Origin of the sequence: Chryseobacterium daecheongense (assembly GCF_003729955.1) — a bacterium.
In the GTDB taxonomy this organism is placed as follows: domain Bacteria; phylum Bacteroidota; class Bacteroidia; order Flavobacteriales; family Weeksellaceae; genus Chryseobacterium; species Chryseobacterium daecheongense.
Window position 1 is genome coordinate 1,614,803 of sequence record NZ_RJTX01000001.1, and the last position, 57,671, is coordinate 1,672,473.

The window sequence follows — 57,671 nt, forward strand, 5'->3', positions numbered from 1 at the left end:
AGAATATTTTCTTGTAGAGAACAACTGCTGAAAAGGGTTTTCCAATACTTTTCTATGGTCGTCGTCGTAGAGAATCTTTACTAAATTTTCATCATCTGGGTTCTCGTTAAAATCACCACACAAAATCACATGCTCGTTTTCTGCATTTACAATATTCAAAATTCTTTCACGGATTTCTCCGAGTATAAAGGATCGTTTTGGCTTATTAGGATCTTTATCTCGCTTTGAGGGAAGGTGCGCGATAAAGACATTAATAATCTCTTCTTTATATTTTATTTTTGAATAGAGTACATCCCTAGTTGTGTCGTAATCCCCTGTGTTTTTATCTATAATCTCGAAGAAGAAGGAAATGGGCTCAGAGTCCATCACTTCTATCTTTTCTTTATCATATAGCATAGCCACATCTACCTTTCTTTCATCCATGGAGTTGTAATGAACAATCCCATAATTTGAATTAAAAGGTTCCATTTTTACCAGCTCTTCCAAGACTTTCCTTCCGGAAACTTCGGATAAACCAATTATAAATGGTAAAACACCATTCTCCTCCTTCATCAACTGGAAAACGTGTGAGATCTTAAAAAGCTTATTCTTGTATTTCCGTTCGTCCCAATTCCGTAACCCTGAAATGGTAGGGTCTAGTTTATGTACTGGTTTTGGGTCCGGCAAAAACAAATTTTCAACATTGTAAAAACTGAACAGCTCCATCAACACACATTTGTATTCTTAAATTTTGGCACTTAATTTCAGAATGTAAATTTATTATTTTTTTTTTAATATGATTAATTAATTTATAATATATTAAAATTAATTTTATACTTAAAATACAGTCAATCAACTAAACAATAACAATTAATTCGCCCATATATTATTAAAGTTTTCAATCATTGCAAAATATGTACCATTAATACTCAATTTAAAATAAAAATAGAACATTAAAAAACAAAGAAAAAAAACAATGCAATAAATAACATATCGCAATAATTATTAACCGTTATTAGTATTATAACGATTAATTTCCTCTTTTTATTCTAAATAATCCCAAAAATATCGTCAAAATTCAGAGCAATTCAGTTTGTGTATCCTGTATTAAAGTAAATCCGGCCGTTTTTCCTTAGTGATTCTTACAGCTTCTTCATGACGCCATTCTTCAATCTGAGCAAAATTACCGCTTAGCAGAACTTTAGGAACTTCCAGACCTTTATAGCTTTCAGGTCTTGTATAGATAGGAGGTGATAAAAGATCATCCTGAAAACTATCCGTTAATGCACTTTGCTCATCATTTAAAACTCCTGGAATTAGCCTGATCACACTATCAGCAAGCACACATGCCGCTAATTCTCCACCGGTAAGAACATAATCTCCGATTGAAATTTCTTTGGTAATATGCAGATCTCTCACGCGCTGATCGATCCCTTTGTAGTGACCACACAGAAAAATCAGATTATTTTTTATAGAAAGTGTATTGGCAATTTTCTGATTCAAAGTAATTCCATCCGGTGTAAGGTAAATCACCTCATCATAGTTCCTCTGAGATTTAAGTTCAGAAATGCATTTATCCAAAGGCTCCACCATCATGACCATTCCTGCTCCACCACCATAGGGTTCGTCATCAATTTGTCTATGTTTATTCGTTGACCAGTCTCTTAGATGATGAAAATGTACTTCAGCCAATCCCTTATCCATTGCTCTTCTTAAAATAGAGGTTTTAAAAGGGCTCTCCATCAGTTCCGGCAGTACGCTTATGATATCAATTCTCATTGTAAAGTTCCGTTTTTCTTATTAGGTAAAATAATTAATCGCAGAGAGGAGTCTTTGTTAAAATAGCTCCACATCCAGTTAAAGAAAATCGCTAGCTTATTTCTCACGCTCAAAATTAGCATTAAATGCAGAAACATCCAGAAATACCATGCTAAAAATCCTTGGAATTTAAAAAATGGTAAATCTACCACAGCTCGATGCTTCCCGATAGTAGCCAAAGAACCTTTATCATGATACTCATATTCACTCCATTCGCTAAGGTTTTTTTTCAGCAGATTTTTACCTAAATTTTTTGCCTGCGTTATAGCGACATTAGCAACTTGAGGATGTCCCTGTGGATATTTCGGGGTTTCCATAGACGCTATATCCCCTATTGCAAAAATATTATCATACCCTTTTACTTTATTATACCTGTCAACAATATATCGGTTCTTGATTAATTTTTCTTCCGGAAAACCTTCAACCACATTTCCCGTGACTCCGGCAGCCCAAATTACATTATTGGAAGGAATCTGTTTTCCGCTCTTCATATATACTTTATCTCCGTCATATTCAGTAACGTATTCTCCACTTAAAAAATCCACCCCAAGCTCCTTAAGATATTGTTCGGATTTTTCCTGAGCTTCCGAGCTCATTACAGCAAGAGGCTTTTCCGTAGAGCTTACCAGTATAATTTTAAGATGCTTAAAGTTCATATATGGATAATCCCTCGGAAGAATTTCTTTTTTCATTTCCGCAAATGCTCCGGCTAACTCTACACCTGTTGGCCCGCTTCCTACAATAACAATGTTCCAGTTTCCATCATCGCTACGGCTTTTCTCAATGATCAGTTTTTCAAAAGTCATTAAGACATGGTTTCTGATACTGATGGCTTCCTGGGTGTTTTTCATGGCAAAAGCTTTGCCTTCGAGATCTTTATTCCCGAAAAAATTGGTTTTACACCCTGTCGCAATGATCAATTTATCATAAGTAAATTCAGCTTCATCGGTAATTACTTTATTATGAGCAGGATCAATCTCTTTTACTTCCGTCAAACGGAATTGTGTATTCCTGGATTGCTGAAAGATTTTTCTGAAAGGGAATGAAATATTGGAAGGTTCTATCCTTCCACACGCTACCTGATAAAAAAGCGGCTGAAACATATGATGATTCACCCTATCCAGGAGAATCACTTTTTTATTTTTATTGTTTAAGGTCTTTGCAAGCTGTAATCCTGCAAAGCCACCGCCTATGATAATAATTTTTTCGCGTGTTTCCATATTACACAAATTTACTGAATTTATTTAGCATTTTAGATCGTAAAAAGTTAGTTTTGCAAAACTTTATGACGAAAAAAAAGTACTCCAAAAAGACTGCCAGAAAGCTCCATAGCAACAGACGAAAGAATTATTTTTTCCGTCGAAAAGTCGTATTGGCGATTTTAATTATTGCTCTTATCGGGACCGGATTATATCTGAAACAGTCTATCAGTTATTATTACGCTTTATACTTCAATAAATTCACCCACAAGAAACTTCATAACAGTGAAAAAGAAATGGTGAGAATTCAAAAGATTCTTTCTTCCAATCTGGATAAAACCTATGGCTTTGATATTTCCCATTACCAGAATAGAGAAGACATCAAATGGGACAGCCTCAGCATCGGAAATAAAACCATCCCTTTAGAATTTGTGGTCATGCGCGCAACGATGGGAAACCGTAGTGCAGATAAGCATTTTGATGATTTCTGGGAACTGGCTAAAAAACATGAGCTGATCCGCGGAGCCTATCATTTTTACAGAGCTGATGAAGATCCTGTAATCCAGGCCAATAATTTTCTGGAGAATGTAAAGCTGGAAAGTGGTGACCTCCCTCCTATTCTGGATATTGAAAAAATCCCTAAACGGAAAACCAATAAGAAACTGATTGAGGATTTAAAAGTTTGGTGTAAAATCGTTGAGGAAGCTTATGGAGAAAAGCCAGTCATTTATACCTATTATCATTACTACAAGGATTTTTTAAAAGGTGAATTCGACGGTTATCCGCTTTGGCTGGCTAACTATAATGATGTCCCTATTCCATCGCCTAATGATGAATGGGATTTCTGGCAGTTTACAGAAAACGGGATCGTACATGGGATCAATACCAAAGTGGATCTGGACATTTACAATGGCAACACGTGGTCTTTAAAGAGATTGACGCTGGATTAATTCTTTAGAAAATCTATGACATCCCGGTTAAGTTCATCTGCAACCTCGAATGGAACGTAATGAGAAGCATTTGTATAGATCTTCAACTTAGAATTTCTAAGTTCTTTTGCCAACATTTCTGTATGTTCTTTTTTGATGACATCATTTTCCCCGGCAATTACAAAAACCGGGCTGGTAATTTTGTTTAATGCTTTTTTGTTGATATCCGGTTCATGAAGCATCAATGTCAGTAATCTGGCTTCCTTGATTTTGTCTGGTGTGTTTTCAAGCTTTAAAACCTGCGCTTTTAATTTAAAATTGTTCAACAGGCTTTTTTCTACTCCTTCCGGAAAAGCATTTGCTCCAATGATGATCAGTTTATTAAGATTTTCAGGGTATTTCAGACTGAATTCCAGTCCGGTATTTCCTCCGTCGCTCCAACCCATAATGTTTACCTTATGTAAGCCCAAATGATCCATTAAAGATTTTAGGTCATCTGCAAATATTGTATAGGTAAGATTATTTTGAATAAGATCCTTACTTTTTCCTTGTGCTCTTGTGTCCAAGGCAATAATTTTAAAGTGTTTTGAAAGTTCCGGGATCTGCTTATAAAATTCTTTAATGCTTCCCCCGTTTCCATGAAGCAAAACAAGAGGTTGCCCTTCTCCGTAAACTTCATAATATAGTTCCGCATCTTTCAGCTCCAGTACTTTTCCGGCGGAATCGTTTTTGCCATATACTGAATTTTCAGATTCTTCATTGTATTGAGCGATGTCCGGCGTCAACATAGAGAGTTTTTCATGCTGATCCTCTTCCATTTCATCTTTTATATTTTTACCATTTTTATCAACTTTCACATCAATATTTATAGCCGGAGCAGCTAATGTCATTTTTTCCCAATTCCCATAAAATTTTCTGATAAAACCTGTCCTGAATAAAGCCGCACTGATCGTTACCTTTCCTTCAAACTCTTTTAGAAATTGAATTCCTATAAAAAACTTTCCTTGTACCCAAATATTTCGATCATTCACATCCAGTACAAAAGTTCCGGATTTTATCATATCTTCGGTAAGCTTCACCGTAATTTCTTCATCAAGAATATTCTGATCCGGAAAACCATTTTTCTCACTATAAATCACATAACGCATTACAACCGGCCTGTCTGATTGATAGCTTGCAACATTCAGATTAATATTTTTAATCTTTGATCTTTTACTTGCATTAAATTCCAGTGCTGTTTCTCCCAGGAAATCTTCCCTACGGAGTTCCGGATTCACAGAGTATAACACATGTTTAGTCTTTGTATTTACACCCCAGTTTTTATCCACGAATTTTTTAGGGGTGAGTTTTACTTCCTGTATATTTTTAACTTTTTCTTTTAAGAATATTTTCTGATCATTATTCTTGATAAAATCTAAAACAGATGTTGTATAATTCTCGAATCCCGCTACTTCAATCCTTATTTTATGCGTTTTATCTGCTTGGGAAAGATCAATGGAAAATTGACCGTTTTCATCAGAGATTGTTCCGGAGGTCTCTTTTTCAACACCTATTTTCACATAAGGAATCGGTTTATTTTCTTCACTTGAAAAAACTGTCCCGGAAATCACCTGTGCATAACCGTATATTCCGGAAAGTAAAAGAAATAAAGCAATAAAGTTTTTCATGGTAAAAATTTGACACAAAAATCTTTATTTCTTGCATGCAAAACTCATAATGTCTTATTAAATTTGAAGCTCATTTAGTTAAATTTATTAAAATATCACTCCTCTGGTCACAGAAACATCTTACTTGAAGGGCTTTCTCTGAATCCATTCTGTTTTTGGATTTAAATAAACAAAAACTCTTTCCATATAAAGATTCAATAATCTGTTATTATGTTTTATCAATCCAAAGATTTCCACGGGTTCTGCTCCAATGGTAGATTTTATTTCTAATGCTGTTCTTCCGAAAATAATCCTGCTGAACTGATGATCAATTCCGAATTCCACAATATCCAGCAGCATATTCAGATACAATTGTTTTTCTTTCTGAAGAATTTTATCATAGCCTAGAAAATAGGTATCAATATCGCTATTGTTGAGAATCAAGGTATAAAAACCAATTAACTTTTCATTGAAAAAGTATCCGAACATTTTCAGATTCTCACCTAAGTATTCTTTCATTTTTTCAAAATGATTCTGAGCAAGAAAAAAAGTATTGAATGGTGCATTTTCAGCCACATTCTGATACAGCAGATTCATTTCCGGCTGATATTTTCTAACTGCTTCCAAATTCAGCTCTCTTTTTTCAATTCCCTGAAGTTTCTTCTTCGCAGTTTTCGCTCTGGTCCTGTATTTGGTAGAAAAAGCATTAAGATAATCATCAAAACCCACCCAATTTTTCTTTAGCTTTAACATCATATTAGGCTGCACCGAAAATCGGAAATAATCTTGGTGATTTTTTCCATGAAAAGAATTAATAAATCCGGATTGGTAATCTTTGTAGATAATCAAAGCCGTTTTCTTTTTTTCTTTTTGCATATACTCAACGGCTTCATCCAGAAGAGGAATCACCTGTTCCAGTGTTATCTTTGAAGAATCAAAATAAAATCCGTTCTGACCGGTAAGCATATTATTTCCCAGGATCATTACATCTTTTCCCAACTTTCTGGCAAAAAAGTTTCTGATGCTGCACCAAACCTGATTTTTTTGAAAAGTGGAATGATACTGAAAATCCAGATATTGAAATAATGCGCCTCCGATTAGCTCACCTTCTTTGAAAAACCCCATATAATAACATTTCATATTATCAGGAGCAGAGCTTTCCAGAGCACTGAAATATTCTTTGGACAGCATAATATTATGATTGCCAATCACAGCATTCCAGTTCAATGGTAATCCGGAAACACTATTATATATTGTAAACGTATAAGACATAAAAAAGGCTACTTTTGCAGCCTTGTTCAATTAAATTATTATTTTATTTCTGTGTTACCCAATGAAAACCATCTGCGGCATACCATCCACAAATGAGTCCCCCCATAATAGTAATTGTAATAGCCCAATAAGCTACATTGATAAAGATATATTTCCATGATCTTCTTTCGAACATAGCATTAATTGCAAATATGGGAAAAACAAAAAAAAGCACTGCCAAAAATCCATGTAAAGCACCATGGCCAAAAGAACGGTAAGCCATCCCATACTCTTTCATGAACGTAAAATAAGAGGGTGTTGCATGAGATTCATCTCCACCCATCATTCCGGAAGCCCCAAACTGATGTATCGTGAGAAACTGCATGAAAAAGGAGATAAAAAATGATAAAATAAGGGTAAAAATAAAAATCATCGCCATATTGCCACCTTTCATTTTTTCTTCCGTCATTCCGGATGCTTTCATCCAGGCTGTTCCTGCAACTTTAGGATGATACCAGATAAACCCAATAATAAGCGGAACCAAAGCAGCTACTAAAATAGCCAGAAAATTGAATTGTAACATAGTATTAGTGTTTAGTTTGTATATCAAATCTACATTAAAAAAACATTATAAAGCCATCAAAATTCAATTTTCTAATAGAAAAATTATTCATTTATTAAAAAAACCAACTAATATTTGAAATATTTTCTGTAAATCATGAAGAGTTTGATCGGGTTCAGCAATAATTCCATAAATGATTTGCGGAATGGCTGGTGTAAATTCCAGCATTAAAGCAAAAAGAGGAATCAACAGGTATAATAATATTGGAAATTGCAGTTTGAAAGAGACTTTTTTGATCATTGCGTTCCACATTATTTTTATCCTTTCTCTGTCATTCCACAGAATCAAAAAGCACAGTAAAAAATAAAAAGTAAACCTTTTAGCAAATGGGATTGCCAAGCTTTCCGGCATAAAGCTGATATCCATCAACAAAATATTAGCTGCAATCGGGATAAAGAACATGACTCCTAAAATAGCCGTCCTGTTAAAAAGCAGCAGAATACCTGTTATCATCTGTAAAATCCCGATAACTATCTTAAAAGGCTCGTGATCAAACAAATACCACATCACCCGGAATAAGGATAAATCTTTAATCGGGGTAGCCATTTCCCCGGCAGAAATCCCAAATTGTCCGTCATCTGTCAATTTGCTATAACCATAATTTAAAAACGTAATGGCTAGTAAAAAGCGCGCCACCAGAATAAAATATTCCCAATATCTTTCTTTCGATATAGTACGTAATTTTGTGATCATGTGAATAGGGTTTTAGAATAGGTATATTTAAAATTTTTCTTGTTACATTTTCGTATTTTTGCCGCTGAATTTAAGTTTCAAATCAAACTATTTATATCCAATGAATTACGTTTCCGTCGAAAACCTTACCAAATCATATGGCATCAAAATTTTGTTCGAAAATGTCTCTTTCCATATCAATGAAGGTGACAAAATTGCCATTGTAGCCAAAAACGGAAGCGGAAAATCCACTCTCCTTAAAATTTTAATGGGTAAAGAAATTGCAGACAGCGGAACAGTGAATATTAACAAAGATATTCAGGTGGTACTATTTGACCAGGAGATTGATTATGACCCGAATCTTACTGTTGATCAATTTATGATGACCCTTGATTCAGAACCTATCCAAGCCCTTAAAAACTATCACAAGTCATTACATTCTACTGATAATGCCTTTATTGAAAAAGCATTGGCCGAAATGGAAGTTCACAAAGCATGGGATCTGGAAAATGAAATGAAGCAAATCCTTTCCCAGCTTAAAATTACCAATCTGGAAGCTAAAATGGACACCCTTTCCGGAGGGCAGATCAAGCGTGTTGCCCTAGCCAAACTCCTGACTGAAACCAGAGCAGAACACCGCCATACTCTATTAATTATGGATGAGCCAACCAACCATTTGGATGTAGAAATGGTAGAATGGCTTGAAAATTATCTGAATAAAGCCAAGATTACTTTATTACTGGTAACTCACGACAGATATTTTCTGGATAGTGTTTGCGATATTATCTGGGAAATGGAGGACAATAATCTATATGTTCATAATGGTTCTTATGCGGTTTATCTTGAGAATAAGATGATTCGTGAAGAAAATCTAAACGCGACCATTGATAAAGCCAACAATCTTTACAGAAAGGAGTTGGAATGGATGCGCAGACAGCCAAAAGCGAGAACCACTAAATCCAAAAGCAGAATTGATGCATTCTACGAGACTGAAAAAGTAGCCAAAACAGACACTAGAAAACAAGGTCTTGAACTGGACTTTGAAATGAAACGTCTCGGTAAAAAAATTCTGGAACTTAAACATATTGATAAAAGTTTCGGAGATAAGGTTTTATTGAAGGATTTCAGCTATCAGTTTCAACGGGGAGAGAAAATAGGTATTATCGGGAAAAACGGCGTGGGAAAATCTACTCTTTTAAATATCATTCAAGGTTTTGAAAAGGCTGATAAAGGGGAAATTGAAACCGGTGAAACGATTTCTTTCGGTTACTTTTCTCAAAAAGGATTGCAATATAAAGAAGATGAGAGAGTCATTGATTTTATTAAAGAAATTGCAGAATTCTATCCTTTAGCCAATGGTAAAAGTCTTTCTGCTTCTCAGTTCTTAAGACTGTTTTTATTTGACGATCAGACGCAGTACTCACCTATTTCCAAACTTTCAGGAGGAGAAAAAAGAAGATTGCACTTGATGTATATCCTTTATCAAAACCCTAATTTCCTGATCTTCGATGAACCTACGAATGATCTTGATCTTCCTACCCTAACCGTTTTAGAAAATTTCTTGCAGCAGTTTCAAGGCTCCTTGATTATTGTTTCTCACGACCGCTATTTTATGGATAGAATCGTGGATCATATTTTAGCATTTGAAGGAAATGGAAAAATCAAAGATTTTGTAGGAAACTTCTCTGAATACAGGGAAGCCAAGAGCAGAGAGGAAGCTTTAGAGAAAAGTACAGCTTCAAAAACAGAAACTGTAAAGGAAAATACTCCTATTACAAATAATTCTCAATCTAACAATTCAAAAAAACGAAAGCTTACGTTTAAGGAACAAAGAGAGTTGGAAGCCATTGAAAAAGAGATGCCGGAGCTGGAAGAACAACGATCAAAAATACTCGGTCTACTCAATAATGAAACTGATTACGAAAAAGTAGCCAAATTTTCTGCTGATCTGGAAACAGTTTCAGAACAACTGGAAAATCATGAAATGAGATGGCTGGAATTACAGGAAATTTTGGGAGAAGCATAGTTTAAAAAAAGTATCGGCGGAGCCTTTGGCTCCGCCGATACTCTTTATTTCAGATCTATAATTTTTTCTTCTGCTGCACTTTCCAAAGCAGCATCAATGATTTTCATATTTTGCACAACCTCTTTTCCGGGTGAAGGCAATGGATATCCAAAAACGATATGTTCATAGATTGCCTGGTAATAATTCATATAATTTCCGGGTTCGCTGGAGGTTAATACTCTTTCGGTTTCCGAATTAGCATTTAAAAAGTTTAAAATTCCATCTGCATCTTTTAAAGGTAAAGTCCAGTTTTCACCATATTCAGGAATAATGCCTGCAACCAGTTCATTTTCCTGATCATCCGATCTTTCTTGCAAGAAACTTCCTTTGCTTCCATGGAGTATATAAGCATAATGAGCCTCTTTGCTAAACACAGAAGATTTCAGTCGGACTCTTAAATTATCCCTATAGTATAGGAGAATCTCAAAATAATCATTCGCGAACTCGCTACCTTTCATTGAAAACACATCTGCAAACAATTTTTCAGGGTACCCAAATAATTGGACTGCCTGGTCCACTAAATGAGCTCCAAGATCATGCAGTGATCCGGAACCTGCTTCAATCGGGTTTTCTTTATGTTGTTTTCCACTTGGCTCTGTACGGAATCTGTCAAACCGGATTTCCACTTCCTTCATTGTTCCCAACTTGCCATCATTAAGAATTTTTTGGACCTGAAGAAAATCACGATCAAATCTCCTGTTTTGATAAACACTTACGAAAAGACCTTTTTCTTCTGCTAATTTCACCAGTTCTTCTGCTTCAATGACATCTACTGTAAACGGTTTTTCAACAATAACATTTTTCCCTGCTTCAAGAGCCATTTTTGCATATTCAAAATGGGTCTGCACAGGTGTATTTACGACTACTAGTTCTATATCGGCATTTTGAAGCATTTCCTTTACTGAACGATAAATAGTTGTTTCCGGATATTTTTCCTTTGAATCATTTTTACTTCTTTCTACTACAGCCGACATAAAAAATCCCGGATGCTCTTTCAGGAAAGGAGCATGAAAAACTTTACCACTCATTCCAAAAGCACAGAGGCCCACTTTTACCAATTGCATAATCTATTTTTTTAACAAATATATCCTAAAATTTTCATTACAACTCTTATGATATCGGTATAAAATGAACGCTAAAAAGCTAAGTATGATAAATATCAGAAATTTTATCTTTAATTATTCTAAATAATACTTACTTTTGCGCTTTATTTAAAACCACTCTAAATAAAGTAGAATGAAAAAGCAACTTATTTCCTTAGGATTTCTTGTGACATCTCTATCTCTAAGTGCCCAGATGAAATATTCACCAGATTCTGATACCATTAGAATTCAGGTCATTGAAGACGTTAATCTTCACAAAACGGGTAATCCTAATAAAGCTAAGCCACTATCCACAAAATCTAACCTTACGGTAATGGAAACTCCACAGCCGATTGCCATTGTAACTCATGAAATTATTGAGCAGCAACAAGCAAAACAGCTGAGTGATGTGATACAGAATGTAAACGGAATGTACGTTACTTCATCCAGAGGAAATTCGCAGGATAGTTTTGGAGGTCGAGGTTTTATTTTGGGAAATGACAATATCTTCAAGAACGGATCTAGAATCAACAGCGGTGTATTCCCTGAAGTAAGTGGTCTGGAAAGAGTTGAAGTATTGAAAGGAGCTAATGCTATGCTTTATGGAAATACTGCGGCAGGTGGTGTTATTAATATGGTCACAAAAAAACCAAGATTCAATTTCGGCGGAAGTATTGGATTGAATGCTGGAAGTTGGAATTCTTATAAACCGACAGTAGATATTTACGGGCCTTTAACGAATAAAATTGCGTTCAGAGTGAATGGTGCCTACGAATATGCGGAAAGTTTCAGAGATGTAGTACAATCCGAAAAATATTATTTCAATCCATCATTCTTATTCAATATCGGAGAAAAGTCCCAGTTAATTATTGAAGCAGATTATCTTAAAAATGATTTTACTCCGGACTTTGGTATTGGATCTATTACACAAAAAGATGGTTTAACATATGAGCTTAATACTTTATTGCCTAGAAATGCTTTCGTGGGTGCAGATTGGCAATATCAAAATGTTCAGCAGGTTTCTACCAATGTTACTTTTAATCATCAATTCAGTGACAGATGGACTTTGAATGCAGTTGCTTCTTACCAGAACTATACAAAAGATTATTTTTCTACAGAGAGAGTACAATGGACATATGATAATAACAACCGTCTGAGATGGGATCGTCCATTAAATAAGACATTCAACGAACAAAACTATACGTCATTGCAAGTAAATGTAAACGGGGAGTTCAATACAGGAAGTATCAACCATAAAGTATTGATTGGCACAGACGGTGACTATGGTATTCAGAATAACTACACCTACAACAATCCTACAAAATATGGAACTAATGGAAATACTTCTAACGGTTTTATTTATATGGATGACCCAAGTACATGGGCGAGCGGAGCTATCCCAAATGCTTCTTTAAAAGACAGAACCAGAATTCCTACTCAAAGGTTTGGAGTATACGCACAAGATTTTATCAGTCTTACTAAACAATTAAAAGTAATTGCTGGTCTACGTTGGTCCTACGTGGAAACAATGGTTAACAAGAAAAATACTTTTGCGAATAGCGAAGGAGATGTGGAGGTGAAAAATACGGCTATTTCAAACACAGCATTCTCACCGAAAGCAGGGCTTATTTTTATGCCAAATGATAATTTATCCGTATTTGCAACCTATACGAATTCATTCGTTCAAAACACAGGGCAGGATATTTACTTGCAGGCTTTAAAACCAACAACTATTGATCAGTATGAAGCAGGTGTAAAGAAGAATTTCTGGAATAATGCTCTTGCAGTTAATCTAACGGCATATCAGATTGTTTATAATAATTATTACCAAACAGCCCCATTCTTAGCGAATGGAAGTGCAAATAGTGATTCTTTCTTTAAAGAATTTGCAGGTAAAATGAGAAGCCGTGGTGTAGAATTGGATATTACGGGTAATCCTATGGAAGGTCTTTCCATCATTGGAGGGTTCTCTTATAATAATTCAGTTTACCTTGATACTCCGAATACTTTCGGATATGTTGAAAAACAAAGATTAGTAAGAACTCCGGCAACTACTGCCAATGCATCCGTATTCTATACGTTCCAGAAATTTGTTAAAGGATTGAAAGTTGGAGCAAGTGCTTATTACATTGGAGATCGTTTAGCAGGTTGGAATGATACCAAAACCGGAGCCAACAGTTTAGCCGCAAGAAACGGTGTCAGCAGAGTTTTTGAGCTGAAAGATTATACAACAGTTGCTCTTTCTTTAGGTTACGAATGGAAGAAATTCTCTATCCAGGGGAAAGTGGGCAACTTATTTGATGTAGTGAATTATAATGTTCACGAAAACTACTCTGTAAATCCTATTACTCCAAGGAATTATTATTTCACTTTAACGTATAAACTTTAAGAATTAAATAAATAATTTTCTCATAAAGTGGAAATTGCATTTTTGCAGTTTCCACTTTTAAAATTTAAAACAAAACTATAGATATGGATAAAATAAAAGACACCAGAAGCTTCATGAGAGTTACACACCGGTATTTGGGATATTTTCTTGCCGGAATTATGGCTGTATATGCTGTAAGCGGGGTTTTATTGGTTTACAGAGATACTGATTTTTTGAAAAAAGAAAAAAAGTATGACAAAACTGTTGCTAAAAACCTCTCTGAAAAAGAATTGGGCAAAGAATTAAAAATCAAAGGATTGGAAGTTGAGAAAACGGAAGGTGATATCATGCATTTCAAACAGGGAACTTACAATAGTTCGACCGGAGAGGCCAAATATGCCAAAAAAGAGCTGCCTTTTGTCCTGGATAAAATGACAAAGTTGCATAAATCTCAATCTAAAGATACTTTATCTCCACTGAATACTTTCTTTGGAATCTCTCTATTCTTCTTCGTTATTTCAAGTTTCTGGATGTTTAATCCTAAAACAAAAGCATTTAAAAGAGGAATGGTTTTTACTATTGCTGGCTTAATAGTTTCAATTATTTTATTATTTATATAATTCTTTAAAAAGGGCACGAAAAAATGAAAAATAATCAAATATTATTTTTCACACTATGGATATTTATTTTGTAAAATTTGCCTAATCATGAGCGTTCTGGCACATTTATTGTTTTTTACCTGCTTGACAAATGATAAACATTCAATATTAAAATTATAAATTATGAAAAAACTAATTTTAACAGGAATATTAGCTGTAGCAGGTTTAGCTACAACAATGAATGCTCAGATTCAAAAAGGGAACTGGTTAGTAGGAAGTAGTCTTATTTCCAGCAATTTTGGACTAAATACAGGAGGAGGATATAATATTGCATTACAGCCAAAGGGTGCCTATTTTATTGAAGATAATGTGGCGATCGGTGGATATGTTGATTTAGGAATCAATAAAGTTACTAACGGAAGTCCTACAGAATTTGTTTATGGAGTAGGTGGTTTGGGACGTTATTATTTATCTCCGGGAGAAAAAGGGGTAGATAACCTTTTACATCACGGACGTTGGTTCCTTGAAGGAAACGTGGGAATCGGGGGAAGATCTGTTGAAAACGGAGATTCTACCACTGGTTTAGACTTTGGTGCAGGTCCTGGTTATTCTTATTTTATTACACCGAACATCGGTTTGGAAGGTTTGGTAAAATATAAAGGTAGAGCCGGATTTGGTAGCGAAGGATTAAACTCTAATATCACATTCAATTTAGGTTTCAGTATTTATCTGCCGACTTCAAAAGCTAAGCAGGTAATCAAAGAGGTACAATAATCACTTCTACATATATAGTGAAAGCGCCCCGAAAATATTTTCGGGGCGTTTTCGTACAAATTAAAACTAAACTATAAAAAATCAAATAAATCACAAATTAGGTTGCGGCGTATATCTTAGATAGGGTTTGATTTCCCTGACTCCTTTTGGAAATATCTTTCTGGCCTCTTCCGTGGAAACCGTTGGCGGAATAATTACATCGTCTCCTTCTTTCCAATTGACAGGAGTGGCCACCTTATGAGAGTCTACAAGCTGTAAAGAATCCAGCACTCTCAGGATTTCATCAAAATTTCTTCCTGTAGATGCAGGATAAGTAATAATCAATCTTACCTTTTTGTCAGGATCAATGATTAATAAAGAACGAACGGTGGCAGTTGCCGAAGCATTAGGATGTATAAAGTCATACAATTCCGATATTCTTCTGTCTTCATCAGCAATAATAGGAAACTGTACATCTGTGTTCTGGGTTTCATTGATATCTTTAATCCAGTTTTGATGATCATCCACACCGTCAACACTTAAAGCGATTACTTTTGTATCTCTTCGGTCAAACTCTGACTTTAATTTCGAGGTAAGGCCTAATTCGGTAGTGCATACTGGTGTATAATCTGCCGGATGAGAAAATAGAATTCCCCAGGAATCTCCTAAATAATTATAAAAATCAATATCTCCGGCAGTGGAAACCGCCTGAAAATTGGGTGCTGTATCTCCTAGCTTAATAGACATAATATTTTGTTTTACTAGTCTACAAATTTAGTAGACTTTTTGAGACTGGCAAAATTTTTGTTAAGAAATTTATATATTTAACATAAAAAGAAGTTCATGCAGAAAAATGGTTTAAGTTACATTGATGTTGTATATAAAGTTTTAGAAAACTGGTATGTGAAATTTGCCGAAGTTACCCCCAAATTAATTGTGGGGATTTTAGTTTTCTCTCTTTTCCTGATAACAAGTAAGTATCTAAGCCAACTAGCTGTAAAATTATTTCACAAATTCTTTCCTAAAAGTGAAAAACAAAGCTCTCTGGTAGCCTTAATAGGGGTTTTCAGATTTCTTATTATGTTGATGGGAACATTTATCGCCCTGGAGATTATGGGCTTTAGTGGTTTTCTTTGGAAATTCATAGGAAGTTTGGGAGTTGCAGGGGTTATTGCGGGGGTAGCTCTGAAAGATCTGGTTTCAAGCATATTCTCAGGAATGCTGATTGGAATTGATAAAGCTTTTAAAGTAGGTGATTACGTAACCATTGGAACCAATTCCGGAACAGTATTTGAAATTGGATTGCTTACTACAAAAATTATAACTGATGACGGGAAAAAAGTATATATTCCCAATCAGGTTATTTTCAATGCACCATTTACCAATATTACAGATTCTCCACAACGCAGAATCATCCTTAATTTTGAAATTCCTGCAGATGAGGATATCACGAAAGCCCAAAAAGGAATTTTGGAAGTAGTGAAAGGCATAGAAAATGCAGACCGTTTGGATGCTGCCGAAGTTATTCTCACAGATTTAAAACAAGGGGCATTTAATATTCAGGTAAAGTTTTGGATTGCGATAGGAGCTAATATGGTGAAAATTAAAAGTGATACATTTATAAAAATCAAGCAAAGGCTTGATGCAGATGGCATCCGTCTTCAGACCCCTACAAGTATAAGTATTACCAATGAAGGAAATGAGTTACTGGGAAACCAGGATAAATAAGACAAAAACCTTATGTGGTCAAGAAAAGAAAAACCGTTTCATTTTTTGAAACGGTTTTCTATTTTATTTTAAAATTTCAGGCTTTAAGCTAAAACTTCTTTTACTTTGTTTGCAGCTTCTTCTAAAGTAATTGCAGAATGAACAGGAAGACCTGACTCATCAATCAATTTTTTAGCTTCAACAGCGTTTGTTCCTTGTAATCTTACGATCAATGGAACCGGAAGGCTACCCATAGCTTTGTAAGCATCTACAACTCCTTGAGCAACTCTGTCACATCTTACGATACCTCCGAAAATGTTAATCAAAATAGCTTTTACGTTCGGATCTCTTAAGATGATTCCGAAAGCTGTCTGAACTCTTTGAGCATCAGCTGTTCCACCAACGTCTAGGAAGTTAGCAGGATTACCACCTGATAATTTGATGATATCCATAGTTGCCATCGCAAGACCAGCTCCGTTTACCATACAAGCAACGTTACCGTCTAATTTTACGAAGTTAAGACCTGCTTCACCAGCTTCAACATCCATTGGATCTTCTTCTCTAGTATCTCTTAGCTCAGCTAAATCTTTGTGACGGAATAAAGAGTTATCATCCAAAGTTACTTTAGCATCAACAGCAATGATTTTATTGTCAGAAGTTTTTAATACCGGGTTGATCTCGAATAAAGAAGCATCGATTCCAACATAAGCATTATATAAATTCGTGATGAATTTTGTAAATTCTTTGAAAGCATTCCCTTCAAGACCTAGGTTGAAAGCAATTTTTCTAGCCTGGAAACCTTGTAATCCTAAAGCCGGATCAATAGTTTCTTTGTGGATTAAATGAGGAGTCACTTCAGCTACGTGCTCAATGTCCATACCACCTTCTGTAGAATATACTACTGTATTTTTCCCCTGAGCTCTGTCTAAAAGGATAGATACATAGAATTCTTTAGTTTCAGATTCTCCAGGATAATATACATCCTCAGCAACCAAAACAGAGTTTACTTTTTTACCTTCAGCAGAAGTTTGCGGAGTGATTAACTGCATTCCGATGATGTTCTGTGCGTTTTCTTTTAGTTTGTCCATGTTCGGAGAAAACTTTACACCACCACCTTTACCACGTCCACCTGCGTGGATCTGTGCTTTTACTACCCAACCTTGAGCGCCGGTTTCAGCAGTCAGTTTTTCAGCAGCTGCTACAGCTTCGTCTACGTTGTTTGCAACGAAACCACGTTGGATAGCTACTCCATACTTTGATAAAATCTCTTTTGATTGATACTCGTGAAGATTCATATTATTTTTATTATTTTATTTTAAAATTTAAAGGTTGACAAATTTACTAAAAAGACACGGAAGTTCAAGATTCTTGATTCAAAAATTAAAGTTTAAGAAACTTGATTTTTAACATGTCAGCAAAATTAACCTTATTCTTCGGATGAATTCCCAGATTGAAAACCGATAAACAGGATTTTAGAGCAAGGAAATACCCTTCTAATCATTCAGCAGAAATCTTAAAGGTTGGGCTAATCTTTTAGCCCAGGCTTTTTCACTATGATCTTCGCCGGGAAAATATAGAGTTTTCCAATGTTTTTCAGAAAATCCTGCTTTTTTAATGATATTATCTGCTTTTTGCTGTATTTCCGGATACAGTGCATCCAGGGTCTTATCCCCTGTATCAAAATAGAGTTTATGATTACGAGCATCCGGAATATGACTTTCAAAATATGTTAGCATGGCTTGTGGAAAAGGATTATTCTTTAACGTAAATGTTCCCGGCCAATGGGTAGAAATACATGCTGCACCTCCGAAAACCTCAGGGTATTCACAAATAGCATAAAGTGAGATCAGGCCACCCATGCTACTGCCTGCGATAAAAGTATGCTTTCTGTCTTTGTATACAGAATATTTTTTATCAATATAAGGCTTTAGTTCTTTTACAATAAATTTCAAATAATTATCGGAATTAGGACTGAACTCTTTCTCGGATCTTCCCGCATTTCTGAGTTGACTCCTTATTGTATCCTTCTGTGATGGAGTTAAGTTTTTAAAAGGTTTTTGTGGGAAATAGTCTGAATGTCTTAATTTTTTATCATTCCAGATTCCTACAACAATAACATTTTGTACCGCTTTTTCTTTAAGAAGTTTAGTTATGGTGTTATCAATATCCCACGCCTGTTGATTCCATGTCATTTCAGGATCATACAGCATCTGTCCGTCATGCATATACAGCACAGAATATTTTTTATTTTTTGAATATCCATCTGGTAACCAGACATCCACATTTCTGGATGGGACATAGTGAGAAGTAAAATCGGTAATCCTTTCCATCTTTCCATTACTTACTTTTGGCAGCTGTCCCCATGAAATAAAAGGAATAAGTACGGACATCAAAAAAACAAACCTCATGATCATGAATAGAAAACTATTTTCTTAGAAAATAAAAGATAAGCATCCCCCAGCTTAAGATCATCAATAAACCTCCAAGCGGAGTAATAGGTCCTAAAAATTTTAAATTTACACCCCAGTAATCCTGGAAGCTAAGAAAATAGATACTTGCTGAAAATAAAACTGTTCCAATGATCATTAGCCATGAAATCCATTTCTCAGATCCGGTTTCAAATTTCAGGATATACCCTACAATCAGAAGAAAAAAAGCAGCATACATTTGGTATCTTACCCCCGTCTCAAAACTTTCAAGTCTTTCCACAGACAAAATCTTCTTAAATGCATGTGCGCCAAATGCTCCTAAAATCACGGATACCATTCCGTAAACAGCGCCAAAAACTAAAGTAATTGTTTTCATTATTAAATTTATTGAGTATTTCGAACTTCATCAATTCTGAACGAATTTTCGAATGGAATCAAAAGAACTTTTTTATGCAATTGATGATCGCTTTTGGTGTCTTTGATAAAAAGGGAATACCATAATGTATTATCAACTTTTTTCAAAAACCTGATATCGGAAACTGCAATAGTATCAGAATCTAAATTTCCGAACAGAAAAATTTCATCAGATTGTGCATCTTTCATTGGGTAATCTTTACTCCATTTTGTTGAAAATTTCTCCATGGTGATTCCATCACGTCCATATTTTAAACTTGCTGCATCAGATTTAAAATCAAAATATTTCTGGGTAAAAAACACCAATTGTTTCTGCATATATTGCTCCTGTGTCATTGGACGGTCATCAAAATTGTTATAGAGATTCTCTATATTTTCTTTGATCCACTTTTCAGCTTTAGGATCTCCTTTTTGACTGGTTTGCACTTTTGGTTGAGATTTTTGCTTTGAAGATTTTTGAGCAGCAACAGAACCAGATGATAAAAGGAAAATTACACTGAATAACGATATTATTTTCTTCATTCTGAATTATTTATTGATAATTGACAATCTTAAATATTAAAGACAGCAATCCAACGGCGATAAAAACCCAAGCGAATTTCTTACTCTGAGCAAAACCTGGATTCTTGGTGAGTTTCAGAAAGATACCAAACAGCAGCATAAAAGCAGATAAAACAATTCCAAACATTATTCAGTTCTTAATCTGTTAAGTTCATTGATCACCTCGTGATGGCTTACCGTTTTATCTTTAAAGTAATTTACAAAATGCTCTTTTTCCGCTTCAGTAGCTCCCATCTGGTTCAGAATATTGAACAGGTGCATTTTCATATGTCCTTTCTGAATTCCTGTTGTCACTAAAGAACGGATCGCTCCAAAGTTTTGTGCCAAACCGGAAACAGCAAGAATACTCATCAATTCCTGTGCAGAAGGCTTCCCAAGCAAAGCCAGGGAGAATTTTACTAAGGGATGAAGATTGGTTAAACCTCCTACTACCCCTACAGAGATAGGAAGATCAATCCAGAATCTGAAAACATCATTATCTGTAGTACAATGCGTTAACGATCTGTACTGTCCGTCTTTTGCAGCATACGCATGAGCACAGGCTTCTGTTGCTCTGAAATCGTTTCCAGTAGCAATCACTACCGCATCCACACCATTCATAATTCCTTTATTATGTGTTGTAGCACGGAAAGGTTCAATTTCTGCAATGTTTACGGCTTGTTTGAATTTCCATGCAAACTCTTCCGGAGAAATTCCGCTATCGTCTTTTAAATCCTCTATTTTACAGGAAACTTCAGCACGCACAATACAATCCGGGGTAAAGTTGGAAAGGATATTCATTACAATTTGTAAAGAATTTTTTTCTTCCTGGGTAAAATCTTCACTCACCGCTACCTCTTGCTTTAAGGTTTTTCCAAACTGCTCCAAACAAGAATTGATAAAATTGGCCCCCATAGAGTCTACTGTATCAAAACTTGCTTTAAGTTGGTAATAATGAGGCATTTCTGAGGTTTTATCCACCAGTTTAATATCTAAAATACCACCGCCGCGCTTTCTCATATTAGCCGTGATATCTTCTGTCGCTTCAAATAATTTCTTTTTTAAACTGAAATTGAAAAAATGAAGGAGCTTATGGGACTCCACATTGAATATAAAATGGGTATGCCCCAGTTTTTCGTTATTGATGATCGTAGTTTTAAACCCACCTTTATCGATCCAGAATTTGGCTGCTTTGGAAGCTGCCGCCACCACAGAACTTTCTTCAACAGCCATCGGAAGCGCAAATAATTTCCCATCAATTAAAAAGTTGGGGGCAATTCCGTAAGGCATGTAAAAATTGGAAATCGTATTTTCAGAGAACTCTTCATGAAGCTTCTGAAGATCCGCATTATCGTTCCAGTATTGTTTTAATATATCTTGATACTCTTGGTTTCCTCCAAGATATTCGTTCACGAGCCAGTCGATTTTTCCTTGTTTTGTGAGCTTGGAAAAACCTTCAATCGGTTGATGATTCATATGATATGTTTATTTTTTATAGGTCATACGAAATCGCAAGCTCGCGATTTCATATAACTTTAATGAAGTGTAAATATAATGATTTTGGGGCTTTATTTTGTTGGTAACTTTCTTTAAAAAAAAGTGACATTTCTCAATTTTGGATTTATTTTTGAATGAAAAATACCACCTGAACACTAATATTTAAGTTTAAAAAATGAACTTCGACCGTCTGAAAGAAAAACTTGAAATCTTGGCTGATGCAGCGAAATATGATGTTTCCTGTTCTTCCAGCGGAGGTACCCGTAAAAATAGGAAGGGAGCTTTAGGAGACAGTTCTGTAAGTGGGATCTGTCATACCTATACAGAAGACGGACGATGTGTTTCTCTTCTTAAAATTCTTTTAACGAACCATTGTATTTATGACTGTGCATATTGTGTTTCCAGAAGTTCTAATGATATTAAAAGGGCAGCTTTTACAGTGGAAGAAGTGGTTGATCTTACGATCAATTTTTATCGAAGAAATTATATTGAAGGATTGTTCCTGAGCTCAGGTATTTTTAAAAATGCCGATACAACAATGGAACGCCTGGTAAGAGTCGCTAAAAAACTACGTCTTGAAGAAAATTTTAATGGTTATATTCATTTAAAATCTATTCCCGGAGCCAGTGATGAGCTAATGCAGGAAGCAGCTTTATACGCGGACCGATTATCTGTCAATCTTGAAATCCCTACGGAAAGCGGCTTAAAACTCTTAGCCCCGGAAAAGAATCGTGAAGACATGCTTCAGCCCATGCGTTATATTCAGAAAGGAATTTCTCAGTATAATGATGAAAAGAAAGTTTTCAGAAAAGTTCCGAAGTTTGTTCCGGCAGGACAATCTACCCAAATGATTGTTGGCGCTACCAATGAAAATGACCTCCAGATTATTAAAGTTGCCGATCATTTCTATAAGAATTTTAACTTGAAAAGAGTCTATTATTCAGGATATGTTCCGGTTTTGGAAGATAAAAGACTGCCTTCACTCACTACTGAAGTGCCGATGCTTCGGGAAAACCGTTTATACCAATCTGATTGGCTGATGCGGTTTTATGGTTTTAAAGCTGAAGAAATTTTAGATCCTAATATTCCGTTTCTGGATTTGGAAGTGGATCCGAAATTAGGTTGGGCTTTAAGACATTTAGATCAGTTTCCGATCAATCTTCAAACCGCTGATTATCAAATGATCCTAAGAATTCCCGGAATTGGAGTAAAAACCGCACAAAAAATTGTTGCCGCGAGAAGATTCCAGATTCTTACTATGGATCATCTCAAAAAGCTAGGTGCAGCAGTAAACAGAGCAAAATATTTTATTGATTTCAGCACGGGAAATGCATTTCTGAAATATCTTACAGATAAAAACTTCAGAAAATTATTGATTGGCGGAAGTTCTTCGAAGTTTCATAATCAGTTTTCCCAACAATTATCACTTTTTTAAATGTATACAAAATGGAACGAAGTATATATAGTAAAGAATCTTAATTATATATAGAGATTTTTTACTTCGTTAGAATAAGAGCAGTTAAATAATTAATAATTTTCTCATTAAAATGACCACCTTACTTTATGACGGAAGTTTCGACGGGCTTTTAACAACAGTATTTGAGGTTTTTGAATATCGCTACCAGGATGTTGAAATGGTAAGTAAGGACAAATTCGTTCATGAAAATATGTTTGCAGAAATTCATGAGGTGATTACGCAACATGAAAAAGCTGAAAGAGTATTGAATAAGCTGGAAAAAAATATCGGGAAAGCCGGAATTCATCAGCTATTGAAAGTTTTTTTATCCGAAGATACTGAGCTTGAAAAACTTATATTATCCGCTATACAACAATCTATTCAGCATCCTGACGAAAATATTCTTCAAAATTATGCAGATGAGGATATTTTAAAAATTTCCAAGATTTGTAAATCTGTGGACAGGGAAAGACACAGAATGACGGCTTTCGTTCGGTTTGAAAAGATGCAGGACGGTGTTTTCTTTGCCAAAATAGACCCTGATTTTAATGTGATCCCATTAATAAGAAAGCATTTTAACGACCGTTACCAGGATCAGAAATGGATGATCTATGATCTGAGAAGAAATTATGGTATTCTATATAACCTGGAAAATTGTGACTTCTTTTATCCCGAGGAAAAATTAAACCTCAATCAGTATCAGGAAAAGTTTCATGATGAAGAACAGAATTACCAGAAATTGTGGCAAAGATATTTTGTGAAAACCAATATTGTGGAAAGAAAAAATATGAAATTACATGTGCAGCATGTTCCGAAGAGGTATTGGAAGTATTTGACAGAGAAGAACTGATTTCATGATTTTAGTTCTCATAGATTAAGATAACGCAGATTTTTTTAGCCTCAGACCACACAAATTACGTAGATGTAAAAAATGAAATTTCTTATTTTTTATTTGTGAAAATCTGTGATATTTGTGGTAAATAAAACATTAATGAAATTACTCTTACTTCTATTGACCTTAATAACAATTCTCGGTTGCAGTAAGGAAAAAATTGGTGACAGGCTCTTGCCAGAGCCAGATAAATATGAACATCTGACAGTTAAAAACAATATCAACATCAACCAAGATAAAAATACTATTAAAGAACGGTTCACCACCCCTAAAGGCTATGATTGGGTGGAAGAAAGACCAGATTCTTTTGGATATTTTATTGAAAATTTCAAGTTGAAACCTTACGAAAGTCCGATTCTGAAATATGATGGAAATCCGATTTCTACTCAACATCTTCATGAGGCTGTTTTTGATATTGATACAGGAGATAAAGACTTGCAGCAATGTGCAGATGCAGTGATCCGTTTAAGAGCTGAATATTTGTATAAAACGAAAAGATTTGATGAAATCAAATTCCACTTTACAAGCGGAGATCTTGTGAGCTGGAATGATTACAAACATGGAGTACGAGCATTTGTAAATGGTAATTCTGTAACTTTTAGAAAAACTGCTGATGCTGATGACTCTTATCAGAACTTCAGGAATTATCTGGATCTGATTTTTAATTATGCAGGAACCATTTCACTGAATCAGGAAACCAAGCCTGTTACAAAAAACTCCAACTTGAAAACCGGGGATATTTTAATCAGTCCGGGAAGTCCTGGACATGTTGTTTTCATTGCCGGAGTATGCAAAAACAAGGAAGGTAAAAAGTTATTTTTATTAGGAGAAGGTTTTACTCCTGCCCAATCTATTCACGTAATTTCCAATCCTTTTCATAAAAATATTTCGCCCTGGTATGATCTGAACGTGCATGATTCCGAGACCAAAACTGCACGTTATCTTTTTAAGCCTACCAACTTTAGAAGCTTTTAATAATTGATATTCAAAACTATTATCAAGTTACTACTGTAGTCTGAACTAGTTTTTGTAAATTTGTGTTCGAAATTTTTTACTAGATGAAAGAGAGTGCTGTAAAAAAAATTGCAGTTCTTACGTCAGGAGGAGATTCTCCGGGTATGAATGCAGCCTTAAGAGCGGTGGTGAGAACCGCAAATTACTATCATATTGAATGTTACGGTGTACGAGAAGGGTACAATGGATTGATCCACGATGACTTCCTGAAAATGGGGCCTCGTTCCGTAAAAAATATAATCAACCAAGGCGGAACTATTCTGAAATCTGCCAGATCCCTGGAGTTTAAAACCAAAGAAGGCCGTCAAAAAGCTTATGACAATTGTGTGAAGCACGGTATTGATGCTTTGGTTTGTATTGGTGGAGACGGAACCTTTACGGGAGCTAAGATCTTCAACGAAGAATTCGGAATCAGAGTAATTGGTGTTCCGGGAACTATTGATAATGATATTTTCGGTACGGATAATACCATTGGGTATGATACGGCCTTAAATACTGCTATGGAAGCCATCGATAAAATCCGTGATACGGCTACTTCTCATAACAGGGTTTTCTTTGTGGAAGTAATGGGACGTGATGCCGGCTTTATTGCCCTAAACAGTGGATTGGCAACAGGTGCTTTAGATATTTTGATTCCTGAGAAAAAAGACAGCATGTCTGATCTCTTTGCCAACTTCAGAAAGGCAGAGAAAACAGGAAAAGCCTCAAGCATTGTAGTGGTAGCGGAAGGTGAAAAATTAGGAAACATTTATGATCTTGCGAAGGAAACCAAAGAAGAGTTCCCGGATTATGATATCCGTGTAACGATTTTAGGACATATTCAAAGAGGGGGTTCTCCAAGCTGTGCCGACAGGGTATTGGCGAGCAGACTTGGGTATGGGGCCGTAGTAGGATTAATGGAAGGAAGAACCAACGTAATGGCAGGAATGCGTTCCAATGATCTGGTATATACACCAATTGAAGAAGCCATTAAAAAACATAACGAAATCAATAAAGATCTTTTACTGATTTCAGAAATATTAGCAATCTAACTTATTTTTATAATCAAAAACAACTATTATGTCAACAATCAAAGTAGGTATTAACGGGTTTGGTAGAATCGGACGTCTTGTTTTCAGAGCAATGACTGAAAGAGATAACATTGAAGTAGTAGGAATCAATGACCTTATCAATGCGGAATACATGGCTTATATGCTAAAGTACGATTCTGTACACGGTATTTTCCCGGGTGAAGTTTCCGTAGAAGGAAATGATCTTGTGGTAAACGGTAAAAGAATCAGAGTAACTGCAGAGAGAGACCCGAACAACCTAAAGTGGAATGAAGTAGGTGCTGATTACGTGGTAGAATCTACAGGTTTATTCTTAGATAAAGAAAGTGCTTCTGCTCACTTGAATGCCGGTGCAAAAAAAGTAATCCTTTCTGCTCCTTCTAAAGATGATACTCCAATGTTCGTAATGGGTGTAAACCACAAAGAACTTACAGATGATATCAAAATCTTATCCAACGCTTCTTGTACAACCAACTGTTTAGCTCCATTAGCTAAAGTAATTCACGATAACTTCGGAATCGTTGAAGGTTTGATGACAACGGTTCACGCTACAACAGCTACTCAGAAAACTGTTGACGGGCCTTCAGTAAAAGACTGGAGAGGTGGTAGAGCTGCTTTGAACAACATTATCCCTTCTTCTACAGGTGCTGCTAAAGCGGTAGGAAAAGTAATTCCTTCATTAAACGGAAAATTAACAGGGATGTCTTTCAGAGTTCCAACAGTAGATGTTTCTGTAGTTGACCTTACTGTAAGATTAGAAAAAGCTACTTCTTACGATGAGATCTGTGCTGCAATCAAAGCTGCTTCTGAAGGTGAATTGAAAGGTATCTTAGGATATACTGAAGATGCTGTAGTTTCTCAGGACTTCGTAGGAGATAAGAGAACTTCTATCTTCGACAAAGATGCTGGTATCATGCTTTCTCCTAACTTCGTAAAACTTGTTTCTTGGTATGACAACGAAATGGGATATTCTAACAAGTTAGTGGATATGCTTGTACACGCTGCTTCTTTATAATAAAAAATAAGCAATACGTAATAAAAAAACCTTCCGATCGGAAGGTTTTTTTATTATATAGAAAATAATTTCCGGTTTAATTCATATCTGTCATTGCTCCTGATTACCCGTACTTTCTGTTTTGTTTTTCTGAAAAATTGTGAAGCCAAGCCCAAGGCCAAGCCAAGCTTTTTTATTATAGATCCAGTTGTCTCCTAATTCACCTCCAATTATATCCCATCCAACAAATGCTCCAACTTGAAACCTTTCATATGCATAAACAACCCCAACAGAAGGAGTAAAAGCACCTGAGGTTGTGACTTTGTCTTCTTCTATATAATTATTAGTTGATTCACTGTCCACACTGACTGTTGAACCCGCTATACCAACCAAAATACTTATCGCTTGTTGCTTTCTACTTCTTAGATTAAATTCCATTCCAGCGTTTAATCCTAGAGAAAATCCTTCCCCATATTGAAAAGATTTGTTATTTCCTCCAAATCTTAATTTAAAAGGAATAAGAGTAATTCCATACGTGAAACTTCTACTTGCTCCAAAGTATTCTTGTGTCTTTTCATCTAAATCTTTAATCTTAATAGCAAAATATTTATTTACAGAAGTCAGAGAATCTATAAATTGATATTTATCAGGAAGCAGATGTTCCTCTTCATCTGATTTTGGCTGACTTTGATCTGAATCACCTTGTTTTTTATATTTCCAAAATTTTATTTTAGCCGTATTATTATCTAATATTTCAATCACAGTAAATTTTGTTTCTTTTGTTGCAATCAGTTTTTTATTAAGTATACTTTGTGTTGTACCCTCATCAAAAAAGTTTATCTCATAAACAGGAATATCAACATTAGTGATATAATACTTTCCAGTAATGTTTTTTCTTTCCTGCCCAAACGCCATTCCCACCCATCCGAGCAGAAACAGCAATACGATTTTTGTTTTCATGATTTTTTAGTTTTATGGTTAAAGTTTTTACTTGAAAATAGGAGAATCAATAACCATAAGATGTAAACATCTTAAAGCCAAGTTCTCACGGTTATTAGTTACACAAATTTTGGGATTTTATGGACTCGAGAAAATCACCCATTTGTAGTATTTTTTAAAGAAATATTGGATTTTTCTTTACAATACATGAAATCATTGATTTCTAATCATTAAAGAAAGGCAGCTGTAAATTCTATGAAGAAAGAAATGAAAATTAGTTGATTTTTTAAACTATCTGCCAAAATAAAACCTCCCAAATTCGAGAGGTTTCCAGTTTATCATTTTCAAACAGCTAATAAAGAAAATTCTAAACTAATTTATCTGGACAGTTGCATTTTTGCAGGTAAAATTTTTAGAATTTGATACAATTTTCACAGAAAGGTTAACTCTAAAGCAAGATGTTTTTAGAGTTGAGTTCTCACGGTTATTAGTTTATACAAATTTTGCAATTTTATGAATGCAAAAAAATCACCCTTTTGTAGTATTTTTTAAGAAAACTTTAACTATTTTAGTTCAAACTAAAACCCATGAAAAATGAAGACAAAGAACATCCTCTGCGTGAAATCTGGAATTCTTATCCCGGAGTCGCCAAAGTAGAAATAGAAAAATTAAAAAAGCCGCCTATCGAAAGGGTAATTGGTGAAATGTTTTCTATGGGTGAATTTTATTATTATGTTTTAAATCTTACCAATAGTACTCTTTCTCATCATCATGAAAGTATTTTAAAAATTCACGGCTTAAAAAATTATCCCGAAACCCTGAATGAGGTCATTGATCTTGTTCATCCTGATGATATTCCCTTTGTGATAAAGGCGGAACAAACAGCCGTTGAAAAAATGATGGAAATCGGAATTCAGCATCAGCTTTTCCTGAAATCCAGCTATTGTTTCAGAATGAAAACAGCCAGTGGAAACTATGAGCTTTTCCATCATCAGGCGATTCATACTTTGGAAGATGAAAATAAAAAGCTGATACAGGCGATTAACATTCATACCAACATCCATTATATTACACATCAAAATCCCTACACGGTCCTGATTTCAGGAATTAGTCCGAGGAATGATTTTCATCAGATAAAAATCAATTCACCTTTATCTGTTGATCCTCTTTTAATGGAGCTTACTAAAAGAGAAAAAGAAATTTTGTCATTTATCGCCAAAGGATATTCGGGAAAAGAAATATCTAAAATTCTCATTCTTTCGGAACATACAATCAGAACCCACCGGAAAAATATCCTGAAAAAAACAAGTTCCAGAAACAGCAAGGAATTGTTGAAAAAGGCTTTTGAATGGGGACTGATCTAAAACAGATGATAAATTTCATTGAAGAATTTCGGTGTAAAACTTGTATTTTTATCTTCCATGGAAAAAATAGTTTTGCAGCCACGATGTAAAGATTCACTTCACTTTAAAAATTTCTGGGAAAGAGGAAACGGGAAACAGCTTATTGAATTCTCCGGGGCAGAAGTGAGTTTGAAAGATTTTGAACAATTTGCGTCTTATTATTATCATGTGGATGAAATTGGCGACGAGGTGGTAAAAGAGGTTTATCTGACCAAAAAATTCCATGAAGCTTCAAGGGAAATTGAGCATTACATCCGAAATGGAGTATCAGAAAATGATAATGTCCCTGAAAGTGTAAAAAAGCTTTTCTTCCAAACACAATCAATTCCTGAGTGGCTTGATAAGGATCTGTTGAAAAGTGGTGCTGAACTATGTATGAGAAGCGGTCTGGATGCATTGATCTCATTAAGAGATTATTGCCTGATCGGTGGCTACGATTATGCTTACCTCAACAAACCTCTTATTGTAACGGAAGCTTTAAAAAAAGGAGCAGTGAAACGTCTTTCGGAAACATTGGATTTTTGGGTGAATGCGACAAGATATGATGCACTGGAAGTTCATGCCAAAGGCTATGAATTTGCGATAAAAACCAGGCTTATTCATTCTTACGCAAGGCTTTCCGTTAAAAAACATTATACAAATTGGGATACTGAAAACTGGGGTGAACCTATCAATTCGTGGGATATGATGGCAACTTACATCGGTTTTAGCCTCGTATTTCTTCACAGTCTGCAAAAACTGGGTAATACTTTTTCGGCGGAAGAAGAGCAGGGAATTTTTCATTTATGGAAATACATCGGGTATTTATTGGGAGTTCCGGAACGTCTATTACCGGATGATAAAAAGCAAGCTACAGAATATTTCTATTTATGGACATCAGTTCAGCCACCTTCTGACAAGGATTCTGTGTTGCTTGCTCATTCGTTATTGAATGAATCATTGGAAAACCCGATTTTAAAATTTAAATTTCAAAGGAAAAATCTGCGCTATCTGCATATTTGCTGTACATGGTTCTTATTGGATGATGAAGTGTGTAAAAGGTTGGAGATCCCCAATGTTTCCAATAAAAATGGTTTTCCGAAAGCCAAAAGATTTTTCAATAAATTATATACTACCGTTGTAAGTCGGGAAGCACAGATCAAAGCCGGAAACAAAAGACATTTAAAGGTTTTAAAAGATTATTTAGAAATAACAAAAGGCTCTAATTTTCATTAAAACCTTATCTATTCTGACATAAGAAGAATCTTTAATTTTCAATCGATTCTTTATTCCACATCCGCTTCGTTATGAACGATATCCGTTATAAAAATTTATCAATTTTTAACTATAAAAACCTTTTTTCAAGGCAAATAATATTAGCTTTTGATGTTTAAATTATGTATTTTTGAGAAATTATTTTAATACAGATGAGTAATATTGAAGATAAGAAAAAAGCACTTGCATTGGTGCTTGACAAACTAGATAAAACGTACGGAAAGGGAACTGTAATGACTTTGGGAGATAATTCCGTAGACAATACTATTGAAGTAATTCCTTCCGGATCTTTAGGACTAGATATTGCATTGGGAGTTGGAGGGTATCCTAGAGGAAGAATCATTGAAATTTACGGACCTGAATCTTCAGGTAAAACCACTTTAACGCTTCACGCTATTGCCGAAGCTCAAAAAGCAGGCGGAATTGCAGCATTTATTGATGCTGAACATGCTTTCGACAGAACGTATGCGGCAAAACTGGGAATTGATTTGGAAAATTTAATCATTTCTCAGCCGGATAATGGGGAACAGGCTTTAGAAATTGCCGATAACCTGATCCGTTCAGGAGCGATTGACATTGTTGTTATCGACTCAGTAGCAGCACTTACTCCAAAAGCGGAAATTGAAGGAGAAATGGGAGATTCCAAGATGGGTCTTCATGCAAGATTGATGTCACAGGCATTAAGAAAGCTGACCGCTACAATTTCAAGAACAAAATGTACGGTGATTTTCATCAACCAGTTGAGAGAGAAAATCGGGGTAATGTTCGGAAATCCTGAAACAACAACCGGTGGTAACGCCTTGAAATTCTATGCTTCTGTAAGAGTAGACATCAGAAAAGCCAGTGCACCGATTAAACAGGGAGATGAAGCAATCGGAAGCCGTGTGAAAGTGAAAATCGTGAAGAACAAAGTGGCTCCACCTTTCAAACAGGCAGAATTTGATATTATGTATGGTGAAGGTGTTTCCAAAACAGGAGAAATCCTTGATCAGGCAGTGGAATTAGGAATTGTAAAGAAAAGCGGTTCTTGGTTCAGCTATGAAGATACTAAGTTGGGACAAGGCCGTGATGCAGTAAAAGATGTTTTAAAAGACAATCCGGAACTTGCGGAAGAGCTGGAAAACAAAATCAAAGAAGTGTTGAAAAACAAATAATTCATAAAAAAACCGGTCTGAAATTCAGGCCGGTTTTTTTATGGGCTTTCAGATGATTTGCCTGTTGTATAGTTTTTGAAATTTTGATTACTTTACATATCTGACCTGACGAATAAGAATTGTTTATTATTCAATATTGAAAATGCATTAAGACATATGGTTACTGAATATAAAAAAATTGATCTGTTTGGAAAAACGCTCATTCAGAAAGTAGATTTAGAACCACCCTTTGAATTTACATTTCCTGTTGCAGAACAAGCCTGTTTTTTATATGTATTGGAAGGCGAGATGCAGTATCAGTCCAATGATAGTCAGATTAATATTCCAACAAGGCATTCATTATTATTAAACTGCATCAACTCTGGAAAACAGATACACCATTCAACTCATAACAACAATGGCCAAATTGTAATCGTCACCTTCCATCCGGATCTGTTAAAGAAAATTTACGAAAGAGAGCTTCCTTTGATCTTCCAGCAAAGCAATACAATAAGCAATCAATGGAGTAAAGAAATAAACAATGATTTTTTGATTCAAAAATATATTGAAAGTCTTCTTTTTTATTTGGAAAATCCGTCTTTGATCAATGATGAGATTTTGATTCTAAAACTCAAGGAAATCATTCTCCTATTATCACAAACACAAGAAGCTGAAACCATACAGGTCATATTATCCCAGCTGTTTTCACCAACATCTTATACATTCAGACAAATTATAGAAGCCAATTTATTTTCGCAGATCAGCATTGATGAACTGGCCCAAAAAACCAATTTAAGCCTTTCTTCGTTTAAGAGAGAATTCAAAAAAATATATAATGACTCTCCAGCCAGTTATATTAAAACCAAAAGGCTGGAAAGAGCCGCCGAATTACTTCTGATTTCTGATGAACGTATTACCGATATTGCTTTTGATTGTGGATTCAACGATCTGACCAATTTTACTAAAAGCTTTCACGATAAATACAAAACTACACCTACAAATTACCGTTCAAGGCTGAAGAAGGATCAATAAATGAACCTAAGCTCAAATCTTCTTCCTTTTTTTTTTGATCTCAATATCAATTGCTATTTTAAGTATAGCAGGAATTTCATGTAAGAGTTATATATGATCTTTTGAACTAAATAAACATATAATTGAGCTAATTGACAAAGCTTCCCTTCTTTTTGTATTGCAATTTTGCAACAGTAATTAAATATTCAAAAAAAACAAAAATTATGGGACTATCATATTTAGGAATTTTTCATACTGTTATAGGTATTATTGCTATTATAGCTGCAGTTGTGGGTTTTGTTAAAAATGGGAAAATTGATTTAAGCCTGATCACAGGCAAAATTTATTTTTATTTAACGCTTATTACTTCGCTCACCGCTTTGGGGTTATCAAAACACGGAGGTTTTAATCCGGGGCATATTTTTGCTCTTTTCATTGTTGTTTTAATAGTAGTGGCTTATTTACTTCATAGCAAGAAAAAAGGCAATAACAGGGCTCGCTTTTTTGAGAACTTTTTTCTTTCCTTTAGTTTTTTCTTATCCCTTGTTCCTACTGTTAACGAAACCTTTACCCGCGTTCCGATTGGACATCCTTTGGCAAAAGGACCAACAGATGCGATCATCGGTCAAACACTTCTGGGCCTTTTTGTACTTTTCGTTATTGGTTGTTTTATTCAATTCAGAACGCAAAGAAAAATTAACAGAATGAGTTAAATCTTTTTGTGGTTAGTGCCATTCTGTCACTTTCTTCTGCATGGTATTTTTTTTGAGAAGGATTTAAAAAATCAAAACTCAATTATTATGACTAAAGGAAATATTAATGTATCCGTGGAAAATATCTTTCCGCTAATTAAAAAGTTTCTTTACAGTGATCACGAAATATTCTTAAGAGAGCTTATCTCTAACGCTACCGATGCTACTTTGAAATTAAAGCATCTTACAAGTATCGGTGAAGCTCATGTTGAATATGGAAATCCCAAGATTGAAGTTAAAATCAACAAAGAGCAAAAAACACTTCATATTATCGACCAAGGAATCGGGATGACGGGTGAAGAGGTGGAAAAATACATCAATCAGGTTGCTTTTTCCGGAGCTGAAGAGTTTTTGGAAAAATATAAGGACACTGCAAAAGATGCTGGAATCATTGGTCATTTCGGGCTTGGATTCTATTCCGCATTCATGGTTGCGGATAAAGTTGAAATTATAACGAAATCGTATAAAGGTGAACCTGCAGTTCGCTGGATTTGTGACGGAAGCCCGGAATTCACGCTTGAAGAAACAGAAAAAGCAGAAAGAGGAACAGAAATCATCCTTCACATTGCAGAAGATTCAACGGAATTCTTGGAAGAAGGGAAAATCCGTGAATTGTTATTGAAGTACAATAAATTCATGCCGGTTCCTATCAAATTCGGAACAAGAACTCACACATTGCCTTTGCCAGAAGATGCTCCAGAGGATGCAGTAGCCGAAACGGAAGAAGTAGATAACATCATCAATAATCCTACTCCTGCATGGACAATTGTTCCTAGTGAACTAACCAACGAGGATTACATGAAGTTCTATCATGAGCTGTATCCAATGCAGTTTGAAGAGCCTTTATTCAACATTCACTTAAACGTTGATTATCCGTTCAATTTAACAGGAATTCTATTTTTCCCTAAAATAAGCAACAATTTAAATATTGAAAAAGATAAGATTCAGCTGTACCAAAACCAGGTATTTGTTACTGACGAAGTGAAAGGAATTGTTCCTGATTTCTTAATGCTTCTTCGCGGGGTAATAGATTCTCCGGATATTCCGCTGAATGTATCCCGTTCTTATCTTCAGGCAGATGGAGCCGTGAAGAAAATCTCTTCTTACATCACCAAAAAAGTGGCCGATAAAATGTCTTCATTAATCAACGAAAATCGTGAAGATTACGAGAAAAAATGGAATGACATTAAGGTAGTTATCGAATACGGATTGGTAACTGAGGAGAAATTTGCAGAAAAAGCTGACAAATTCACTTTATATCCAACGGTAGACAGCAAATATTTCTTATGGAATGAATTGACAGACAAAATTAAGTCTTCTCAAACGGATAAAGACGGTAATTTAATTGTTCTGTATGCTTCGAATGCAGATGAACAGCACAGCTATATTCAATCTGCGCAGGATAAAGGGTATGAGGTTCTTCTTCTGGACTCGCCAATCGTTCCACATGTTATTCAGAAGCTGGAAGCTTCCAAGGAGAAAGTTTCTTTTGTAAGAGTAGATGCAGATCACATCAATAATCTGATCAAGAAAGATGAACCTGTTATTTCCAAATTAAATGACACTGAAAAGGAATCTTTAAAAAAGAATGTGGAAGAAGCGATCAAAGACGCGAAATTCACTGTTCAGCTTGAAGATCTGGACAGCAATGACGCTCCATTCACCATTACCCAACCGGAATTCATGCGAAGAATGAAAGACATGCAGGCAACAGGCGGTGACGGAATGTTCGGAATGGGAGGTTTCCCTGAAATGTATAATCTTGTAGTGAATTCCAACAGTGAATTTGCCAACAGGATTTTGAAGGCTGAAAATGCTGAAGAAAAAAATGATCTTATTAAATACGCTTTGGATCTTGCCAAACTTTCCCAGAATTTACTAAAAGGAAAGGAACTGACAGATTTTATTCAAAGAAGTTATCAGCAGGTAAGTAAATAATATTGAAATAGTATCGGCGGAGCCAAAGGCTCCGCCGATACTTATCAAAACCAAATCCTAAAACTATTCCCTCTCCATCGGATTAAATTTAATCTCAACTTTGGAATTCCTCTGAATATTACTCATCTTGGATTCCAATAATTTTTTCCTGTCCGTAAAATGAATATCTGAATTGTATACAATCTTTTTAGGCTTATTAATAATTTGTAAAAGCTTATAATGAAAATGATCTTTATCATCATACACTTCAAGAATCAATCCCGGTAATCCGGCAAATTTATAAGGACCATCCGATATAGGAATAGTCTTGGTATACCATGCAGTATATTGTCTACCACGAAATGTGGTTTCTGCTTTATAACATTCATAAGTCAGAATATTCTTTTTCTCAGTACCTAACTTCCACTTCATTTGATTTAAGGGTTCCTTATATCCGAAAACAACCTTATCAATCATTTCACTAAAAATTATCTCTGATTTTTTAAAGTCTTTGAATATAACATGATTTACCCTGAACATAGGTTTTGAAGGCAATTGTGTATATTTCTGGCTTGCTATAATCGAATCCACCTTATATCTTTTTTCATCTTGAAAAACAGATTGATTGTCACCAATATAAAGACAGACAATTTCATTATTCTTTTTAGCTTGCGTGGAATCCGATTTGAAATCCAGACCATAAACGATTTGGATAGTGGATGTAAAAATATTTTTTTGACATAAAAATGTCCCATAGCTGGAAAGCAATACTAGTACAAAAAGTTTTTTCATAACAATTATTATTGATAAAAAAGAGGCTGTAAACAGCCTCAAACATTATTTTTTTGTTGCAATAATTATTGTTTTTATTTTTTTATATGGATAATTCAATTGTTTTATCTCTGTACTGTCTTTGGTAATTTTCTTCACTTCTATTTTATCTTTTTGCATCAGCTCTTTAAATTTTTCATAACTATATTCTTTATTATTGACTAAAAAAACAGTCTGTTGATTGAATTTTTCAAAAGCAGCTGCCTGATTAAGATTACGCCGATTCACCTCATAATCGGTGGGGTAATCAACAATAGGTTGTGACAATTTTTTATTACAACTATATAGAATAGTAAAAAGAAAAACGACAGTGAATATAAATTTCATACGAAGCATTTATCAATTAATATTTTATCTAAATATAAAAATAAAAACGTAAAAATTAAGCCAAATAACTACCCTCTCCTGTACAATTTATCACATAGGTGCTTTGGGTGGCTAAACTTGCCGGAAAAAATAATGTTGTTCCTGTACTGGTGTCTACCCAATACGTTCCGGGTACAAAACAAGTTCCGTAACTTGTGTCTACGGCTCCAAATCCATAAGTCACAATAATGTCGGCGGGATTGCGGATGGAATTGTCTTGGCGGATAGAATTTTGAGATTTTTCAATAGGCGTGGACGCACTTACGAATCCAGCAACTCCAAGAGCTGCCAATACTACTAATTTTTTCATCATTTAAAAATTTGTTTGTTTTCAAGACAAACTTATTAAACATAAATCACCAAAACGAGAATCTATTTTGCATATTTTTTGCAATTTTCTTGTACAATATTTGTACAAATTGTACTTTTATGTGGGTTTAAAAAAAAGCACCATGCAAAAAGAAAAATTACGTTTACTGAGAAAGAAAAAAGGATATACACAGCAACAGATTGCGGATGTAATTGCTACTGATGTATCCAATTATAGTAGAAAAGAAAACGGAGACGTAAAAATTATAAAAGATGAATGGGATAAAATTGCTCGTTTTTTAGATGTTTCCGTAGAAGAAATTTATGAAGAAGATGACGCAAAGGTAATTATCAATAATGATCATCCTGTGTTTAATGACAATGCTGCTTCATCTATTATGACTCAATTCAATAATTTTTCTGCGTCCGTCATCCAGAACCTTCAGGATTATATTTCTCTTTTAAAGGAAGAGAATGAAAAACTAAAAGAAGAATTAAAAAATAAAAACAAAAAATAGTTAAAGTTCTTCTAAAGGATCCCAGAACAATTTCTTAAAATTTTTAATTCGAAAATTCTCAATAATAATACCTTCTGCTTCCAGCTTAGGTTGAAATTCCGGTACAGACAATGTTCCTGAACTTGAAATCACGCGATGAGCAGGAACATCTTTCGGGCACCCTCCCATTGCTTTTCCAACATGACGGGAATGATTGGGATACCCTACTGCTTTCGCAATAGCCCCATAGGTGGAAACACGCCCTTTAGGGATAAGCCTGGCTACTTCATACACTTGTTGTTTGAAAATTTCATCCATACTCCTGAAATTGTTTTAATAAGACTTATGTTTTGCATCATTTTTGGACTCAAAAAGAAGCACCAAAATATAAAGTTATGAAAAAATCTTTTTTCCGGTTGCTGAATAGAATCAATAAGGCTATTTTACCAAAATTAAGCAACAAGGATCCCAACAAGCTCACTAAACTTCAAAAAGGAATTTTAGCTTATCGCTATTTCGTTCTTATTAACTCTCTCGATTAAAATCAGACATTTAACTCTAATAAGAAAAAATAAAAACGCTTCAAAATAATTGAAGCGTTCTATATAATTATTAAAGATTATCTTGTGTTAAGAGTTCTCCAAAATATAAGAGAACATCAATGGAGCGCAAATAGTAGCATCACTTTCAACGATATATTTCGGTGTTGTGATATCCAATTTACCCCAAGTGATTTTTTCGTTTGGAACCGCTCCGGAATATGATCCGTAAGAAGTTGTAGAATCTGAAATCTGACAGAAATAAGACCAGAAAGGAATATCATGCATTTCCATATCCTGATACAACATCGGCACCACACAAATTGGGAAATCCCCTGCAATACCTCCACCAATCTGGAAGAAACCAACACCTTTCCCATCACAATTTTTAGTATACCAATCAGCAAGATAAGTCATATATTCAATCCCTGATTTCATCGTAGAAGCTTTTAATTCTCCTTTAATGCAGTAAGAGGCAAAAATATTCCCCATAGTGGAATCTTCCCAACCCGGAACTACTATCGGAAGGTTTTTCTCTGCTGCTGCAATCATCCATGAGTTTTCTCTAGGAATTTCATAATACTGCTCCAAAACGCCGGAAAGAATCATTTTATACATATATTCATGCGGGAAATATCTTTCTCCTTTAGCTTCTGCATCTTTCCAGATTTCCACGATATGTTTCTGCAATCTTCTGAAGGCTTCCTCTTCAGGAATACAAGTATCCGTTACCCTATTCAGACCTCTTTCCAACAAATCCCATTCTTCCTGAGGAGTAAGATCTCTGTAATGAGGAACTCTTTCATAATGAGAATGCGCAACAAGGTTCATTAAATCTTCTTCAAGATTAGCCCCTGTACAAGAGATGAAATCTACTTTTCCCTGACGAATCATTTCAGCAAGGATTTTCCCCAACTCTGCGGTTGACATTGCTCCGGCCAAAGTAATCATCATTTTTCCTCCATCCTTAAGATGCGCCACATATCCTTTGGAAGCATCTACCAATGCCGCTGCATTAAAGTGCAGATAGTATTTTTCTATGAATTCAGTAATCGGTTTGTTCATTATTTTGATTTTTGCAAAGATAAAACTTAAAAACGGAATGTACAGCTACACCGCATAAATTTAAAATTTGAACCGCCGGTTCTCTTTTTTATCAGATAATTTCTTTTTGGTATCAAGCCTTTTTTGTTTTTGAGCCTTTGATGGTTTGGTGGCAATTCTTTTCTTGGGTATAATCAAAGACTTATTTACTATTTCAAGGATTTTTTCAGTCGCTTTATTCTTGTTCATTAATTGAGTTCTGCTTTCTGAAACCGTTAAGAACAGAAAACCTTCAGCATTGATCCTGTTTTTTAGTTTGCTTTGAATTAAAACCTTTTCATCATCATTAAAAAATTCAGATTCAGCAACATTCCAAAGCACCGTAACAGAAGTTTCCACTTTATTCACGTTCTGTCCTCCTGCTCCACTACTGCGGGAAGTTTTATAGCTAAGTTCTTTTGTAAAATCTTTCATGAGTATGAATTCAAAAAATTTTATGGAGTGATAAGGTCAAGCAATTCTCTCCTGTTTACTTTCCCATTGGGTGTTCTCGGAATTTCTCTTACGAAAATAATTTCCTTAGGTTTGTGAAAATTTTTCTCGAATTGAGTTTCTAAAACCTTTTTAATTAAGTCCTCAGATTCTTCTCCTTCTATAATCAATATCAACTTTTGACCCAAACTCTCATCTTTAACACCTAAAAAAACAGCTTCATTCGGAATTTCTTTTTTAACCAAAGCTTCCAATTGTTCAGGAAAAATCTTCGCCCCTCCGGAATTGATTACATTATCCACCCTACCCAGAAATCTGAATTGCCTTTCATTTTTAATTTCAACTAAATCATTAGTCTGAAGAACTTCCACATTGAGATCAGGCGCAAAAATTTTTAGACAGCCTCTTTCATCCGTTGAAATTGAAACATCTTCAAAAACCGTAAAATACTCTTCCGGTTGTGGAGTAATTGGCTTTAAGGCAATATGGGAAAGCGTTTCAGACATTCCGTACGTTTCATAAATATGAGTTGTAAACCCTGAAATTCTTTTTTTAAGGCTTTCCGATACTGCCGCTCCTCCAATGATAAGATTTTTAATCAGATGTATTTTATCTAATGAATTCTCCACCTGTAATGGAGTCAGGGCACAAAAATCTGTTTCAGAATGCAATTTTTCAAGAGGTTTAAGTGATGGTTCAGAAATCATCAGCTTTAATTTTCTTTCCAAAGAACGAACAATCATCATTTTCCCTGAAATATACTCTACCGGTAAACAGAGGAATGCCGTATCTCCTTCTTGTAATCCCAGGAAATTGCAGGTCATCTTTGCAGAATGTATCATTCTATTTTTTTCAATCTCAAAAACTTTTGGAGTCCCTGTGGATCCGGAAGTCTGAACTTTCACTGTCCGGGAATCCGAAAACCATTCTTCTAAAAAAAAATTGATTTTTTTTTCAAAATCCGTCTCAAAGTCTAAATTATTAATTTTGAGATTATTAAAATCTATAAGCATAATGACAGTGCATAAAAAGTGGAGTAAATTTAAAAAAAATTGCAAAAAGTTCTTGTAAGAAAAGAAAAAAGCTGTAAATTTGCACCACTGAAACAGAAACAAAGACCCATGGTGTAGCGGTAACACTACTGATTTTGGTTCAGTCATCTGGGGTTCGAATCCCTGTGGGTCTACAAACCATCCTAATTTTAGGATGGTTTTTTTATTATTACTCGTTACATATTATAAATAATACTATTTTTTTATAAGTCTTTATTTTTTAATAATTGTAGAACTTGCTGCTCTAATTTTTCAATCTTTTCGGATTGAGATTTCAGCGTTTTATTTTCTTGCTGAAGCCGTTCAATCTGTTCTTGCTGAGACTTTAACTGCTTGTTCTGCCCAATAGAGTACAAAGTAAGTTCTTCAATCTTTTCCAAAAGCTTTGCATCCATTTCGCCCAAATTGATTCCATTTTTTACAACTTCCTCAGCAGATGGAATATTAGGAAGATGACCGTTCTCTGTAATATACTTTTCTACCTCATCTAAAGTATTGAGCTTATAATGCTTTTTAAATACATAATCTGCCCAACCATTTGCAGAAGCAATATCTACCTTTACTTTTTCCGCTTTTATACCATCCCTTACAAATAGCCTGTAGGAATTACAATCACTACATCCTGAAAGTGCATAATTATCCCAAGCAATGCCAATAAAAACTTTTCCGCTGTTTCTTACTGAAAATACGGGTTTCGCCCAATCGCCAGAAGACAGAGGGGTGGATAGGGTTAAAATACCAATATCATTGGATTGATACTTATCGTACTTAAGCCACATCAAATCCATTCCTCCATTAATGTTTTGTGCATTATTAAAGAAATGATAACTATCGCGGCTAGTTACATCTGTTACAAATTCTGTATTGCCGAAAAAATTCAATGCCCTGTTTGGACTGGGAGCAATTCCTATTCCGATATTACCGGAAGGATTAATTCGAATTCTCTCAATACTATTTGTTTTAATAACAAAATCTTTTGCATCGGTTGTTCCTATAAAATTAGTGGAAGAGTCTATCCCTGTATTACCTGTAAGATTCCATGATTGTGCATAAGCGAATGACGTCGTTAATAAGGCTAACGACAATAATTTTATTCTCATAATTGTGAATTTTTTGTAAAAATACATTTTTTTATTCACCCTGAATAAAAACATGCAGTTCAAATTACAAATAGCTTATTTTAAGCATTATACATTAATAAAAATAATTAACAAAACAAGATTTCTGTCAAAGCAAAGACACTATTTGTAAAATTTCTACACACAATAAAAAAAGAACTTCTATTATTTTAAATACTCATCCGGAATCATGATATTATTCTCCTTCATATAGTTAATCAAATCACGATACTTATCTTCATAATCATCTGTGGAACACTTATGGGAAATGCTACAAATATCTGAAGGTTTTATTTCCAGAATGTCTGAAATCTTTGTGAGTATTTCGAGATTGATCTTCACTTTGGAATTTTCAATATCCGAATAAGCTTTCTGGGAAATTCCCATCTCGAAAGCCATATACTCCTGGGTAAGATCTTTACTTCTTCGGATTTTTCTGATGTTTTGACCACATATTTTCATTGCGTCTGTTTTAGTAGTTTTCGGTATAGTTTAGAAGATGAGCTACTAGCCTCTAACAAAGTTAATAAATACCTTTGGCATAACATTATACACTTATATGATATTTATTTCTCTATGACAATTGAGCTTAAAAAAGCCAGGCTATAAAGGATAAATATCACCTCTGGACAATACGTTAATTATGGAGACGCAAAAATTTAATTATGACAATACCATTGTCAGAGCATTCTTGTATGCCACCGTTATATTTGGACTTGTAGGGTTTCTTCTGGGTTTGACTGCTGCATTAATGCTCTTCTACCCTGAACTTCCGGAATTTTTATTCGGAACGGATGATACAACCATTAAAAGCTTAAGAAGTGGCAATATCCAGGGATTGATCAATACACAGGGTGCTATGGGATTCGGAAGAATCAGAATGCTTCACACCAGTGCCGTGATCTTTGCTTTTGTGTGTAATTCATTCTTCTGCGGAGCCTATTACAGCTTACAAAGGTTATTAAAAACAAGAATGTACAGTGATACTTTATCATGGATCCATTTCTGGACATGGCAGATCATGATCATCGCTGTTGTGATTACCTTCTTAATGGGAATCAATACCTCTAAAGAATATGCAGAACATGAATGGCCAATTGATATTTTGATCGCGTTCTCATGGATCATCTTCGGGATCAATATGTTCGGAACGATTGCCAAAAGAAGAGTGAGACACCTTTACGTAGCAATCTGGTTCTTTATCGGTACCTGGATCGCGGTAGCAATGCTTCACATCTTTAACAACCTAGAGGTTCCATTATCATTCACTGGATGGAAATCATACTCAGCGTATGCAGGAGTGAAGGATGCCCTTGTACAATGGTGGTATGGTCACAATGCAGTAGCATTTGTATTAACGACACCAGTTCTTGGTTTGATGTATTATTTCTTACCAAAAGCTGCTGACAGACCGGTTTTCTCTTATAAGTTATCCATTATTCACTTCTGGTCATTGATATTCGTTTACCTATGGGCTGGTCCTCACCACCTTCAGTATACAGCCCTTCCGGCATGGGCTCAAGCATTGGGAACAGGTTTCTCCATCATGCTTATTGCACCGTCTTGGGGAGGAATGCTAAATGGTCTTCTTACATTAAGAGGAGCTTGGGATAAAGTGAGAGAAAATCCTATTCTTAAATTCTTCGTGGTTGCAGTAACCTGTTATGGTATGGCAACATTTGAAGGACCGCTTTTAGCTACTAAATCTTTAAATAAAATCGGGCATTATACCGATTGGGTTATCGGGCACGTTCATATTGGTGCTTTGGGATGGAACGGATTCATGGCCTTCGGAATTGTATATTACCTTATTCCGGTAATGTGGAGAACTAAACTTTGGTCTGTAAAATTAGCTAACTGGCATTTCTGGTTAGGAACATTAGGAATTATTTTCTATGCAGTACCAATGTATATTTCAGGGTTCACTCAGGGGTTAATGTGGAAACAGTTCAACCCGGATGGAACATTAGTATGGAAAAACTGGTTAGATACGGTAACCGCTATTATTCCTTACTTTAAAATGAGATTCTTAGGTGGTCTTTTCTATATTTCAGGAGCGATTTTAATGGTGATCAACGCTTATAAAACCATTAAATCAGGGTCATTCCAGAGAGAAGTCCCCGCAGAGGCTCCCGCATTGGCCAATATCGGAAGCCAGAGAAGAGAAGGCGAAGGTATCCATTTATGGATTGAAAGAACACCTAAACTACTTTCCATATTAGCATTTATAACCATTGCTATTGGAGGAATCATAGAAATTGTTCCTACTCTTACCGTCAAAAGCAATCTTCCACAGATTACTGCTGTAAAACCGTACACCCCCTTAGAACTGGAAGGAAGAGATTTATACATCCGTGAGGGCTGTAACTCCTGCCACTCCCAAATGATAAGGCCTTTCCGTGATGAAGTCGTAAGATTTGAAGGAAAGAACGGACAGTATTCAAAAGCCGGAGAGTTCGTGTATGACAGACCATTCTTATGGGGATCAAAAAGAACAGGCCCTGATTTGCACAGAGAAGGAGGAAGAAATCCGGATTCATGGCACTTTAAGCACATGTATAATCCAAGAATCACTTCCGCAGGTTCTATTATGCCCCGCTTCCCATGGCTGATTACCAACAAACTGGACCGTTCTGAAATGGTGAATAAAATGAAGCTCATGAAGAATGCATTTGATGTGCCATATACAAAAGCACAGATAGATTCCGCCAATCAATGGGCCGATAATCAATCCAAAGCCATTGTAAAAAGAATTTATTCGGAAGCTGTTGATGTAAAAGATCAAATAGAAAAAGACAAAATAACAAAAGGAGGCACATTCGTACCGCTTGAACAAAGAGAAATTATAGCGATGATTGCCTATCTGCAAAGATTGGGAACAGATATTAAGACCACAGATATCAAAACAGCCAGTGCGGAATAACTAACCAAATAAAAGAGCAATGAAAACGAGAACTCCCATTTCCATATATATTGCGGTAACCGTAGGTTTAACCATTATGGCATTTGAAATGTTCAGCCAGGACGGAAATTATTTTTCTTCCCCTTATTTTTGGGTATTGCTTATCATTACCATTATTCTTCTTTTCATCCTGAATTCCATTGGAGATTTGATTGAAAATGAAAATTTCAGCAGATTAACGGAGGAAGAAAAAAAGCTATACCTGGAAGATAAAAAAACATCTTACTTTCAAAAGCTATGGAATTCTGCCTTTAAAAAACAGTCACAATCTGAAGAAAAGGATATTCTTATCGATCATGGTTTCGATGGAATTACAGAACTTGACAATTCACTTCCAAAATGGTGGATAGGACTATTCTGGTTCGGATGTATATTCTGTGCGGTTTATATGATTGCATTTGCCTTTACGGATTATGCACATCCAGATTCGGAATATGTGTCGGAAACCAAGACCATGATGGCTTCCATAGCAGAATTTGAAAAAAATGCACCTCCCGTTAATCTGGAAACCGCAAAATACAGTGCTGATAATGTTGCAGAAGGAGAACAGCTTTTTAAAACCAATTGTGTAACCTGTCATTCTGATGGAGGAAAAGGAGGAATCGGTCCTAACCTTACTGATAAACACTGGATCAACATCAAAGAAAAAACTCTTTTCAAAAATGTATTCTGGATGCTGGAGAATGGGTCTCCCAATAACCCAACGATGAGACCTTTCATCAAGGAAGGAACCATAACAGGAAGAGATGCTGAGAAAATTGCTGCTTACGTTTACCATATCAACCAGGAAACTGCGCCTGTAACCGAAGCACAGGGAGGTGCTGCCCCACAGGGAGAACAGGCCAAATGGGAAAATGAATAGTAACTGATAAAAACACTCAATTATATACATGCCATGCCCCCTAACTAACATTTGAATTTTCATTTTTTGCAAAACCTTTTCAATACATAAAATGATTAAAGGGGGCTTTTAAAAATAAATCCTAGCTTTGGCTGTCTCATCAACTAATTCACTTGACTAGACTAAACTAAATTCCATAATAGGCAGCCAAGGCAGGATTTTTGTATTCAAATTAGGATACCACAAGCGATAACATTTGAAACTTCATTTGTTATCTTTGTTTAAAACCCGAAAATTTGAAACTGAAAATAAACAAAAGAAAAATTCTTAGGGGTATTCTGATAACGATTATTTCGATATTCGTTTTACTTACTCTGCTTATTTTCAGCTTAAGGCTTCCGGTGGTCCAAAATTTTTTAAAAGACAAGCTGGTCGTCTATCTTGAGAAAAAAATCAAAACAAAAGTCAGTATAGACAGAGTGTATGTGGGATTTCCCAATAGCCTCGTCATGGAAAAGCTTTATCTGGAAGGCCAGAATAAAGATACTCTTTTAGCGGTCAGGAAGCTTGATGTCGGGTTGCATATGCTCAAACTGATCAACTCCACCGCAGATATCACTTCTGCCAGTATGGAAGGAGTCCGGGCCAATGTGGTGAGAAAACCGGATGGCAAATTCAATTTCGATTACATTATTGATGCGTTTGCAACAAAAGATGCAGAAGAAAGTCCATCCAAACCGTTCATTATTTCTCTTGACAAGATCAATCTGAAAGATATTGGCGTTACGTTTAATGACCAGCAATCCAGGAATGACCTTACAGTATATTTCAGATCGTTTGATACGAGAGTACGGACTTTTGATCTGGATAAAAACACCTATGCTTTCAATGACATCAATCTTGATGGCTTAAAGCTAAAGTTAAAACAAGACTTGGTAGAGGAAGTTTCTGAAAACGTAGAAGAAAAAGTAGATTCCCTCAATCAGAAAAAATCTATGAAAATTGGTTTAAAGGGAGTAAAATTCACAAATTTTGATATTGATTATGGCGATGATAATACCAAAACCTTCGCCAAAGTTCTGTTTAAAGAATTAAGTACCCGGGTTAATAAACTTGACCTTGAAAACAATTCTTACAGTATTGCTAATGTTATCCTTTCCGGTGCGGATATTAATGCTAATCTTTATCTACCTGCCGCAAATGCCAATCCGAAAAATTCAAAACAGCCATCTACAAAAACGGAAAAAGAAAAAGCTCTTCAATTGCTCTTGGGCAAGCTTCTTCTGAATGATGTAAAAGTGGCTTATAATAATACCGCAATAGCACCTACCAAATCAGGTATGGATTTTAACCATCTGAATTTCTCCAAAACGAATTTGGAAATCAGAAATTTCAGAATGGAAAACAATACCTTCGCAGGAACAGTAAATTCTGCGGAGATCCAGGAATCCCGTGGTTTGAATATCCAGAAATTCAATACCGATTTTGTGTATGAGGAGAAACAGGCTTACCTGAAAGACCTGTATCTTCAAACACCTAAAACTGTTTTACGGGATGAGATCATATTGAATTATAATTCCATTGAACAGTTAACCGCCAATCCGGGAGCTTTAAAAATTTCAGCCAGCATCCGCAATTCCAAAATCGGATTTTCTGATATCCTGAATATTGTTCCTACTTTAAGAAATACAGTTCCTTTCAGCAAATATCCAAATGCTATAGTAAATGTGAATGCCTTGGTCAACGGAACAGTAAATGATATGATGATCAAAGATTTAAAATTATCAGGTCTAGATCAATTGAAAGTTTCTGCGGCCGGAAGGATCAGAAATATGATGAATCCTGAGAATTTATATTATGATCTTCGTATCGGGGAACTGTCGTCATCAGGAAAAACAATTTTCAATCTGGTCCCTAAAAATACGATTCCTTCTAATATCTCTCTTCCCTCCTATTTCAGTATAAAAGGTACAGCAAAAGGAACTACAGAAGTGGTAAATACCAATCTGAGCCTTACCTCAACTCTTGGAAATGCCGGAATTATTGCTCAGGTAGACATGAGAAGAAAAAATCATGAATTATATGACGTAAAAGCCAACCTTCAGAATTTGCAGATCGGTAAAATCATCCAGAATAAAGATTTAGGAGCTATTACTGCACAAATTTCCGCCAAAGGGGAAAGCTTTGATTTCAAGAATGCTAAAGCAAACCTGAAAGGATATGTAAGCTCTGCGGGCTATAAAGGCTATCGCTATCAGAATATGAATTTAACAGGCAAGATCAATCGTGGTGCCTATGATATTGTATTGAATTCAAAAGATCCGAATGCCAATTTGCAATTAACTGCTTCCGGAGTGTATGACGAAAAAAATCCAATGGTAAAAGTAAATGGGAATATCAACAAACTTGATCTGAATAAGCTTGGTTTTTATGAAAAACCGATGATCATTGCAGGAAAAATTGACGGGGATTTCACCAATTTGGATCCAGATCACTTGAATGGATATCTCAATCTTCAGGATTTTGCCATGTCCGATACCAAAGAAGTCTATCCAATTCAGGAAATCAATATAAAAACAGTTTCCACATCAGATTCAACTAAAATCAATCTGAATTCCCAGATTGCAGATGTAGAACTGAAAGGTAAATACAGGCTTACCCAGATTTTCGGATCATTACAGCAGACAATCAACCAGTATTACCAGTTCCAGAAGCCAGATAAAACTCAAAAGATTGAAGCCGGGCAATATTTTACCTTTAATGCGAAGATTAAAAACGATGATCTCATCAGAAAATTTGTTCCTGATCTGAAAAGCTTTGAAACAATTAATATCGTTGGAAATTATGATGCAGACACTCAAAAAATCGAAATAGACGGACAAATTCCGCAGGTTTTATATGGTGAAAATTCCATTGAAAATGCTTCATTGAAAATAACTAATGAAAATCAGGCTTTACAGTATAATCTGGATGTTGCTTCCTTAAAAAGTGAAAGCTTTGCCTTAAATAAAGTGAATATCAACGGAGACATTGCCAACAATATCATCAATTATAACATCACTACCAAAGACGAAAAAAATACAACCCGTTTCTTAATTGCAGGAAATGCAAAGTCTTTGAATGATGTTACGGAAATTTCATTGAATCCAAATGGTTTAAAGCTTAATTATAATGACTGGACTGTGGCTGAAAACAATAAAATACAGATCAGCAGCAGTGGAATTGTAGCTGATAATTTCAGGCTTTCCAATGCAGGAAGTGAAATTCTGCTGCAATCGGAAACCAATTCACCCTCCAGTCCTTTAAATATTTCGTTGAAAGATTTTAAAATAGAAACCATTACGGAAATCATTAAAAAGGACTCCCTATTGGCAAAAGGAACCATCAACGGAACAGCACAGCTTAGAAACGTCACCAAAAATATGACTTTCACTTCTGATCTGAATATTTCTGATCTTATCGTATACGGAAGTCCAGTAGGAAATCTGGATGTAAAAGTAAACAGCAGCTCAGCCAGCGTTCTTAATGCTGACATTGCCCTTTCCGGAAATAATAATGATGTAAAAATCCTTGGTGATTATAATACCTCTTCAAGCACGTTTGATATGAATATGGATATCAATCAACTTCAGATGAAGAGTATTCAAGGATTCACAATGAATGCGATCACAAATGCAGAAGGCTATCTTTCAGGAGACCTGAAGATCACGGGGAGTACCGAAAAACCTAATATTTTAGGAAAAGTAAAATTTAATAATGCTGGACTGATGATTTCACAGACGGGAAGTGATTTCAGAAATATTAATGATGAAATTGATTTTACCAACCGTGGAATTGCCTTCAATCAATTCAAAATAAAAGATAAAGATGGAAATTCTCTTGCGCTGAACGGAGAAATCCTTACTCAAAACTACAGAGATTTTGCTTTCAATTTTGATGTGAATGCCAAAGATTTCAAAGTAGTAAACTCTGAGAAATCGAATGAGGCCATTATGTATGGAACTCTTGCCATTGATGCGAATCTGCATGTTCGCGGAAATTTAGATTTACCAAAAGTTGACGGAAGATTAACCGTTGCAGACAATACAGACTTTACTTTCGTTCTTCCTCAATCCACTCCTTCTGTACAGGAAAGAGAAGGCATCGTGGAATTCATTGACCAAGATCAGGTGGTCCTGAATAAGACCATTAAAGCAGATTCCCTGAATACAGACAGCCGCATCAGAGGTATGGATGTAAATGTAAATATAGAAATTCATAAAGAAGCCCAATTGTCTATTCTTATTGATAAAGTAAACGGAGATTTTGTTAAACTTCAGGGTGAAGCTCAATTAACAGGTGGCATTGATCCATCAGGAAAAACAACTTTGGTAGGAGTCTATGAAGTGGAAAAAGGTTCTTATGAACTCACTGTAAGTGTACTGAAACGTAAGTTTGATATCCAAAAAGGAAGTACCATTACATGGACCGGTGAACCTACTGCTGCCAATCTGGATATCACCGCCGTATATAAAACAGAAGCCCCGCCAATAGATTTGCTGGAGCAGCAACTAAGCGGCATGTCTGCTTCCGATATGAATATGTATAAGCAAAGAATTCCTTTCAATACGTTGCTTAAAATGAAAGGAGAACTTTTAAAGCCTCAGATCACCTTTGATATTACAACGGAAGAAGAAAATAATGCAGTGGCATCTTCTGTAACAGATAACGTAAATGCTAAGCTAGCCCAATTAAGAACAGAAGAGTCTGAAATGAACAAACAGGTTTTTGCACTGTTACTATTGAACCGTTTCGTGGGGGAAAATCCTTTCCAAAGCGGTGCCGGATTGTCTGCTGAATCCATGGCCAGACAAAGTGTAAGTAAAATTCTTTCTCAACAATTGAATAATCTTGCGTCCGGATTAATCAAAGGAGTGGATTTGAATTTTGACCTTGAATCTTCCGAAGACTATTCTTCAGGAGAAAAAAATACAAGAACCGACCTGAATGTAGATATCAGCAAAAAGCTGCTGAATGACCGTTTAAAAGTTTCGGTGGGAAGTAATTTCGGACTGGAAGGCGATGCAAGGCAGAATGAAAATATGACAAATATTGCAGGTGATGTTACCGTAGACTACAGTCTTTCCAAAGACGGAAGGTATATGCTGCGTGCCTACCGTAAGAATGAATATCAGGTGGCTCTTCAGGGGCAGATTGTAGAAACAGGAGTCGGGTTTATCATTACATTGGATTATGATAAATTCCGGGAGATTTTTCAAAAATCCAGAAAAAATAAAGTCAAAGAAAATAAAACGAATCAAGTAGTAGAGTTTAAATAATGAAAAGTACATTGCACACCTGTCTTAAGTATCTATTTGTTTCGGGATTTGCCTTAACAGTATTTTCATGCAGCAACACCAGGTTTCTGAAAGAAGGCCAGATGTTGTATACCGGCGCTGATGTAAAGATTGAAAATGATACGATTTCAAAGAAGGAAAAGAAAGATCTGAAGATGGCACTGGAAGACAATCTTACCCCCAAACCCAACTCTTCATTTCTGGGATTACGTCCGAGATTATATTTTTATAATATCACCAAAGAACCTGAAAAGGAAAAAGGATTCCGTTACTGGCTGAAATATAAAGTAGGTGAAAAACCTGTATTATTAGGAGATGTAGACAGGGAATTCAATAAAGATATCATTGAAAATTATTCAGAAAATAAGGGTTATTTCAATGCAAGGGCTACGTATGACACTGTTTCCAAAAATAAAAAGGCAAAAGTTATTTACACGGTAAGACCCGGTGCAAGATATTTGATCAGTAATGTAAAATTTCAACGAGATTCTACACTTGTTAATCTGGAAATTCAAAATATTACCGATAAGACATTACTGAAACCCGGAAAACCTTTTGACCTGGACGTGATCAAAGCTGAAAGAGAAAGAATTGATAACGGATTGAAAGAAAAAGGATTCTATTATTTCCATCCGGACAATATTATTGTTCAGGCTGACAGTACCGTAAGTAAAAACCACAAGGTTGAACTTAATGTAAAATTAAAGGATGACACTCCGAATCTGGCCAAACAACAATTTAGCATTGATAAGGTGATTGTATTTCCCAATTACAATATTCAGGATGTAAAAGATGGAAAATACAGCATTCCCATGAATACGGATTCTCTTTCTAGGTATGCTTATAATGATATCTATGTGATTGATCCCAAGCATACATTCAAACCTAAAATTTTCGACAGGGCACTGTATTTTGAGCGGGGAGATTTATACAACCGTGCTGATCACAATCTTACCCTGAACCGTCTGATCAGTTTAGGGGTTTTTAAATTCGTAAAAAATGAATTTATTGTCTCCGATTCTTTGAACCATAAATTTGACACTTACTATTTGCTGACCCCAAGAAAACTGCAATCACTTCGTCTTGAAGCATTGGGAAGAACCAATTCTGCCAATTACGCAGGCAGTGAACTTAATCTGAACTGGACCCACAGAAATTTCTTCCGTGGGGCGGAACAATTCAAAGCTTCTGTTTATGGGGCTTTTGATGTGCAAATCGGAGGACCAAAAGATGCGAATAATATTTTCCGTGCGGGAGCCAATGCACAGCTTTCCATTCCAAGGATTGTGGCACCTTTCCGTTTCCACTCTTCCAGTGCTTTTGTTCCAAGGACTAATATCAGTTTAGGATATGAATTCCAGAACCGTACACAATATTATACGCTTAATAATTTCAATGCTTCGTTTGGGTATGTATGGAAAGAAAATGCGAGAAAGGAGCATGATTTAAAGATATTTGATGTTACCCTGGTTTCTCCTGCCAATGTAACTCCAAAATATGATTCTCTGTCTCAAAACAGCTCCGCTTTACGAAGAGTAGTTGAAAGACAGCTTATTTTCGGGCCTATTTACACTTATACCTACACCAATACCATGATGCAGAAAACCAATACAGTGTATTATCGTGGTATGCTTGATTTAGCCGGAAATCTTACCGGTTTACTTACCGGCGCCAATGTAAAAAAAGATAAACAAAAAGAAATCTTTGATATTCCTTTCAGCCAGTATGCTAAAATTGAAAATGATTTCAGATTCTATCATAAGTTTGCTGAAAAAACTTCTTTTGCCTCAAGATTCATTGCAGGCGTTGCTTATCCTTATGGAAACTCAGAATACATTCCGTTCTCAAGACAGTTTTTTGCGGGAGGAAGCAATAGCATCCGTGCTTTCCGTGCAAGAACATTAGGACCCGGAAGTTATGACCCGAGAACCCAACCGGATGGTGTTTTCTTTGATCAGGCAGGAGATATTAAATTAGAATTGAATGCAGAATACCGTGCTAATCTTTATAAATTTTTAAATGTTGCCGTTTTTGCAGATGCCGGAAATATCTGGCTGGTCAATGAAGATCCGGAAAGGCCTGGCGGAAAATTCTCCAAAAACTTTTTAAGTGAAATTGCGGTGGGTGCAGGAGTAGGATTACGATTGGATTTCTCGATCTTAATTCTGAGACTGGATTTAGCTATGCCTTTGAGAGTTCCTTATTATGAAAAAGGAAACAGATGGACTTTTGATAAGATTAATTTCGGAGACAGCAGCTGGAGAAAAGACAATCTTATTTTGAATATTGCAATCGGATATCCTTTCTAACATGATCAGCAGAGCCAAATTTTTCTGGGAAATTTTAAAAGATACCTTCACTGAATGGAATGATTCTTATGCATCAAGAGATTCGGCGAGCTTGGCTTATTATGCTATATTTTCTATTCCCGGTCTTTTAATCATCATTATATGGATTGCCGGATACTTTTTCGGTGAAGAGGCAATACGGGGAGAAATCAGCAATCAGATCAGTGGAATTATGGGAGCGGATGCAGCCAAAAGTATAGAAAATATGATCGCAGGAGCTTTGATTGATAAAGAGAATGTTTTTATGAAAATCGTGGGAATAGGCTCTCTTGTTTTCGGTTCCACTACTCTGTTTTTTCAGTTGCAGCATTCTCTAAATGCGCTTTGGGATGTAGAATCTGCCCCGAAAAAAGCATTCGTGAAATTTCTCCTGGATAGGGCCAATTCTCTGGGAATGATATTGATTCTTGGGTTTCTATTAATGATTACCATGATCTTATCTTCGTTCATCAGTTTATTCAATAACTGGATTACCAATTATTTCGGCTTTGAAACGTATATGTTTGTTGAGACCATCAATTTCATTATAGGCTTTGGTGTTGTCATGTTGTTATTTGCCCTGATGTTTAAAGTTCTTCCGGACGTTAAAATGAACTGGAAACCTGTATGGAGAGGAGCCTTCCTGACTACTTTATTATTTACATTGGGTAAATTTTTACTAAGTCTTTATTTCGGACAGTTCAAACCTACTTCTCCTTTTGGAGCAGCCGGAACTGTAATCCTGATCATGATGTGGATCAATTATTCCTGTATGCTGGTATTTTTTGGTGCAGAGTTTACTAAGATTTATACTTATAGAAAGGGATATAAGATCATTCCTTCTAAACATGCCAAATGGAGTAAGGCAAAATTGTACGCCGAAAGTCATAAAAATCCAACCCCACAATCATAAATGATTTGAATAAAAAAAGCCTCCTGAATTCAGGAGGTTCTATTTTTACATTCTGTTTACGGTTCCTATTCCCAGTAATTCCAGAGATTTTTTTATTGTTTTCCCGGTTAGATCCGACAGATTTAATCGGAATTGTTTCAGATTTTCGTCCTCAAGTTTCAGAATAGGATTACTCTGATAGAAAGAGTTATATGATTTAACCAGATCATACACATAGTTAGCGATCAAAGCCGGACTCAAAGATTCTGCAGCTTTCTCCACTACTAATCTGTAGTTTGTTAATAACGTGATCAATTCTTTTTCAAATTCATTTAAGGCTACATTTGAAACTTCTTTGTATTCGAAGTTTGCTTTTCCTTTCAAAGACTGAATACGGGCATAAGTATATAGAATGAAAGGTCCTGTATTTCCGTTAAACTCAATGCTTTCCGCAGGATTAAAGAGCATTTTCTTCTTAGGATCTACTTTCAGCATGAAATATTTTAATGCCGCCAAACCTATTATTTCATAAGACATTTCTTTTTCTTCTTCTGAAAGTCCTTCCAACTTACCTAGTTCCTGAGCTTTTGCTTTCGCTGTTTCATACATTTCCTGCATCAGATCATCTGCATCCACTACAGTCCCTTCACGGGATTTCATTTTTCCTTCAGGTAATTCCACCATACCATATGATAGATGGAACAATTGATCCGCCCAAGAATATCCCAGTTTTTTCAAAATTTTAAATAAAACCTGGAAGTGATAGTCCTGCTCGTTTCCTACAGTGTAGATCAGCTTTTGAATATCATTATCTTTAAAACGCTCTACAGCCGTTCCCAAATCCTGGGTCATATATACGGAAGTTCCGTCTGAACGCAATAAAAGTTTCTGATCAAGACCTTCATCCGTTAAATCGCACCAAACTGATCCATCTTCTTTTTGATATAGAACTCCTTTATCCAATCCTTCCTGAATAAGGTCTTTTCCTAATAAATAGGTATTGCTTTCATATTGAACCTGGTCAAAATCTACTCCCAGTCTTTTATAGGTTTCATTGAAGCCTTTATATACCCATGAATTCATTTCACTCCAAAGGTTTCTCACTTTTTCGTCTCCACTTTCCCAGTCTAAAAGCATTTTCTGAGCTTCCTTCATCACCGGAGCATCTTTTTTTGCTTGTTCTTCTGTAACTCCCTGCTGTACCAGTTCAGAAATTTCTTTTTTGTAGTTCTTATCAAATTCTACATAGTAGTTTCCGACAAACTTATCTCCTTTGGTATGGGTAGTTTCAGGAGTTTCTCCGTTTCCAAATTTTTCCCAAGCCAGCATTGATTTACAGATATGAATTCCCCGGTCATTAATAATTTGGGTCTTAATCACATCATATCCTGCTTCTTTCAAAATCTGGGCTACAGAAAATCCTAACAGGTTGTTTCTGATATGTCCTAAATGCAATGGTTTATTGGTATTCGGAGAAGAATATTCCACCATTACAGTTGAATTTTTCTTTTCAATTTTTGAAAAACTCTCATTTAATGATCTGAAGTTATCTACGAAAAACTGGTTATTAATTTTAATATTCAGGAAACCTTTTACCACATTGAAGCTTTCCACCAAATCGGTTTGAGCCGTCAAAGATTCACCTAATTCAATCCCAATGCTTTCAGGATTTTTTTTCAATTGTTTTACCAGTGGAAAAGTTACGATTGTGAAATCTCCCTCAAATTCGGTTTTATTCTCCTGTACTTCCAACTTAATATCTTTTAATTGGTATACATTTAAAATAATTAACGAAAGTTTTTCTTCTATAATATCTTTAATATTCATCTCAAAATTTTGAAATACAAATATACGGAAATAAAAAAACCGCCCGAAGGCGGTTTACATTTATAAGTGATAACAATATTAGTTAATATCCCAAAATACTTTTGTTGTAAGTTTATCTCCACCAATAGCTGTTGATGCAGCAGTCCAGTTAGAGCCATTTACAGTTTGTTCATTAATTGGATATGTTAATCTCGTAGGAACTTTTCCTTCTGCTGCAGGTACCGCATTTGGAGCAGTTAATACAGGATTATCTAACCTTCTGTAGAAGTTCCATGATTCAAATCCTCTGTTATACATAGCGATCCAAGCCTGTTGTCCAATTCTTTGCTTCCAGTTTGCAGCAGAATAAACTACACTAGGATTTGCTAAATAAGTAACAACTGCAGCACCAGTAACTCCCCATTGGGCCATTGATTCAGTAATTGCAGCATTATAAAAACTTGCCGCAGTACCTCCAACATTATAGCCTCTTGAAGCAGCTTCTGCTAAATAGAAGTTAACTTCTGCCGCATCAAATAAAATCCCTGGCTTATTTGGAGCTAGTAAACTTTCTCCAATATGAGATTTTGATCCGTAAGCATTTGTTAAGCCCACTGTTCCTCCAACAAAACCACCTCCTGAAACTTCAGTAAAGTAATGCTCTCTTCTCGGGTCATTTAAAGTATTCATTGCATTAACAATTCCTTCTTCAGCAACAAAATCATTTCTATTACTTGCAATAACTTCCGCATACATACGGTTAAAGTTTGGAGAAGTTGCATCATACTTAAATAATGAATTCGAAGAATTAGTAGTCATTACACCCGCTGCTGCTGCTGATTCAACCGTTTGTTTTGCCAATGTAGGGTCTACATCCGCAAGGTTGATTCCTATCTTAAGCTTTAAGCTATTTGCGAAAGTAATCCAATCTCCCACATTGCCATTATAAATATTATCCCCCGTTTCGAAACTAGGGTATGCTGAATCTAATGTTGATGTAACTGAGTTCAGTCTGGCAATTAAATCAGTATAAATAGTTTTAGCATCATCATATTTAGGTAAAACAATAGACTCAGGCTTTGCTGCTTCAGAATATGGTACATTCCCAAAGCTATCCACTAAAACTTGATAAGTATAAATTTCCATCAGATTAACAATGGCCAATTTATTGGCTTGTTGCTTATCCCATGCAGCCTGACTTAATGCAGTTGGTTTAGCTTCCTTAGCAATTACTTCTTTTGACTTTTTAAGATTACCTATTACATCCGTATATAATGCAAGCCACATATTATCCGGAACTTTTCTGGTTCCTGTAAAGTTGAAACGAGCATCATTTCTATAGATTGTTGTAGCTAAATAATGCTGAAAAAATCTGAAAACATTTAAGTTCACACTTGGAGTTTCCATTTGATCCATAAGTTCCTTTTGAGCATTTGTGAAAAGGAGCTCTGCCGGCACTTCATAAGGCTGACTTTGGTTATTGTTAAAATCTTCGTCTCCATTGACGCAACTCGTAAGCATTGCCAGAGAACCTATAGTTAGTATTGAAAATATCTTTTTCATTGTAATTCGATTTGATTAGAAGTCTAATTTAACATTAAATGAGTAAATACGGGTAGTTGGCATAACCCCAGACTGGAATCCTTGAACGTTTCCAGAAGATGTTCCCGCTTCAGGGTCTGCATCTGGAAGATTTTTATGGATAATCCATAAGTTTTGACCAAGCAAGCTGAAGGTCATCCCTTTAATAAATGTATTTCTCAGTAAATCAGACGGTAGACTATAAGAAATTTTAGCTTCACGTAATTTCACATAAGATGCATCATAAATGAATGCTTCCTGAGGTATACCTGCGTCTGTTCCGAATGCACCTCC

51 protein-coding genes and 1 tRNA gene (2 of these 52 running past the window's edge) are annotated in these 57,671 nt (G+C 35.5%); 25 read left to right on the forward strand and 27 right to left on the reverse strand.

The genetic code is table 11. The annotated features are described in order from the left end of the window. From EGI05_RS07560 to EGI05_RS07570, 3 genes are all read right to left on the reverse strand, one after another. Positions 1-705, reverse strand: partial view of an endonuclease/exonuclease/phosphatase family protein gene (locus tag EGI05_RS07560; RefSeq protein WP_123262413.1) — the 5' portion only. It extends 228 nt beyond the left edge of the window; the window shows 705 of its 933 coding nt (coding positions 1-705); it begins with the start codon at positions 703-705; its stop codon lies beyond the left edge, outside the window. A 381-nt stretch (positions 706-1,086) separates the two neighbouring features. Next, positions 1,087-1,758, reverse strand: coding sequence for a tRNA (guanosine(37)-N1)-methyltransferase TrmD (gene trmD, locus EGI05_RS07565; protein WP_123262414.1), 672 nt, complete (start codon positions 1,756-1,758; stop codon positions 1,087-1,089). After that, positions 1,755-3,017 carry an NAD(P)/FAD-dependent oxidoreductase gene (locus tag EGI05_RS07570; RefSeq protein WP_123262415.1) on the reverse strand — a complete coding sequence of 421 codons (1,263 nt, stop codon included), beginning with the start codon at positions 3,015-3,017 and terminating at the stop codon, positions 1,755-1,757. The genes trmD and EGI05_RS07570 overlap by 4 nt, the downstream gene beginning before the upstream one ends. A gap of 65 nt (positions 3,018-3,082) precedes the next feature. Between EGI05_RS07570 and EGI05_RS07575 the strand changes: the two genes are divergently transcribed. Further along, complete coding sequence (locus tag EGI05_RS07575; RefSeq protein ID WP_123262416.1) at positions 3,083-3,946, forward strand: glycoside hydrolase family 25 protein; 864 nt, start codon at positions 3,083-3,085, stop codon at positions 3,944-3,946. On the opposite strand, the gene EGI05_RS07580 is transcribed toward EGI05_RS07575, so the two are convergent. The 4 genes from EGI05_RS07580 to EGI05_RS07595 form a co-directional block, all read right to left on the reverse strand. Continuing rightward, on the reverse strand, positions 3,943-5,592 hold the full coding sequence (locus EGI05_RS07580) for an alpha/beta fold hydrolase (RefSeq protein WP_123262417.1): 1,650 nt from the start codon (positions 5,590-5,592) through the stop codon (positions 3,943-3,945). The two genes, EGI05_RS07575 and EGI05_RS07580, sit on opposite strands and share 4 nt — an antisense overlap. Before the next feature lie 120 nt (positions 5,593-5,712). After that, a complete protein-coding gene (locus EGI05_RS07585; RefSeq protein WP_134197333.1) occupies positions 5,713-6,843 on the reverse strand; it encodes an 8-amino-7-oxononanoate synthase in 1,131 nt (376 codons plus the stop codon). A gap of 43 nt (positions 6,844-6,886) precedes the next feature. After that, entirely contained in the window at positions 6,887-7,405 is a 519-nt protein-coding gene (locus EGI05_RS07590; protein ID WP_123262419.1) for a DUF1761 domain-containing protein, read from the reverse strand. A gap of 87 nt (positions 7,406-7,492) precedes the next feature. Next, on the reverse strand, positions 7,493-8,137 hold the full coding sequence (locus EGI05_RS07595; protein WP_123262420.1) for a DoxX family membrane protein: 645 nt from the start codon (positions 8,135-8,137) through the stop codon (positions 7,493-7,495). 100 nt (positions 8,138-8,237) lie between these two features. On the opposite strand from EGI05_RS07595, the gene EGI05_RS07600 reads away from it, so the two are divergent. Then, positions 8,238-10,142 (forward strand): ABC-F family ATP-binding cassette domain-containing protein, encoded by a 1,905-nt coding sequence (locus tag EGI05_RS07600; protein WP_123262606.1) that lies wholly within the window; start codon positions 8,238-8,240, stop codon positions 10,140-10,142. Between the two features lie 44 nt (positions 10,143-10,186). On the opposite strand, the gene EGI05_RS07605 is transcribed toward EGI05_RS07600, so the two are convergent. Then, entirely contained in the window at positions 10,187-11,245 is a 1,059-nt protein-coding gene (locus tag EGI05_RS07605) for a Gfo/Idh/MocA family oxidoreductase (protein WP_123262421.1), read from the reverse strand. 172 nt (positions 11,246-11,417) lie between these two features. Between EGI05_RS07605 and EGI05_RS07610 the strand changes: the two genes are divergently transcribed. The 3 genes from EGI05_RS07610 to EGI05_RS07620 all read left to right on the forward strand — a co-directional run bounded on the left by EGI05_RS07610 (position 11,418) and on the right by EGI05_RS07620 (position 15,004). Beyond that, the gene (locus EGI05_RS07610) at positions 11,418-13,652 is read left to right on the forward strand and encodes a TonB-dependent siderophore receptor (RefSeq protein ID WP_123262422.1); all 2,235 of its coding nucleotides are present in this window, start codon (positions 11,418-11,420) and stop codon (positions 13,650-13,652) included. 83 nt (positions 13,653-13,735) lie between these two features. Then, on the forward strand, positions 13,736-14,251 hold the full coding sequence (locus tag EGI05_RS07615; RefSeq protein WP_123262423.1) for a hypothetical protein: 516 nt from the start codon (positions 13,736-13,738) through the stop codon (positions 14,249-14,251). A gap of 162 nt (positions 14,252-14,413) precedes the next feature. Next, complete coding sequence (locus EGI05_RS07620; RefSeq protein ID WP_123262424.1) at positions 14,414-15,004, forward strand: hypothetical protein; 591 nt, start codon at positions 14,414-14,416, stop codon at positions 15,002-15,004. Positions 15,005-15,094: 90 nt separating this feature from the next. On the opposite strand, the gene EGI05_RS07625 is transcribed toward EGI05_RS07620, so the two are convergent. Further along, positions 15,095-15,730 carry a peroxiredoxin gene (locus EGI05_RS07625; RefSeq protein ID WP_123262425.1) on the reverse strand — a complete coding sequence of 212 codons (636 nt, stop codon included), beginning with the start codon at positions 15,728-15,730 and terminating at the stop codon, positions 15,095-15,097. A 96-nt stretch (positions 15,731-15,826) separates the two neighbouring features. Here EGI05_RS07625 and EGI05_RS07630 point away from each other — a divergent pair, with 96 nt between their 5' ends. Continuing rightward, positions 15,827-16,711, forward strand: a complete 885-nt coding sequence (locus EGI05_RS07630) for a mechanosensitive ion channel family protein (RefSeq protein WP_123262426.1) — start codon at positions 15,827-15,829, stop codon at positions 16,709-16,711. A gap of 83 nt (positions 16,712-16,794) precedes the next feature. Here EGI05_RS07630 and sucC read toward each other — a convergent pair whose 3' ends face one another. From sucC to EGI05_RS07655, 5 genes are all read right to left on the reverse strand, one after another. After that, entirely contained in the window at positions 16,795-17,985 is a 1,191-nt protein-coding gene (gene sucC, locus EGI05_RS07635; protein ID WP_123262427.1) for an ADP-forming succinate--CoA ligase subunit beta, read from the reverse strand. A gap of 198 nt (positions 17,986-18,183) precedes the next feature. Continuing rightward, positions 18,184-19,098, reverse strand: a complete 915-nt coding sequence (locus EGI05_RS07640; RefSeq protein ID WP_123262607.1) for an alpha/beta hydrolase — start codon at positions 19,096-19,098, stop codon at positions 18,184-18,186. Positions 19,099-19,114: 16 nt separating this feature from the next. Continuing rightward, positions 19,115-19,495 carry a DUF423 domain-containing protein gene (locus EGI05_RS07645; protein ID WP_123262428.1) on the reverse strand — a complete coding sequence of 127 codons (381 nt, stop codon included), beginning with the start codon at positions 19,493-19,495 and terminating at the stop codon, positions 19,115-19,117. 8 nt (positions 19,496-19,503) lie between these two features. Beyond that, positions 19,504-20,055 carry a hypothetical protein gene (locus tag EGI05_RS07650; RefSeq protein WP_123262429.1) on the reverse strand — a complete coding sequence of 184 codons (552 nt, stop codon included), beginning with the start codon at positions 20,053-20,055 and terminating at the stop codon, positions 19,504-19,506. Positions 20,056-20,220: 165 nt separating this feature from the next. After that, entirely contained in the window at positions 20,221-21,549 is a 1,329-nt protein-coding gene (locus EGI05_RS07655) for a hydroxymethylglutaryl-CoA reductase, degradative (RefSeq protein WP_123262430.1), read from the reverse strand. A 196-nt stretch (positions 21,550-21,745) separates the two neighbouring features. Here EGI05_RS07655 and EGI05_RS07660 point away from each other — a divergent pair, with 196 nt between their 5' ends. From EGI05_RS07660 to gap, 5 genes are all read left to right on the forward strand, one after another. Continuing rightward, positions 21,746-23,005 (forward strand): putative DNA modification/repair radical SAM protein, encoded by a 1,260-nt coding sequence (locus tag EGI05_RS07660; protein WP_123262431.1) that lies wholly within the window; start codon positions 21,746-21,748, stop codon positions 23,003-23,005. Between the two features lie 112 nt (positions 23,006-23,117). Further along, positions 23,118-23,876, forward strand: coding sequence for a TIGR03915 family putative DNA repair protein (locus EGI05_RS07665; RefSeq protein WP_123262432.1), 759 nt, complete (start codon positions 23,118-23,120; stop codon positions 23,874-23,876). A gap of 141 nt (positions 23,877-24,017) precedes the next feature. Beyond that, positions 24,018-24,893, forward strand: coding sequence for a DUF4846 domain-containing protein (locus EGI05_RS07670; RefSeq protein ID WP_123262433.1), 876 nt, complete (start codon positions 24,018-24,020; stop codon positions 24,891-24,893). Between the two features lie 83 nt (positions 24,894-24,976). Further along, on the forward strand, positions 24,977-25,963 hold the full coding sequence (gene pfkA / locus EGI05_RS07675; RefSeq protein WP_123262434.1) for a 6-phosphofructokinase: 987 nt from the start codon (positions 24,977-24,979) through the stop codon (positions 25,961-25,963). Positions 25,964-25,991: 28 nt separating this feature from the next. After that, positions 25,992-26,996, forward strand: coding sequence for a type I glyceraldehyde-3-phosphate dehydrogenase (gap, locus tag EGI05_RS07680; protein WP_121460071.1), 1,005 nt, complete (start codon positions 25,992-25,994; stop codon positions 26,994-26,996). A gap of 90 nt (positions 26,997-27,086) precedes the next feature. Here the strand turns inward: gap and EGI05_RS07685 are convergent, their stop codons facing one another. After that, on the reverse strand, positions 27,087-27,935 hold the full coding sequence (locus tag EGI05_RS07685) for a hypothetical protein (RefSeq protein WP_123262435.1): 849 nt from the start codon (positions 27,933-27,935) through the stop codon (positions 27,087-27,089). 566 nt (positions 27,936-28,501) lie between these two features. Between EGI05_RS07685 and EGI05_RS07690 the strand changes: the two genes are divergently transcribed. The 6 genes from EGI05_RS07690 to htpG all read left to right on the forward strand — a co-directional run bounded on the left by EGI05_RS07690 (position 28,502) and on the right by htpG (position 35,405). Then, positions 28,502-29,278: a response regulator transcription factor gene (locus EGI05_RS07690; protein ID WP_123262436.1), complete on the forward strand. Its 777-nt coding sequence runs from the start codon at positions 28,502-28,504 to the stop codon at positions 29,276-29,278. Positions 29,279-29,335: 57 nt separating this feature from the next. Beyond that, positions 29,336-30,532 carry an oxygenase MpaB family protein gene (locus tag EGI05_RS07695; protein ID WP_228428564.1) on the forward strand — a complete coding sequence of 399 codons (1,197 nt, stop codon included), beginning with the start codon at positions 29,336-29,338 and terminating at the stop codon, positions 30,530-30,532. 191 nt (positions 30,533-30,723) lie between these two features. Further along, positions 30,724-31,725, forward strand: a complete 1,002-nt coding sequence (recA, locus tag EGI05_RS07700) for a recombinase RecA (protein WP_123262437.1) — start codon at positions 30,724-30,726, stop codon at positions 31,723-31,725. Between the two features lie 156 nt (positions 31,726-31,881). Next, on the forward strand, positions 31,882-32,736 hold the full coding sequence (locus EGI05_RS07705) for a helix-turn-helix domain-containing protein (RefSeq protein WP_123262438.1): 855 nt from the start codon (positions 31,882-31,884) through the stop codon (positions 32,734-32,736). A 131-nt stretch (positions 32,737-32,867) separates the two neighbouring features. Further along, positions 32,868-33,428, forward strand: coding sequence for a hypothetical protein (locus EGI05_RS07710; protein WP_228428565.1), 561 nt, complete (start codon positions 32,868-32,870; stop codon positions 33,426-33,428). A gap of 87 nt (positions 33,429-33,515) precedes the next feature. Further along, complete coding sequence (htpG, locus tag EGI05_RS07715; protein ID WP_123262440.1) at positions 33,516-35,405, forward strand: molecular chaperone HtpG; 1,890 nt, start codon at positions 33,516-33,518, stop codon at positions 35,403-35,405. Positions 35,406-35,468: 63 nt separating this feature from the next. Here htpG and EGI05_RS07720 read toward each other — a convergent pair whose 3' ends face one another. From EGI05_RS07720 to EGI05_RS07730, 3 genes are read right to left on the reverse strand one after another with little or no spacing between them, the layout of a single operon-like run. Then, positions 35,469-36,176 (reverse strand): GLPGLI family protein, encoded by a 708-nt coding sequence (locus tag EGI05_RS07720; RefSeq protein ID WP_123262441.1) that lies wholly within the window; start codon positions 36,174-36,176, stop codon positions 35,469-35,471. 45 nt (positions 36,177-36,221) lie between these two features. Further along, positions 36,222-36,542, reverse strand: a complete 321-nt coding sequence (locus EGI05_RS07725; RefSeq protein ID WP_134197331.1) for a hypothetical protein — start codon at positions 36,540-36,542, stop codon at positions 36,222-36,224. A 55-nt stretch (positions 36,543-36,597) separates the two neighbouring features. Continuing rightward, complete coding sequence (locus EGI05_RS07730) at positions 36,598-36,894, reverse strand: hypothetical protein (RefSeq protein WP_123262443.1); 297 nt, start codon at positions 36,892-36,894, stop codon at positions 36,598-36,600. Positions 36,895-37,033: 139 nt separating this feature from the next. On the opposite strand from EGI05_RS07730, the gene EGI05_RS07735 reads away from it, so the two are divergent. Further along, positions 37,034-37,408: a helix-turn-helix transcriptional regulator gene (locus EGI05_RS07735; protein ID WP_123262609.1), complete on the forward strand. Its 375-nt coding sequence runs from the start codon at positions 37,034-37,036 to the stop codon at positions 37,406-37,408. Here EGI05_RS07735 and EGI05_RS07740 read toward each other — a convergent pair whose 3' ends face one another. After that, positions 37,409-37,705 (reverse strand): MGMT family protein, encoded by a 297-nt coding sequence (locus EGI05_RS07740; RefSeq protein WP_123262444.1) that lies wholly within the window; start codon positions 37,703-37,705, stop codon positions 37,409-37,411. A gap of 77 nt (positions 37,706-37,782) precedes the next feature. Here EGI05_RS07740 and EGI05_RS17955 point away from each other — a divergent pair, with 77 nt between their 5' ends. Then, entirely contained in the window at positions 37,783-37,929 is a 147-nt protein-coding gene (locus EGI05_RS17955) for a hypothetical protein (protein ID WP_166668300.1), read from the forward strand. Between the two features lie 87 nt (positions 37,930-38,016). Here EGI05_RS17955 and EGI05_RS07745 read toward each other — a convergent pair whose 3' ends face one another. From EGI05_RS07745 to EGI05_RS07755, 3 genes are read right to left on the reverse strand one after another with little or no spacing between them, the layout of a single operon-like run. Next, a complete protein-coding gene (locus tag EGI05_RS07745; protein WP_123262445.1) occupies positions 38,017-38,991 on the reverse strand; it encodes a deoxyhypusine synthase family protein in 975 nt (324 codons plus the stop codon). A gap of 60 nt (positions 38,992-39,051) precedes the next feature. Further along, a complete protein-coding gene (arfB, locus tag EGI05_RS07750; protein ID WP_123262446.1) occupies positions 39,052-39,444 on the reverse strand; it encodes an alternative ribosome rescue aminoacyl-tRNA hydrolase ArfB in 393 nt (130 codons plus the stop codon). Between the two features lie 20 nt (positions 39,445-39,464). Then, positions 39,465-40,475 carry an AMP-binding protein gene (locus tag EGI05_RS07755; protein ID WP_123262447.1) on the reverse strand — a complete coding sequence of 337 codons (1,011 nt, stop codon included), beginning with the start codon at positions 40,473-40,475 and terminating at the stop codon, positions 39,465-39,467. Between the two features lie 102 nt (positions 40,476-40,577). Here EGI05_RS07755 and EGI05_RS07760 point away from each other — a divergent pair. Next, a tRNA-Gln gene (locus EGI05_RS07760) sits at positions 40,578-40,648 on the forward strand. A gap of 69 nt (positions 40,649-40,717) precedes the next feature. On the opposite strand, the gene EGI05_RS07765 is transcribed toward EGI05_RS07760, so the two are convergent. Then, the gene (locus EGI05_RS07765) at positions 40,718-41,614 is read right to left on the reverse strand and encodes a cell wall anchor protein (protein ID WP_134197329.1); all 897 of its coding nucleotides are present in this window, start codon (positions 41,612-41,614) and stop codon (positions 40,718-40,720) included. A 183-nt stretch (positions 41,615-41,797) separates the two neighbouring features. After that, positions 41,798-42,094, reverse strand: a complete 297-nt coding sequence (locus EGI05_RS07770) for a helix-turn-helix domain-containing protein (protein ID WP_123262449.1) — start codon at positions 42,092-42,094, stop codon at positions 41,798-41,800. Between the two features lie 181 nt (positions 42,095-42,275). Here EGI05_RS07770 and ccoN point away from each other — a divergent pair, with 181 nt between their 5' ends. The 5 genes from ccoN to EGI05_RS07795 all read left to right on the forward strand — a co-directional run bounded on the left by ccoN (position 42,276) and on the right by EGI05_RS07795 (position 54,011). Further along, on the forward strand, positions 42,276-44,555 hold the full coding sequence (gene ccoN, locus EGI05_RS07775) for a cytochrome-c oxidase, cbb3-type subunit I (protein ID WP_123262450.1): 2,280 nt from the start codon (positions 42,276-42,278) through the stop codon (positions 44,553-44,555). Positions 44,556-44,574: 19 nt separating this feature from the next. Beyond that, positions 44,575-45,456, forward strand: a complete 882-nt coding sequence (locus EGI05_RS07780; RefSeq protein WP_123262451.1) for a c-type cytochrome — start codon at positions 44,575-44,577, stop codon at positions 45,454-45,456. 275 nt (positions 45,457-45,731) lie between these two features. Continuing rightward, positions 45,732-50,753: a translocation/assembly module TamB domain-containing protein gene (locus EGI05_RS07785; RefSeq protein WP_123262452.1), complete on the forward strand. Its 5,022-nt coding sequence runs from the start codon at positions 45,732-45,734 to the stop codon at positions 50,751-50,753. Further along, positions 50,753-53,080 (forward strand): translocation and assembly module lipoprotein TamL, encoded by a 2,328-nt coding sequence (gene tamL, locus EGI05_RS07790; RefSeq protein WP_123262453.1) that lies wholly within the window; start codon positions 50,753-50,755, stop codon positions 53,078-53,080. Before EGI05_RS07785 ends, tamL begins: the two co-directional genes overlap by 1 nt. A gap of 1 nt (position 53,081) precedes the next feature. Beyond that, positions 53,082-54,011 (forward strand): YihY/virulence factor BrkB family protein, encoded by a 930-nt coding sequence (locus tag EGI05_RS07795; protein WP_123262454.1) that lies wholly within the window; start codon positions 53,082-53,084, stop codon positions 54,009-54,011. 45 nt (positions 54,012-54,056) lie between these two features. On the opposite strand, the gene argS is transcribed toward EGI05_RS07795, so the two are convergent. The 3 genes from argS to EGI05_RS07810 form a co-directional block, all read right to left on the reverse strand. Next, positions 54,057-55,817: an arginine--tRNA ligase gene (argS, locus tag EGI05_RS07800; RefSeq protein WP_123262455.1), complete on the reverse strand. Its 1,761-nt coding sequence runs from the start codon at positions 55,815-55,817 to the stop codon at positions 54,057-54,059. A 78-nt stretch (positions 55,818-55,895) separates the two neighbouring features. Next, entirely contained in the window at positions 55,896-57,359 is a 1,464-nt protein-coding gene (locus EGI05_RS07805) for a SusD/RagB family nutrient-binding outer membrane lipoprotein (RefSeq protein ID WP_123262456.1), read from the reverse strand. Between the two features lie 15 nt (positions 57,360-57,374). After that, positions 57,375-57,671 carry the 3' end of a SusC/RagA family TonB-linked outer membrane protein gene (locus EGI05_RS07810; protein ID WP_123262457.1) on the reverse strand. 2,727 nt of this gene lie beyond the right edge of the window, so 297 of the gene's 3,024 nt are visible here — the last part of the coding sequence; its start codon lies beyond the right edge, outside the window; its stop codon occupies positions 57,375-57,377.

Bases quoted from the DNA above. Each gene is read 5' to 3' on its own strand.
- EGI05_RS07595 (WP_123262420.1), bottom strand. From the start codon at position 8,137: ATGATCACAAAATTACGTACTATATCGAAAGAAAGATATTGGGAATAT.
- EGI05_RS07765 (WP_134197329.1), bottom strand. From the start codon at position 41,614: ATGAGAATAAAATTATTGTCGTTAGCCTTATTAACGACGTCATTCGCT.
- htpG (WP_123262440.1), top strand. From the start codon at position 33,516: ATGACTAAAGGAAATATTAATGTATCCGTGGAAAATATCTTTCCGCTA.
- pfkA (WP_123262434.1), top strand. From the start codon at position 24,977: ATGAAAGAGAGTGCTGTAAAAAAAATTGCAGTTCTTACGTCAGGAGGA.
- EGI05_RS07755 (WP_123262447.1), bottom strand. From the start codon at position 40,475: ATGCTTATAGATTTTAATAATCTCAAAATTAATAATTTAGACTTTGAG.
- EGI05_RS07670 (WP_123262433.1), top strand. From the start codon at position 24,018: ATGAAATTACTCTTACTTCTATTGACCTTAATAACAATTCTCGGTTGC.
- EGI05_RS07805 (WP_123262456.1), bottom strand. From the start codon at position 57,359: ATGAAAAAGATATTTTCAATACTAACTATAGGTTCTCTGGCAATGCTT.
- EGI05_RS07580 (WP_123262417.1), bottom strand. From the start codon at position 5,592: ATGAAAAACTTTATTGCTTTATTTCTTTTACTTTCCGGAATATACGGT.
- EGI05_RS07720 (WP_123262441.1), bottom strand. From the start codon at position 36,176: ATGAAAAAACTTTTTGTACTAGTATTGCTTTCCAGCTATGGGACATTT.
- EGI05_RS07645 (WP_123262428.1), bottom strand. From the start codon at position 19,495: ATGAAAACAATTACTTTAGTTTTTGGCGCTGTTTACGGAATGGTATCC.
- EGI05_RS07745 (WP_123262445.1), bottom strand. From the start codon at position 38,991: ATGAACAAACCGATTACTGAATTCATAGAAAAATACTATCTGCACTTT.
- EGI05_RS07705 (WP_123262438.1), top strand. From the start codon at position 31,882: ATGGTTACTGAATATAAAAAAATTGATCTGTTTGGAAAAACGCTCATT.
- EGI05_RS07575 (WP_123262416.1), top strand. From the start codon at position 3,083: ATGACGAAAAAAAAGTACTCCAAAAAGACTGCCAGAAAGCTCCATAGC.
- sucC (WP_123262427.1), bottom strand. From the start codon at position 17,985: ATGAATCTTCACGAGTATCAATCAAAAGAGATTTTATCAAAGTATGGA.
- EGI05_RS07695 (WP_228428564.1), top strand. From the start codon at position 29,336: ATGGAAAAAATAGTTTTGCAGCCACGATGTAAAGATTCACTTCACTTT.
- tamL (WP_123262453.1), top strand. From the start codon at position 50,753: ATGAAAAGTACATTGCACACCTGTCTTAAGTATCTATTTGTTTCGGGA.
- EGI05_RS07630 (WP_123262426.1), top strand. From the start codon at position 15,827: ATGCAGAAAAATGGTTTAAGTTACATTGATGTTGTATATAAAGTTTTA.
- argS (WP_123262455.1), bottom strand. From the start codon at position 55,817: ATGAATATTAAAGATATTATAGAAGAAAAACTTTCGTTAATTATTTTA.
- EGI05_RS07605 (WP_123262421.1), bottom strand. From the start codon at position 11,245: ATGCAATTGGTAAAAGTGGGCCTCTGTGCTTTTGGAATGAGTGGTAAA.
- EGI05_RS07650 (WP_123262429.1), bottom strand. From the start codon at position 20,055: ATGAAGAAAATAATATCGTTATTCAGTGTAATTTTCCTTTTATCATCT.
- EGI05_RS07665 (WP_123262432.1), top strand. From the start codon at position 23,118: ATGACCACCTTACTTTATGACGGAAGTTTCGACGGGCTTTTAACAACA.
- EGI05_RS07625 (WP_123262425.1), bottom strand. From the start codon at position 15,730: ATGTCTATTAAGCTAGGAGATACAGCACCCAATTTTCAGGCGGTTTCC.
- EGI05_RS07730 (WP_123262443.1), bottom strand. From the start codon at position 36,894: ATGATGAAAAAATTAGTAGTATTGGCAGCTCTTGGAGTTGCTGGATTC.
- recA (WP_123262437.1), top strand. From the start codon at position 30,724: ATGAGTAATATTGAAGATAAGAAAAAAGCACTTGCATTGGTGCTTGAC.
- EGI05_RS07590 (WP_123262419.1), bottom strand. From the start codon at position 7,405: ATGTTACAATTCAATTTTCTGGCTATTTTAGTAGCTGCTTTGGTTCCG.
- EGI05_RS07725 (WP_134197331.1), bottom strand. From the start codon at position 36,542: ATGAAATTTATATTCACTGTCGTTTTTCTTTTTACTATTCTATATAGT.
- EGI05_RS07585 (WP_134197333.1), bottom strand. From the start codon at position 6,843: ATGTCTTATACGTTTACAATATATAATAGTGTTTCCGGATTACCATTG.
- EGI05_RS07655 (WP_123262430.1), bottom strand. From the start codon at position 21,549: ATGAATCATCAACCGATTGAAGGTTTTTCCAAGCTCACAAAACAAGGA.
- EGI05_RS07735 (WP_123262609.1), top strand. From the start codon at position 37,034: ATGCAAAAAGAAAAATTACGTTTACTGAGAAAGAAAAAAGGATATACA.
- EGI05_RS17955 (WP_166668300.1), top strand. From the start codon at position 37,783: ATGAAAAAATCTTTTTTCCGGTTGCTGAATAGAATCAATAAGGCTATT.
- EGI05_RS07780 (WP_123262451.1), top strand. From the start codon at position 44,575: ATGAAAACGAGAACTCCCATTTCCATATATATTGCGGTAACCGTAGGT.
- EGI05_RS07570 (WP_123262415.1), bottom strand. From the start codon at position 3,017: ATGGAAACACGCGAAAAAATTATTATCATAGGCGGTGGCTTTGCAGGA.
- arfB (WP_123262446.1), bottom strand. From the start codon at position 39,444: ATGAAAGATTTTACAAAAGAACTTAGCTATAAAACTTCCCGCAGTAGT.
- EGI05_RS07685 (WP_123262435.1), bottom strand. From the start codon at position 27,935: ATGAAAACAAAAATCGTATTGCTGTTTCTGCTCGGATGGGTGGGAATG.
- EGI05_RS07610 (WP_123262422.1), top strand. From the start codon at position 11,418: ATGAAAAAGCAACTTATTTCCTTAGGATTTCTTGTGACATCTCTATCT.
- EGI05_RS07640 (WP_123262607.1), bottom strand. From the start codon at position 19,098: ATGAGGTTTGTTTTTTTGATGTCCGTACTTATTCCTTTTATTTCATGG.
- EGI05_RS07795 (WP_123262454.1), top strand. From the start codon at position 53,082: ATGATCAGCAGAGCCAAATTTTTCTGGGAAATTTTAAAAGATACCTTC.
- EGI05_RS07615 (WP_123262423.1), top strand. From the start codon at position 13,736: ATGGATAAAATAAAAGACACCAGAAGCTTCATGAGAGTTACACACCGG.
- gap (WP_121460071.1), top strand. From the start codon at position 25,992: ATGTCAACAATCAAAGTAGGTATTAACGGGTTTGGTAGAATCGGACGT.
- EGI05_RS07690 (WP_123262436.1), top strand. From the start codon at position 28,502: ATGAAAAATGAAGACAAAGAACATCCTCTGCGTGAAATCTGGAATTCT.
- EGI05_RS07620 (WP_123262424.1), top strand. From the start codon at position 14,414: ATGAAAAAACTAATTTTAACAGGAATATTAGCTGTAGCAGGTTTAGCT.
- EGI05_RS07600 (WP_123262606.1), top strand. From the start codon at position 8,238: ATGAATTACGTTTCCGTCGAAAACCTTACCAAATCATATGGCATCAAA.
- EGI05_RS07740 (WP_123262444.1), bottom strand. From the start codon at position 37,705: ATGGATGAAATTTTCAAACAACAAGTGTATGAAGTAGCCAGGCTTATC.
- ccoN (WP_123262450.1), top strand. From the start codon at position 42,276: ATGGAGACGCAAAAATTTAATTATGACAATACCATTGTCAGAGCATTC.
- EGI05_RS07770 (WP_123262449.1), bottom strand. From the start codon at position 42,094: ATGAAAATATGTGGTCAAAACATCAGAAAAATCCGAAGAAGTAAAGAT.
- EGI05_RS07660 (WP_123262431.1), top strand. From the start codon at position 21,746: ATGAACTTCGACCGTCTGAAAGAAAAACTTGAAATCTTGGCTGATGCA.
- trmD (WP_123262414.1), bottom strand. From the start codon at position 1,758: ATGAGAATTGATATCATAAGCGTACTGCCGGAACTGATGGAGAGCCCT.